Below are 56,695 nucleotides of genomic sequence, written 5' to 3'. Positions count from 1 at the left end.
CACTACGAGGACGGCAACGGGCATCCGAACGAAGCGGGGCACACCAGGTTCGCCGAGCGGCTGGCCCCGGTCGTCCGCGCTCGGCTCGGCGGCGCCGCCACGGTGAAGACGGCCGCCCCCGGGCAGCCCGGCGACCCGAACATCAAGTTCGTCGGCCGCTGGGACACGACCAGCTCCTCCACCGCCTACACCCCGTACTGGGCGGGCGCGTACTACCGCGCCGGCTTCACCGGCCGGACGGTCAAACTGAAGCAACGCGGCACGATCGACCTGTGGGCGCGGATCGACAACGGCCCCGTGAAGTTCTACGACGACGTCAAGGGAACGGTGAACCTGACCCCGTCGGCGCTCTCCCCCGGCAATCACACGCTCCAGGTCAACTACCAGGTGGTGGCCGGGTCGTACAAGGGCGACGCCGTCTTCCAGGGCCTGGTCCTGGACAGCGGCGCGACGACGTTCGCACCACCGGCCCCGGCCAGGACGGTCGAGTTCGTCGGCGACTCGATCACCGTGGGCACGACGAGCTCGCAGAACACCCGCACCGCGTACGGCTGGCTGATCGGGGAACGGCTCGGCGTCGAGCACACGCAGATCGCGCAGGGCGGGGCGTGCCTGGTGGCCGCGGCGGACGGATGCGTGGGGCTGGAGCGGCAGTTCACCAAGCTCAACCCGAACGCGGCGACGCCCGACTGGAACTTCTCCCGCTACCGGGCCGACGCGGTCGTCGTCAACCTCGGCACCAACGACGTCGGTCACGGCGTGAGTCCGGCGCAGTTCCAGTCGGCGTACAGCAGTCTGCTGCGCAAGGTGCGGGCCGCGTATCCGCAGGCCTGGATCTTCGCGTTGGAGACGTTCCGCGGGCGGTTCGTCCCGCAGACCGAGGCCGCGATGAAGGCCGCCGTCGCCGGGGGTGACACGCGGGTCTCCTTCGTGGACACGACCGGCTGGCTCGGGTCGGGCGATCTGACGGACTCGGTACACCCCAACGACCGGGGGCACCGGGTCATCGCCGACCGGCTGGCGCCGGTCATCGCGGCGCGGATCGGCGTGTAGCGGGCGCCAGGGGTTCGGGGGCGGGCCTCACATCGGGCCGGGGCCCGCTCCTCCCTTGAGGCGTTCCAGGTCGGAAGGGCGGACCTGGATGACGACCAGCGCGATCAGCGCGGCGACCGCGGTGAAGATCGCCGCCATGACGAAGGCGGCCGACACTCCGGCGGTGAGGATCTCGTCGGACCAGGGTTTGGGCAGTTGCCCGGTGCGTTCGAACCGGATGCGTTCGGCCGGGGTCGCCTGCTGGAGGAAGTCCGGGACCTGCTTGTCCGCCTCGTTGGTGCTGGCCGTGCCGTACATCGTGACCAGGATGGACAGGCCCAGGGAGCCGCCGACCTGCTGGGTGGCGTTCAGGAGTCCCGAGGCCGCCCCGGTCTCCGGGGTGGGCACGTTGGACAGCGCCATGAGGGTCAGGGACACGAACTCCATGCCCATGCCCAGGCTGAAGACGAGCATCGGGCCGAGGACGCTGCCCGCGTAGGTGGAGTGAACGTCGGTCAGGGTCAGCCAGGCCAGGCCCGCCGCCGCCAGGATCGCGCCGACCACCATGAACGGCTTGGGCCCGTAGACCGGCAGGAACCGTGAGGCCAGTCCGGCGCCGACGGCGATGACCGCGCTGACCGGCAGGAAGGCCAGTCCGGCCGCGAGCGGGCTGAATCCGAGCACGTTCTGCACGAAGAGCGTGAGGAAGAAGAACATGCCGAAGATGGCGGCGGCCAGGCACAGCATGATGCCGTAGGTGCCCGCGCGGTTGCGGTCGGCGAACATGTGCAGCGGCGTGATGGGCTGTTTCGAACGCCGCTCGATCAGGATGAAGGCCGCCAGGACGATGACCGCCCCGGCGAACGAGGCGAGGGTCAGGGGATCCCGCCAGCCGTCCTGCGCGGCTCTGATGAAGCCGTAGACGAGCAGGACCATGCCCGCGGTGGAGGTCAGCGCGCCGATGATGTCGAAGCGCCCGGGGTGGCGTTCGGACTCCCTGATGAAGCGCGGCGTGGCGAGCACGATGAGCAGGCCGATGGGCACGTTGACGAACAGCACCCACCGCCAGTTCAGCCACTCCACCAGCATGCCGCCGGCCAGCAGGCCGATCGCGCCGCCGCCGGCCGAGACCGCGGCGAAGACCCCGAAGGCACGGTTGCGTTCCGGCCCCTCGCGGAAGGTGGTGCTGATCAGGGCGAGGGAGGTCGGGGAGGCGATGGCGCCGCCGACGCCCTGCAGGGCGCGGGCGCCGAGGAGTTGACCGGCGTTCTGGGCGAATCCGCCGAGCAGGGAGGCGAGCACGAAGAGCAGCACGCCGAAGACGAAGACCCGCCGCCGCCCCAGGATGTCTCCGGCCCGGCCGCCGAGCAGCAGCAGGCCGCCGAAGGTGAGGGTGTAGGCGTTCACCACCCAGGACAGGCTCGTGGTGGAGAACTCCAGGGAGCTCTGGATGTGCGGCAGCGCGATGTTCACGATGGTGATGTCGAGGACCACCATCAACTGGCAGGAGGCGATGACCAGCAGCGCCATCGTGTTTCCGCCACCACCGGATTCCCTGGTGGTGGTCGCCTGTGGTGAAGCCGGCTGCGGGCTGCTGCCTGCGGTGTCCACCGTTCGACCGTACGCCGGGCCCCCACACCCCACCACTCGGACTGCCATATCCGCGAGGTGCGGCGATAATCCGATCAAGGCGGCCCTGTGGCCCGCGTACGGCGCATGGGAGGGACAGTGATCCGTGTTCTTCTCGTCGAGCAGACCCGTCTCGTGCGGGGAGCCTTCGCCGCCCTGCTGTCACGGGAGGACGACATCGAGGTCGTCGCCGAGGCCGACGGCAACGGCGACGTCCTCGCCCGGGCGCTCGTGTACCGGCCGGACGTGGCGGTGATCGGCGTGGACTCCAGGGAGGGCGAGGAGCTCGCCGTCCGGGGCGAGCTGCGGGCCCGGCTGCCGGAGTGCCGGATGCTGCTGATGATGGCCTCGACGACACCCGAGCGGCTGCGCCGCATGCTCGATCTGCACGCCGCCGGTGTCATCAGCACCAACGCCCCGCCGGACCGGCTGGTCCACGGTGTCCGCAAGCTGGTGAGGGGTCAGCGGTTCGTCGACCCCGAGTTCGCGCTGGCCGCGCTGGACGCGGGAGCGAATCCGCTGACCCCGCGCGAGGTGGAGGTGCTGCGGCTGACCGCCGACGGCACGCCTACCCGGGAGATCGCCGCGCGGCTGTGCCTGTCCGCGGCGACGGTCCGCAATCATCTGTCGGCGATCACCCGGAAGACGGGCGGCCGCAATCGGATCGACGCGATCAGGATCGCCACGGAGTCCGGCTGGGTGTGAGCCCCGCCCCCGCTGCCCGCAAGCTCTCCGCCTGCTCTCCGCCCCCGTTCCGCGCCACGTTTCCGCGCCCAGACAGAGGAACGGCCGGGCAGGTCATCGAGGTGTACCTGCCCGGCCCCCGCGGGCCCTCGCGCCCTGTCCCGGGATCTGATACGAGCATCCCAGAGAGGGCACGCCGCCCACCAGCACCGTTTGTCACGCGTCCGGCGTGAAGGCGTCACCCCGCAACCGTGACGAACGCCGGTGCGCGATGGGCGTTCGGCTCGGTCCCCCGGGGTCAGCGGCCGCCGCGGATGAGGCCCGTCAGGTAGCGCCACAGCGAGGAGCGCTGCCGGGCGGACGGGTCCGGCAGGACATCCTCGGCGGCCCCCGGCGCGGGTTCCTCCGCCCAGGGCCGTGGCGGCGGCGCGGAGGCCAGGTCGTAGCGCACCGGCAGGGAACGCAGTCCGCGCATGAACGGCGAGGAGCGCCACGGCAGTTGGTCGGCGGGCAGGGCCAGGTCGAGGTGGTCGAACCGCTCGAAGAGGCGCCCGACTCCGGCCGATGCGACCGCAGAGGCGAGCTCCCGCGCCGGGCACTGGCGCGGCCCGGCTCCCCAGGACAGGTGGGCCCGGGTGCTGATGGCGGTGCCCGAGGCGACGTGGTCGGCGAAGAGCGGGTCGGCGTGGGCGGCGCCCGGGGAGACCCACACCGGGTCGCCGGCCCGGATGACGTAGTTGCCGAGCGGGGTGTTCCGGGCGGCGAACCGCGGCACGAAGTTGACCAGGGGCGGCTTGCGCATGACCACCCGGTTCATGGTCTCCCTGACCATCCCGGCGGACAGGCTGGCGCGCACACTGCCCTCACCCGAGATGACCTCCACGACGGTGTTGGAGATGAGGATGCCGACGTGGTCGGAGGTCATGCCGAGCAGCATGAACAGCTCGCGGGCGAGATGGTCGAGCGACAGGTCGGGGTGGGCGGCCAGCAGGTAGGAGGGGAAGTCGTCACCCGGCTTCTCCAGCTTCAGCGCGGCCAGTTCGGCCAGCGTCGCCAGCAGGCGCTCCAGGGCCGCCTCGGCGTCCGGGCCCGCGTCGAGCACGCGCCACATGTCCATCAGCGCGTCGTCGCCCTGCGAGCCGGGGAAGCCCAGCAGATGGCTGGCCACCATCAGCGGCAGCGGCCGGGAGAACTGCGCGGACAGGTCGGCGACGCCGGTCTTGCCGCCCTGGCCGACCAGGGTGATCAGTTCGTCGGCGTAGGCGGTGACGGCGGCCTTCAGACGCTTGGCCTGGGGGTGGCGGGGGTCCTGGAAGGGCTTGAGGGCGACGTCCCACGCGGTGCGCAGCGGCCGGTAGCCGGCGCCGCCCTGGATCAGGATGTGGTTGACCTCCAGGGAGGGGCCGAGCGGCCAGTCGGCCGGCACCCTGCCCTCGGAGCGGGCCCGCCAGTTCTCCAGGCCCTTGGGCCAGCCGTCGTCGTCCTGGAGCACCTGGAGCGACTCGCGGTAGCCGAGGACCAGCCAGGCCGGCACCCCCAGCAGGTCGACCGGCGCGACCGGGCCGTGCTGCTGCCGCAGCCGCTCGTACACGAGCGCGGGACGCGTCTCGTAGTCCCTGGTCAGCAGCGGTTCGGGAGCGAGAGCCTCCAGACCCGTGTCGTCCAGGTCCACCGGTCCGCCGCCACCCCGCTGGGATTCCATCGTGTTGCCACCCTCCGACACGCCCTGTACCGGCACACCATCAGTCGGTAGCCGGAAACGGTGGGGACCCTACCCCAGGCTGAACTCGCGGGTAACGAGGGGGTGGGTGGTGAGGACGGTCCGGCGGCGGATCAGGCCGCCGTGTAGCCGAGTTGACGCCGCATGTAGGGCGTCATGAGGCTCTTTGCCTTGGCCATCGTGGTGGTGCGGCTGCCGAGGACGGCGGACTCGCCACCCGGCACGGGCAGCACGGTCAGCCCGTCGGCGGGCCCGAACGGCACGATCAGCGGGGTGCGCTGGGTCGGGCGATACAAGCGCGGCTCCTTGCGGTGCTTGCCGGAACTCTGCAGGTAGGAACGGATGTTGTGGGCGGCGATGTCCGCCTGGGCGAGGGCGGCGGGGGTGATCTTGAGTTCGCTGACGTCGTTCACGTCGCCGACGGCGAACACGTCCAGCCTGCCCTCGACCCGGAGCGTCCGGTCGACCTTCACGTGCCCGGCTCCGTTCAGCCAGTCGCCGTGTCCGGCCAGGCGCAGCCAGAGGGTGTTGGGGGTCGTGCCCGTCGCCCAGAAGGACAGGTCGGCCTCGACGATCGTGCCGCGGGCGTCGCGGTAGGTGCCGAAGTCGTTGCCGGGCGACATGAAGGAGTCGAGCCGTACGTCGACGTCGTGGGACTCCAGCCAGGCCAGGGCCTTGCGCCCGGGTCGGGCGCTGCCCGTGGAGTGGAGCAGCGCGGGCCCGGAGTGGGCGAGGGTGACGCGGGCGTCCGGGCGGGCGAGGCGGATCTCGGCGCTGAGTTCGACGCCGCCGGGGCCGCCGCCGACGACCAGGACGTGCTCGGCGGTGGCGATGCTGCGCTGGTGCTCGGCGAACGACTTGGCCGCTTCCTCGGTGGTGGTGCCGGTGAAACGGGCCGGCTCGGGGTAGTCGGCTCCGGTGGCGATCACGACCACGTCGTACGGCAGCCGCTCTCCGGTGGCGAGGACGACCTGCCGCTCGGCGGTGTCGATGCGGACGGCCTTGCCGGTGGCCACACGGCCGTGGCGCAGCAGGCGGTCGTAGGGGATGAAGGGCGTGTGCGTCCACTCGGGGTGCACTCCGGCGCGCAGGGAGGCGATGCGGTGGAAGAAGACCTCCTTGCGGTCCACCAGCGTCACCCGGGCCGTGTCGTCGAGCCGTCTGGCCAGCCGGACACCGGCGTAACCGCCGCCGATCACCACTACGTCGCCGTCGTACACACCCAGTCTCCTGTGCCTGGTGGGGGGAGCGAGGGCCGCCGCGGACGGGCCCCGCTCGGATCGACCCCCGGCGGCCTCTCGACTGACGTGACAGTAGCGCTTGAAACCTAAAGGGATTCCCAGGTTCCGTGCATGTTCCGTGAAGGGATCGAAACCTGACCGGCCGTCACTTTCCCCAGATCTTCCGGTAGGCCTCCCGGTAGCCCGACGGGTCCCAGGCCGAGGCGCCTTCGCTGTTGCCCGCCGTGGCGATGTGCACGGGGGCCACATATCCGCTGTCGGGCCGGCCGGAGAAGGCGCGGTTGAACTCGTCGACGATCTGCCAGCCCTGGAGGGACAGCGGCTCGGGCACGGTCGCGGCCTGGTACTGCTCGTTGTTGATGCGCTGGAAGGCGGACGGGTCACCGTCGCCGGCCCCGATGTTGTAGGGCGGCCCGGAGCCCTTCTCGCCGGCGGCGCGGAAGGCCGGGGCGGCGTCGGCGAAGTACAGGTCGTTGATGGCCACGGAGTGGGTCCAGCGGCCCTGGAAGCGGGAGAGCAGGGAGGAGATCTCCCGGGGGGTGCGGCTGCTGGCGTCGGGGATCGGGATGTTCTCCACGGAGAGCAGCCGCACGCCCTGACAACTCGCCAGCTCCTCGCGGATCAGGTCGGACTTGTTGCGCGCGAAGGGGATCGACGCGTCGGTGATGAGCACGACCCCGGCGCGGCCGTCGGAGTCGGAGATGATCCACTGCGCGCTGATGCGGGCCACGTCCTGGACGCGGGTGGTGACGTTGGTGAAGAGGTCGGGTTGCCTGCTGGGGCCGGGCTCGGGGACCGCGTGCCAGCCGATGAGCGCGATGCCCTGCGCGTTGGCCCGGGCGGCCTGCTGGGCCGTCGAGTCGGGGTCGAACCCGCCGATGACGATCCCCGAGGGCCGCAGGGCGACGGCTTCGCTCATGGCCGCCTGAATACCGGCCGGGGTGCCGCCGCCGTCGATCACCCGCACGTTCCAGCCGATGGTCCGCGCGGCGTCCCGCACTCCGTTCGCGGCGCCCGCGACACCGGGATTGGTCATGGTCTGGGCGACGTAGACGATGCTCTTGCCGGACGCCGCCTCGGGGCCGCTGGTGGGTCCTCCCCAGGGGATGTCGGTCCGCTCGGCCCGGGTGACGGCTTCCCGGGCCCGGGCCTGGACGGTGGGGCAGCCGCTCGGGCCCGTCGCGGTCTCGTCCGCGCCGTCGGAGGAACCGCGTTCGCAGCCGGTCAGGGCGGCGGCCGTGGCCAGCAGGGCGCACGAGGCGAGCCGCGCGGTGCGGACTGCGGGTGCGGCCTTGCGGGTGCGGTGCACGGGAGCTCCAGTGGGGGATCGACGTGGCGGGGCGGTGCCGGGAGGGGTCAGGGCGGGGCCGTGCCGCCGTCCGGCACCGGGGAGGACGGGGGCGGCGCGGCGGGTGTGTCGCGGGCCGCGCCGCCCCGCAGCCGGCGGCGGGCGGCGTATCCGGCCAGGCCCACGGCGATGAGCAGGGTGCCGCCGTTGAACAGCGGGACCGTCCAGAACTCGGCGCCCAGCTGGGCGATGCCGGTGAGACCGACGGCGAGGACGGCGACGGCGACGACGGTGCCCAGGGCGTTGGGCCGCCCGGGTTTGATCGCCGTGGAGCCGAGGAGGGCGCCGACGAAGGCGGGCAGCAGGTAGTCGAGGCCCACGCTCGGGTTGCCGATCTGCTGCTGGGCGGCGAGCAGCACCCCGGCGAAGCCGACGATCAGGCCCGAGGCGGCGAACGCGTAGACGGTGTACCTGCGGGTGGGGATGCCCACGAGGTCGGCCGCGCGCGGGTTCGACCCGACGACGTACAGGTACCGGCCGAGCGGCAGCCGCTCCAGCACCAGCCAGAGCACGGCCGCGAGGGCGAGCACGTAGAAGGCGGGGACCGGCAGGCCGAGGAACGAGGAGTCGTAGAGGTCGGTGAACGCGGGCGGCAGGCCCTGCGGGCCGGGGACGATCCGGCCGCCGTCGGTGATCCAGCCGGTCACGGCGTACATCATGCTGCCGGTGCCGAGGGTGGCGATGAAGGAGTCGATCCGGCCGAACTCGACGACGACGCCGTTGAGGACGCCGACGACCAGTCCCCCGGCGAGCACGGTGAGGCAGGCGAGCGGCCAGGGCCAGCCCTCGTTGACGACGAGCTGGAGCACCATCACATGGGCCAGGCCGAGGCCGTAGCCGATGGAGAGGTCGAAGGCGCCGGTGACGATGGGCACCATGGCGGCGAGCGCGAGGACGGCGGGGATCGACTGGTTGGACAGGATCGAGTCGACGGTGTCCAGCGTGGGGAAGGTGTCCGGCAGGGCGAGGGAGAAGACCAGGTAGAGCAGGGCGGTGAGGACCAGCAGGCCGTAGGCGCCGATGTGGTGGCCGCCGGGGCGGTGCCGCGGCCCGGGCGGCGTCACGGGTGCCCGGCCGTGGACGGGGGCATGGCCGAGGCCGCCCGGGTGAGTCCGGCGACGGTGAGGGCGGGGCCGCTCAGTTCGGCCGTCACGGTGCCGCGCACGAAGACCAGCGTGCGCCGGCACACGCTCGCCACCTCCTCGAAGTCGGTGGACAGCAGCAGCACGGCGAGGCCCGCCTCCAGGGCTTCGTGGAGCAGGCGGTGGATCGCGGCCTTGGCGCCTACGTCGACGCTCGCGGTCGGCTCCTCCAGGATGAGCAGCCGCAGGTCCGTCCGCAGCCAGCGGCCGATCATGACCTTCTGCTGGTTGCCGCCGGAGAGCGTGGCGATGGGCGTCTCGCTGTCGCGGGGGCGCACCGAGAACCGTTCCATCAGCGCGGCGGCCCGGGCCCGTTCGCCACGGGGGCCGATCCAGCGCGGTGCCGGCGGGCCTCCCGCACGCGGGTTGGCCAGGAGGTTCTCGCGCACGGTCAGTTCGGCGAGGCAGCCCTCCCGCAGCCGGTCGCCCGGCACGAGCCCGACCCCGAGGGCGACGGCCTCCGCGACCGTGCGGGGGCGGTACGGCCGCCCGTGCAGCAGGGCCCGCCCGCCGAGGAGGGGCCCGGCCCCGGCGAGGGCGCGGCCCAGGTCCGTGTGCCCGGCGTCGGAGAGGCCGACCAGGCCGAGGACCTCCCCGGGCGCGAGCTCCAGGCCGACGGGTCCGGCCCGGGCGGTGCGCACGCCGTCGAGGGTCAGGACGGGGGGTGCGCCGGCCGGGGCCCCGGCGGGGCGGTGCGCGGCCGGCTCGTCCGCCTCGCCGACGATGTCGCGGACCAGGCGCTCGGGGCTGTGGCCGGCGAGCCGGCCGTGGCTGACGACGCGGCCGTCCCGCAGGACGACGAAGGTGTCGGCGACCCGGTACACCTCGTCCAGGCGGTGGCTGACGTAGAGGATGGCATGTCCCCGGTCGCGCAGGTCGTGCAGAACGCGGAAGAGGCGGGCACAGTCCGCGGCGGGCAGACGGGCGGTCGGCTCGTCGAGGACGATGAGCCGCGCGCGTGCCGCCAGGGCCCGGGCGATCGCGACCAGCGAGCGGTCGGCCGGCGGGAGGCCGGAGACCGGCGTGTCGGGATCGAGGTGGGCGGCGACGACCCCCAGCGCCTCGACACAGCGCGCGCGGGTGCGCCGCCAGGAGATCAGCCCGGTCCGGCGTCCGTACCCGGTGGTCAGGGCGATGTTCTCCGCGACGGTCATCCACTCCACGAGACCGAGGTCCTGGTGGATGAACGACATGCTCCGGGTGGCGGTGGAGCTGCCGAGGGGTTCCCCGGCGACGGTGACCTGTCCCGCGTCGGCGCGGTGGACCCCGGCGAGGATCTTGATGAGCGTGGACTTCCCGGCGCCGTTGGGCCCGAGCAGGGCGAGAACGCTGCCGGGGTGGACGTCGAGATCGGCTCCGGCCAGCGCGACGGTGCCGCCGAACCGCTTGCCGAGTCCGCGGATCCGGACGAGGGGTTCCGCCCCGAAGGGTGAAGCGGCCTCCGGGGGTGTGTCGGGAACGTCGCGCACTCGATCAAATTACATCAATTCGGGCACTCTACGGTTCGCTGCCGAGGCGGTGGCCGCGTCACACGCCGTGTCATGCCGTGTCGCGTCGTGTCACGCCGCCTCGAGCCCGCACTCGGCCCAGATGACCTTGCCCTCGGGCAGGTAGCGCGTGCCCCAGCTCTGCGAGAGCTGCGCCACGAGGAAGAGACCGCGTCCGCCCTCGTCCGTACTGGCGGCCCGGCGCAGATGCGGAGCGGTGTTGCTGGCGTCGGAGACCTCGCAGATCAGGGTCCGGCCGTAGAGCAGGCGCACCCGGATGGGATCGGCGCCGTGCCGGATGGCGTTGGTGATCAGCTCGCTGAGGATCAGCTCCGCGGCGAACGCGGTCTCGTCGAGCCCCCAGCCGGACAGCCACCGCAGGGCGGACGCCCGGACCTCTCCGACGAGCGCCGGGTCGGCGGCCAGCTCCCAGGTCGCGATCCGGCCGGGATCCAGGGCGTGCACACGGGCGACGAGCAGGGCGATGTCGTCGTGCGGGTGGGCGGGTGCCACGGTGTCCAGGACCGCCTGACAGGTCTCCTCCGGGGCCCGCTCGGGGTGGGCCAGGGCCTCGCGCAACTGTTCCAGGACCAGGTAGACGTCGCGGTGCCGGTCCTCGATGAGCCCGTCGGTGTACAGGACCAGCTGACTGCCCGCGGGCAGGTCCATCTCGACGGCGTCGAAGGGCAGGCCGCCGAGGCCGAGCGGGGGCCCGGCGGGGAGGTCGGGGTAGGTCACGGTGCCGTCGGGGTGGACGAGCGCGGGGGGCGGGTGTCCGGCGCGGGCCATCAGGCAGCGCTGCACTGTCGGGTCGTAGACGGCGTACAGGCAGGTCGCGCCGATGACGCCGGCGCCCTTGCCGTCGGGGTCGTCCCTGTCCAGCCGGCCCACGAGGTTGTCCAGGTGGGTGAGGACCTCCTCCGGCGGGAAGTCGAGCTCGGCGAAACTGCGGGCCGCGGTGCGCAGCCGGCCCATGGTGGCCGCGGAGAGCATGCCGTGGCCGACGACATCGCCGACGAGGAAGCCGACGCGGGCGCCGGACAGGGGGATGACGTCGTACCAGTCGCCGCCCACGTCGGACTCGGCGGGCAGGTAGCGATGGGCCACCTCGACGGCGTCCTGGTCGGGCAGGCCGTGCGGCAGGAGCCGGCGCTGGAGGGCCAGGACCATGGTGCGCTCATGGGTGTAGCGCCGGGCGTTGTCGATGGACAGGGCGGCACGTGAGGCGAGTTCCTGCGCCAGGGAGCGGTCGTCGTCCCCGAAGGAGCCCCCGGCGCGGTAGAAGCCGGCGACGCCCAGGACGACACCGCGGGCGACCAGGGGCACGGCGATGAGGGAGTGCACGTGGGCCAGGAGGCGCTCGGTGTGCTCGGGGTCCTGGGCGAGCCAGCCCGCGGCCACCTTCAGGTCCGGCTCCAGCACGGCCTCGCCGCTGCCGAGGCAGCGCAGCTGGGGCGTGGTCGGGCCGAAGCCGACGCGCTCACCGGGCGGGGTGAAGGGCAGGCCCTCGTGGATGCCGTGGACGACCGTGCGGCGCAGGTCGGTGAGGGGGTCGGCGGACTCCTCGCCGCGCAGCACGGCATCGGGCAGGTCGATGGTGACGAAGTCGGCCAGTCCGGGGACCGCGGTCTCGGCCAGTTCCTCTGCGGTGCGGCGCACGTCCAGGGTGGTGCCGATGCGGCTGCTGGCCTCGGACAGCAGCTCAAGACGCCGGCGGGCGGCCAGCGCGTAGGCCCCGACCTGCGGCTCCCCCAGCATCACCAGTCCCCTGGCCGGGAACGCCGCTTCGGCGTGCTCACCCACCGCACGGCGGCCTCCGCCGGCTGCGAGGACAGGGTCGGACTCGGCGCCTCCCGGGGCTCGGGCGGCCGTGGGGGCCGGGTCGGGCTCGGCGAAGGCACGGTCGGGTGCGGCAGGGGCCCGGGTGCCGTTGAGAGTGGCGGGCTCGACGGGACTCGCGCCGCTGTCGGCCGGGGCCGGGCCGCCGCCGGTTGCGGCGGGCTCGACCGGGGCCGGGCCGCCGTCGGCGGCGGCGGGCGCTGCGGTGTGCCGACGCTCCTCGGCCGTGACGGGCTCCGGACCGCTGAGGGCGGTGCCGTCCGTCGTGACGGGCTCCGGGGCGTTCGAGGCGGTGCCGTCCGCCGAAGCCGGCTCAGAGGCGTCGGCGGTACTCCCGTCGGCCCCGACACCGTCGGTCCTGACACCGTCGTCGGTCCCATCGCCCCCGTCGGCCGTGAAGACCGGGCCGGAGGGAACGCCGACGTGCCCGGACGGCAGGGTGAGTGCCGGACGCCCGGCGAAGAGCGGAACGGCGGGGGCGGTGAGACCGGACAGCTCGTCCGACTGGTGCGGTATGGCGAACGGCTCCCCCACCGGGGAACCGGCCAGGACGGCCTCGATCGCGATGCCCTGCACACCGGAACCGCTCGCCACCGGACGGCTCACGAGCGTCACCCGCCGGCCGTCGGGCAGCGTCACCTCGGCGGCACCCCGCTGCGCACCGGAGATGAGCTCGGCGGCCTTCTCCCTGAGGATGGCCTGGTCACGGGGGTGGAACTCGTTCGCCAGCGCGTCCAGCGCCACACCGCGGAGCGGACCGGTTCCGGCCCCGGTGGCCAGGTACGTCCGCAGCAGGGCCCGCTCGCGCGCGGAGCTCTGCCCCAGCAGCCGCCGCTCGATGCCCTCGGCCGCCCGGCGGATCGCGACTCCCAGGGCGGGCCGCTCGAAGCCGCGCGGGTAACCGAGACACAGGACGCCCTCGATGCGCCCGCTGAGCGGGTCGCGGACGGGCAGCGCGACGCAGGCGCTCTGCTGGGAGCGCTCGGCGAAGTGCTCGGCGCCGTAGACACGGATGAGCTGCCGCTCCGCCAGGGCCAGCCCGATGCCGTTGGTACCGGCGACCTGCTCGGCGAACACGAATCCCGGGACCACCTGGATGGCCGGGAGGCTCCTGGCCATCGCCGGATCCCCGAAGCGGCGCAGCAGTACCGTGCCGTTCGCGTCGGCGACCGAGATGTTGACCTGGCTGCCGGCGAACGTGGCCTGCAGCCGGTCGAGCACCGGCACGGCCGCCCGGACGATACGGCCGCCCGGGTCGAAGTCCTCCCGGTAGGGCAGGTCGGACGTGTCGGGTGACAGCCCCAGGGACCGGGAGCGGCGCCAGGAGTTCAGGATGGACGTCCGCACGCCCGACTCGACCGGCTCGCCCTGGAGAAACAGCTCGCGAAGACTCGCGGGCCCCGTGCCGTCCGTCGCACGCCCCGCCGGCCTGGGCTCCTCGCCGGATCGAACCACGCTTCGCCTCACTTGCGCCCGCGATATCCGCTGCTCGGAAGAGAATCTGGCATTGATGAGAATACGGGCATTAAGGGCGGGCGTCACGGCGCGCCGGGACCACGCGGGGCCGACGGCCGGCGGACCGGAGCGGCGGGACCGCCCAGGCCGGAGCGGCAAGGTCACCCGGTATGGGGTGGCGGGGGCCACCCGGGCCGGGGCGGCAGGACACGCTCACCCCAGGAAACTCAGGCGCACCTTCCGTTGCGGGTTGTCCCTGTTGGTGTCCACCAGGCACACCGATTGCCAGGTGCCGAGCTCCAGCCGGCCACCCAGCACCGGCAGGGTCGCGTGGGGCGGGACGAGAGCGGGCAGCACATGGTCGCGGCCGTGGCCGGGGCTGCCGTGCCGGTGCTGCCAGCGGTCGTCGGCGGGCAGCAGGGTGTGCAGCGCGGCCAGGAGGTCGTCGTCGCTGCCGGCGCCGGTCTCCAGAACGGCGATACCGGCCGTGGCGTGCGGAACGAAGACGTTGAGGAGGCCGTCACGGCCGCCCGCCGCCTCGCGCAGGAAGGACTCGCATTCGCCCGTGATGTCGAGGACCTTCTCCGCGGCACCGGTGCTGACGTCGAGAACTCGGGTGGTGAAGACATCTGACATGCCTCCATCCTGACGCACACTCCGGACTTCTCCGGGACACCACGGGCCACGCCGGGCCGGGCGGCGGCAGGGACGTGGGGTCCCCCGCCGCCGGAACGGGGGACCGCGCGCGTCACGGCCTGGTGACGACCGAGCCGTCGTAGACGTTGTCGGGGGTCGCGACAGCGGTGACCGCCCGGGCGAGCAGCGTCGACGGTTCCTGGCCGTCGACCACGACATCCGTGTTGATCATGATGACCAGGGTGGCCTTCTGCGAGGGCAGGTAGACGGTCACGGTCTCGTAGCCCGGGATCGAGCCGTTGTGGCCGATCCAGCCGTTGGTCTCGAAGATGCCGAGGCCGTAATCGGTGCCGGGGTAGCCGGTGGGCAGCATCCTCAGACGCTGCGCCTGGGTCTGCGGGCTGAGCAGTTCGCCGGTGGCGACGACCTTCGCCCAGCGGCGCAGGTCGTGCAGGTCCGAGATCATCGCCCCGGCCGCCCAGGCCCAGCTGGGGTTCCAGTCGGTGACGTCCTCGACCTCGCCGCTGAGCGTCTGGTCGGTGTAGCCGCGCGGGTGCGGCTCGGGGAACTCGTCGTCCTGCGGGAACAGGGTGTGGCGCAGGCCGGCCGGGCGCAGCACCCGCTCATGGAGGACGTCGGCGAGCTTGCGTCCGGTGACCTTCTCGATCACCAGGCCGAGCAGGACGAGATTGGTGTTGGAGTACTGGAAGTCCTCGCCCGGCCCGAAGGTGTTCGCGTGCCGGAAACCGTAGGTGAGGACCTCGCGGGGGTTGAAGTACCGCTCCGGGTCGCTGAGCAGGTCGTGGAGGAAGCCGGCGTCGGCGGTGTACGGGAACAGGCCGCTGCGCATCCCGGCGAGCTGGCGCAGGGTGATCCGGTGGCCGTTCGGCACGCCCCTGACGTACTTCGCGATCGGGTCGTCCAGCCCGATCCGGCCGTCGTCCACGAGTTCGAGCAGCGCGGTGACCGTGAAGGTCTTGGTCTCGCTGCCGATCCGCACGGAGGAGTCGGCGGTCATCGGCAGGCGGGTGACGGTGTCGGCCACGCCGGTGGCGCGGACGTAGCTCCCCTTGCCCGGCATCCACAGCCCGACGACGACCCCGGGGATGCCGGCCTGCTCGCGGGCCTCCGCGACGGCGCGGTCGAGCCGTTCGGTGAGCTCGGCTCCGAGACCGTGCCGCGGGGAGTCGCCCCGGTCGTGGCGGGCGGCGCCGGGGCCTGGGGCCGCCGCGGCGGGCATCACCGCCATCGGGGCCAGCACGGACGCCACGAGCAGTACTGCGGCGAACAGACGGCGAGAGGGAGTACGTCGCATCGGGGCGCCTCTTCCGGAGGGGGCGGGACGAAGGAACATCACCACCCGCACCGATGCCGGGGACCGCCTTGTGGCTCGGGCGGGGAGGAGTCCACTCGTTCGGAGCCACGCCCTCCGCCGAGAAGATCCACCGTGGGAAGATCCACGGCCCCGCCCCGGTTAGTAGAAGTGTGAACAACACGCGCGAGGTCGAGGTAGTCGTCACAGGAGCCGGTCAGGCCGGTCTGGCAGCCGGCTATCACCTGCGGCGGTCCGGTTTCGAGCCGGGCAGCGACTTCGTCGTGCTGGACCACTCCCCCGGCCCCGGCGGCGCCTGGCAGTTCCGCTGGCCGTCGCTGACGTACGGCAAGGTGCACGGGATGCACGCCCTGCCGGGCATGGAGCTCACGGACGCCGACCCGGAACGCCCGTCCGCCGAGGTGATCCGTGAGTACTTCGACCGCTACGAGCGGACCTTCGACCTGCGGGTCAGGCGCCCGGTGGACGTACGGGCGGTGCGCGAGGGGTCCGGCGGGCGGCTGCTCGTGGAGACCTCGGACGGGGTGTGGTCGACCCGGGCGCTGATCAACGCGACCGGCACCTGGGACCGGCCGTTCTGGCCGCGCTATCCGGGCCAGGAGACGTTCCGGGGGCGGCAGTTGCACACCGCGCAGTACCCCGGCCCCGAGGAGTTCGCCGGGCAGCGGGTCGTGGTCGTGGGCGGCGGCGCCTCGGGCACCCAGCATCTGCTGGAGATCGCCTCGTACGCGGCGGCCACCACCTGGGTGACGCGGCGCCCGCCGGTCTTCCGCGAGGGCCCCTTCGACGAAGACGCCGGACGCGCGGCGGTGGCGCTCGTCGAGGAACGGGTACGGCAGGGGCTGCCGCCCCGCAGCGTCGTCTCGGTCACCGGGCTGCCGCTCAACGACGCGATCCGGCAGGGCATCGAGGACGGGGTGCTCGACCGGCAGCCGATGTTCGACCGCATCACGCCCACGGGAGTGGACTGGCAGGACGGCCGCCACATCGACGCCGACGTCATCCTCTGGGCCACCGGCTTCCGCGCGGCCATCGACCACCTCGCACCGCTGCGGCTGCGGGCCCCGGGCGGCGGCATCCGCATGGACGGCACGCACGCGGCCGCGGACCCGCGCATCCATCTGGTCGGCTACGGACCGTCGGCCAGCACCATCGGAGCCAACCGGGCAGGCCGCGCGGCCGTGCGGGACATCAGGCGCCTGCTGGAGCGGGAGCCGGCCGCGGCGTGACACGGGGAGGGACGAGCCGGGACCTCACCCGGCCGCCTGCGCCCCGCTCTTCTTCTTCGTCTGCGCGTTGAACTCCGCGACGTTGCGCTGGTGTTCCTGGTAGTCCGCCGTGAAGCGGGTCTCGCCCGGGCGTACGGTGACGAAGTACAGCCAGTTGCCCGGGGGCGGGTTGATGGCCGCGCGCATCGCCTCCTCGCCGGGGTTGCCGATGGGCGTGGGCGGCAGACCCATGCGCTGGTACGAGTTGTAGGGGCTCTCGATCCGCGTGTCGCTCTCCGTCGTACGGAGGGTGGAGCGGTTGAGGGCGTAGTTGATGGTGGAGTCCATCTGCAGCGGCATGCCGCGCTCGAGTCGGTTGAAGATCACCCGGGCCACCCTGCCCATGTCGGCCCTGGTGGCCGCCTCCGCCTGGACGATGCTCGCGATGGTGACGGCCTGGTACACGTTCATGGCGTTGCGCTGCGCCCCGGCGGCGATGGGCGCGCCGTTGAACTTCTCGTTCGCGGTGTCGACCATCAGCGCGAGGAGCTTGTCCGGTGTGGCCTTCTCCTGGAGCGGATAGGTGGCCGGGAAGAGATAGCCCTCCGGATTGCCCGCGGCGTCGTTCGGCAGTTTCAGGGCCGCCTTGTCCAGGGACTTCTTGGTACTGCCGGCGGGCAGGGCGAGTGCCTTGTCGACGGCCGTGTACACCTGGCTCGCGCGCCATCCCTCGGGGATCGCCAGGGTCGCGGGCCGGCTCTCCTCCTCGGTCCCCAGGGTCAGCAGCGGCACCGCCACGGCGGTACCGACCACGACGGCTCCGGTCGCGACGAGGGCGATACGGCCCCTGCGCGTCAGTCGAATCGTGCTCCGTGGCGGAGTGTTCTTCTGCATGCGGGCACGGTAACCCGCATATCGTCACAAACCCGGCATATTTTCATCTTGTCGGTTCCAGTTGAGCGTCCCGGCGTACCAGCGCCGCGTACCGGCCGCCCTCCTCCAGGAGCTCCTCGTGCGTGCCGCGTTCGACCGCGCGGCCCGAGTCGAGGACCACGATCTGGTCGGCGCCGCGCACGGTGGACAGCCGGTGGGCGATGGTGAGGGTCGTGCGGTTGGCCGACAGGGCGTCGATGGCGTCCTGGACGGCGGCCTCGGTCCGGGTGTCCAGCGCGCTGGTGGCCTCGTCGAGGATGAGCACCGGCGGGTCGCGCAGGATGGTGCGGGCGATGGCCAGGCGCTGCTTCTCCCCGCCGGAGAAGCGGTGCCCGCGCTCACCGACGACGGTGTCGTAGCCGTCGGGCAGGGCCGCGATGTGGTCGTGGATCTGGGCGGCCTTCGCCGCCTGGTGCAGTTCCTCGTCGGTGGCGTCGGGCTTGGCGAAGCGCAGATTCTCGGCGACCGAGGCGTGGAAGAGGTACGTCTCCTGCGAGACGACGCCGACCGCACGCGCCAGGGTGTCGAAGTCGAGGTCGCGGACGTCCGTCCCGTCGAGGGTGACGCGGCCGCCGGTGACGTCGTAGAGACGGGGCACCAGATAGCCCAGCGTCGACTTACCGGCGCCGGTGGAGCCGACGATCGCGAGGCTGCTGCCCGCCGGGACGGTGAGGTCGATGCCGTCGAGGACGGGGGCGCCCTTGCCGTCGTAGCCGAAGGAGACGTTCTCGAAGCGGACCTCGCCCTTGATCCGGTCCAGGCGCACCGGATCGGGGCGCTCGGTGATGTCGATCGGCAGGTCGAGGTACTCGAAGATGCGCTGGAAGAGGGCGAGCGAGGTCTGGATCTGCACTCCGGTCGACAGCAGACTCACGGCCGGGCGGAACAGGCCTTGCTGAAGCGAGACGAAGGCGACGATCGTGCCGATGGAGACCTCTGGGCCGCCCAGTTGGAGGGCCATGCCGGCGGTCCAGTAGATGACGGCGGGCAGGGCGGCCATGACGATGGTGATGACGGCCATGCGCCACCGGCCGGCCATGTTCGACCGCACCTCCAGGTCGACGAGTTCCTCGGACTCGTCGGAGAAGGACTTCGTCAGCGAGTCGGAGCGGCCCATCGTGCGGCCGAGCAGGATGCCGCTGACGGAGAGCGACTCGGTGACGGTGGCGGCCATCGCGGCCATCTGCTTCTGCCGCTGGGTGGTGATCTTGCGGCGTTCGTTGCCGACGCGGCGGCTGATCCACACGAACACCGGCAGCAACAGCAGGGAGACGACCGTCAGGCGCCAGTCCAGGGCGATCATCGCGACGATCGTGGCGACCACGCTGGTGACGTTGGAGACCAGGGAGGTCGCGGTGGAGGTGACGGTGGCCTGCATGCCGCCGATGTCGTTGGCGATGCGCGACTGCACCTCGCCCGTGCGCGTACGCGTGAAGAAGGCGAGGGACATGCGCTGGAGCCGGCCGTAGACGGCGGTGCGCAGGTCGTGCATGACGCGCTGGCCGACGGTCGTGGAGATCAGGGTCTGGAGGACTCCGAAGACGCTGGTGAGGACAGCACTGAGGATCATGCCGAGGGCGAGCAGGCTGAGCAGGCCCGTGCGCCCCTCGGGGATCGCGACGTCGAGGATCTCCTTCAGCAGGAAGGGCGTGGCCACCGAGACCAGTGACGCGGCACCGACCAGCAGGCCGACGATCGCCAGGCGGCCCCGGTAGGGGCGGAAGAGGCCGAGGATGCGGCGGACCTGCCGGGGCTGCTCCTTCGAGTCGGCCGGCGGGGTCCAGGGGGCTTCACGGTCGGGATGCATGGGCTCCTACGAGGGATGCGGCGGATCGGATCACAGCTCATTGTTACCTATGCTCACAATGAACTGCATCCTGATATTGTTCCCACATGACCACGCCCGACGCCGACGGCCTGCTCGCCGAGCAGTTGCTACGGCTCACCCGCCGGGTGCACCGCATCCAGAAACGCCATCTGGAGCACCGCGACCTCGGCATCACCCCGGCCCAGTCCCGGCTGTTGCGCACGCTGGCGCACTGGGGCTCGCCGCCGCGCATGGCCGACCTGGCCGAGCGCCTCGAGGTGGTGCCGCGGGCCGTGACGACGCTGGTCGACGGTCTGGAGGCGAGCGGCAAGGTGCGGCGGGTCCCGGACCCGGCGAATCGGCGGGTGATCCGCATCGAGCTCACGGACGACGGCCGGGGCGCGCTGCGCGAGGTGCGGGCGGCGCGCCGATCGGCCGCGGAGGAGATCCTCGCGCCGCTGACGGGCGATCAGCGGGAGGTACTCGGTGGGCTCCTGAACACACTGATCGACGGGGCGCCGGCGGGACCCTGCTGACGGCTCGGAACACGACAGCGGGTCGCGGCCTCCGCTCGTCCTGAGCGGAGGCCGCGACCCGCTTGGTTCCGGTCAACCGGCTTCGGGAGCGGGCTCCTTGAGCTCTTGGCGCTCCTTGAGACCTTCGAACTCCTTGGGCTTCTGAGCCGGGATGCCCGGCACCGGCGCCTCGGTGCCGGTCTCGTCTCGGCGGTCCTTCTGGCCGCTGACGCCCTTCTCGCCGCTGACGTCCTTCTCGCCGTCGTCCGGCTGGGAGGTGTCCTCCCCGTCCAGAACCCGCTTCGCCCGGTCGATGTCCAGGGCCCCCTCCCAGCGGGACACCGCGAAGACGGCGACGCAGTTGCCGAGCAGGTTCGTGACGACGCGCATCGAGTCCATGATGCGGTCCACGCCGAGCAGCAGCGCGACCGCTCCGGCGGGGATCGCCCCCAGGGACGAGGCGGTCGCGGACAGGGCGAGGAACGCCGAACCGGGGATGCCCGCCATGCCCTTGCTGGTCAGCATCAGCACCAGGACGACGGTGATCTGCTGGCCGAGACTCAGATCCACCCCCACCGCCTGGGCGATGAACAGCGTGCCGATGGACAGATAGAGCGAGGCGCCGTCGAGGTTGAAGGAGTAGCCGGTGGGGAGTACCAGCCCCACGGCGTCGTCGCGGGCACCGGCCCGGCGCAGCTTCTGCATCACACGCGGCATGACCGACTCGGTGGACGCGGTGCCGAGCGCGAGCAGCATCTCCTCGCGGATGTACCGCAGGAACTTCCAGAGACTGAGGCCGGTCACCAGCTTCAGCGCTACGGACAGCAGCGCGACGAACAGCGCCGCGGCCACGTAGCAGAGCACGATGAGCTTGGCGTACGTCCGCATCACGCCCAGGCCGTAGTTGCCGACCAAGTGGGCCATGGCGCCGAACACCGCGAGCGGGGCCAGCCGCATGATGAAGCCGACGACCGCGAAGATGATGTCCTGGGCCTGCTCGATCGCGGGCAGGACCTTCGGCACCTTGGTGTGCCCGAGGTGCAGCAGGGCGGCGCCCACCAGGCAGGCCAGGATGAGGACTTGGAGCAGCTCGTTCTCGGCGAAGGCTCCGAGGAAGCTCTGCGGCAGCGCGTTCAGGACGAACTCGGTCGTCGTGGGCAGATGACCCCCGCCCGTGGTCTCCTGCACCGCCGCGGCGTCGAGCGAGGAGGGGTCGACGTTCATGCCCTTGCCGGGGCCGACGACGTTGGCGGCGACGAGACCGATGACCAGGGCGGCCGTCGAGGCGATCTCGAACCAGATCAGGGCCTTGACCCCGATCCGGCCGAACGCCTTCAGGTCACCGGCCTTGGCGATGCCGACGACGACCACGCAGAACACCAGGGGCGAGATCACGGTCTTGATGAGCCGGGTGAAACCGTCGCCGAGCGGCTGGAGAGCCGTGGCCGTGTCCGGCCACAGCTTTCCGACGACGATTCCGAGGATGAGCGCGCAGGTGACCTGCGCGAAAAGCGAGGTGCGTAGAGTGCGTGCGACGCGTCGCGTGGGGGACGGTACGGACGGGGGCACGAAGCCTCCTAGGGGGACGGGACGCACAGAAGCCGGAGGGGACTTCTGTGATGCGGAAAGCGGTTTCCGTTTCCGACACTCTGGAGGCTGTCTTGATCGCGCACAAGGCCGCAACGTTTCAGCCAAGTAAAAGTGTCATAAGTGACACACGCCACACGCGCCCCACCGCTCACCTCAGCATCGGCGGCGGTCCTCCGTGAGCACCCCCTGCACGGTGGTCAGGGTCCGGTCGTGGCAACCGCGTGAGCCGTACAGCCGGTAGCGCTCACTGGTGGTGCCGACCGCGTGGCGCTGGTCGCGTGGCACGTTCGCCGTGTACGTCGCGTCGCCCGTATAGGAGTTGTCGAGCCGTGACCACGCCGTGCGTCGCCCGCCGTTCGTGTCGACGACCGAGGCGCGGTCGCCGAGGGTCAGCACGGTGCGCAGGCGGTCGCCCGCACCGAGGGTGGTCGCACCGTCCATCGTGTAGGCGCGATGGGTCCGAGTGGCGCGCCCGCCGGCGGTCACCGACTCGTCGTCCGTCCAGCCGGCGTCGAGAGCGTCACGCGTCTCGGCGTCGGTCCAGCGGTGCGTGGACGTGTGGGCGAGCGAGCGGCTGACGGTGGTCCTCACGCGGCCGTGCGACGTGTCGACGTAGCCGCCGACGGTCAGCCGGTGGGCGCCCTCGGTGTCGACCCGGTGCTCCGGACCGGGCGTATACACGGACGAGTTGGAGAGGCCACCCTCCTTGTGCACGGTGAGCTTCCCGGTGACCCGTGCGCGCTGCTCGTCCTGCCAGACGAGGACGTTCACGGGCGTGCTCCAGCCGGTCTGCCCCTCGGGCACGCCGACGACCGAGACCTCGACGCGGTGCGGGCGCCCGTCGTTGAGGATCCCGGCGAAGGGAGAGAGGTCGTAGGTGATCGGCTTGATGTCGAGGGCGCGCGGGCCCGGGATCACATACCAGAGGAACGGGTTGGACCAGCCTCCGGTCCACACGGTCGGGAACGGGGCGGCGATGCCGGCGAGCCGGCCGTCCACGCTGATCCGCACCTCCCGGTAGGGGCCTTGACCGGCCTTGCAGGAGTACGGCGCCGGATCGGGCACCGTCAGGTACCAGTACTCCTCGCAGCCGCCGCCGGAGCCCGTCGCGTACACCTCGGCGACGATGCGCTCGCTGTTGCGCGGGGTGCTGAGGGCCGAGTCGCCGTCGAGGGTGAGGACCCGGTCGGGGCTCCCGCCGTCCGGGCGGCCCCGGTAGAACGTCAGCGTGGCCTTGACGTCGAGGACGCCCGTGTAGGTGTCGTCGACGACGTTCCCGATGAGCATCTCGACGTCCCGGCCCGTGCGGAAGGTGTCGCTGTAGCGCGTGACGTCCTTCTCCACGGACCACTCGATGCCGTCGGGTGAGGGCTGCGGCGTCGACGTCCGGAGGATCTCGACCCCGCCGACCCGGAGGTGGCCGAGCCGGTCGTACTGGCGCCCCTTGACCTTCCCGTCGAGCCGCAGCACCACCTTGCTCCAGCGGTCGCCGCAGCCCTCCGGGGGCGTGTACGTGCCGCGGTACGGGGTGAAGTCACGGAACTGCGCCCGGGCCAGGGTGACTTCGCAGGACTTTCCGGAGGGCCTTTCCACCGGTGGTGCGGCCGTGACCGGGTCGTGCCAGTCGGTGCCGAACTCGGCGGGGGCCCCGGCCGCCGGGGCCGGGACGTCGGCGGCCCCGGCGGGGCCGGTGCCGAGAAGGGTGCTCACCAGGAGGGTCGCCCCGGCGAGCATGGACATGACGATCCGTCTCTTCATGGGCGGTGTTCTACGGGGAGTCGGCCATCCGCGCAATGAGGACTAGGCCGCCAGGTCCGCCCTGTCCCCCATCACCACCACGGGACGCTGTCGCGGGTCGAGCGTGCGCAGGAGGTACCCCATCGCCTGCTCGGGCACGCTGACGCAGGCCGACGTGCCGCTGCCGTGGTCCATGTGCAGCCAGATCCCACCGCCCTTCTTCGCACCCTGGGGGCGGGTCGGGTCGTTCGGCGGGGTGCCCTTGACGCGGTTGTAGTCGATGGCGATGACGTAATCGAAGTCGTGCCAGTGCGACTTGGCCCACCAGCGCGGGGCGGCGAAGGCCGCGGAGCGCGTGTACGGCAGCCCGGAGCCCGGGTCCGGCAGCACACCGCCCGCGTCGCTGAGGGTGAACACGCCCACGGGGCTGCGGTCGTCGTCCTCGTGATGGTCGGTGGTCCAGCCCTTCTTGCCGTTGTGCCCGGCCCAGCCGCGCTCCCGCTGCCAGGTCGAGCCGTGCTTCGTGTACAGGACGACCGTGGAGTCGGCCGAGTCCTTCCCGTCGCCGTAGACCGCGACGACCTGACGGGAGCCGGACGGGATCCGCCGCTGGAGGCGGTCGCCGACGCCGGGGATGCGCGTCGCGGCGGCCGTGGCCGCGGGGGTGCGGGCCGCCCGGCCCGCGGCCTGTGTCGCCCCACTGTCCTCCGCGCCTCCGCAGGCGGACAGAGCCGTCAGGAGAGAGGCGAGGGCCGTCGTCGCGGCCACGGCTCGTCGTCCACCACTGTGCATCGCTCCATGGTCGCACCGCCTTCCGGGCGACGGCGGGCGGATGCCCGGAGAGCCGGTGGCTCAGGGCGGACGGCCGGTTCCGATCGGTGGGCGGAAAACCTGTTGCCCGCCACCTCGCGACAGGGCGAACCTGTCACGGTTTGCTGCCTTCGGCCGGACTCCACACCCTGACACGAGCCACTGGGACGTCATGCAGATTCAAGACCTTCCGTACCCCGACCCGGGCGTGCCGGACGCGCGTTCGGGGCCCCGATTCCTGTGGTGGCTCTTCCGCAATCAGCTGGGCGGTCAGCTCAAGTCGCTGGCCTGGGGGCTGTTGCACTTCGCCTCCGTCGCCGCCCTGCCGTTCTGCGTCGGGGTCGCCGTACAGGCCGTCGTCGACCGCTCCGGCACCGGGCTCGCCCTGGCGGGCGGCCTGCTGGCGCTGGCCTGCGTGGGCAACGCGGTCGGCGACACCTTCCTGCACCGCACCGCGATCACCAACTGGATCACGGCGGCCGCCCGCGTCCAGCAACTGCTCGCCCGCAAGGCCGCTCATCTGGGCTCGGCGCTGACCCGGCGCGTCGCGGCCGGTGAGGTGGTGGCGGTCTCGACCGGTGACGTGGAGAAGATCGGCTGGTTCGTCGAGGCCCTGTCCCGCTTCACCGCGGCTCTGGTCACGATCGTGCTGGTCTGCGCGGGCCTGCTCGTCTACCAGCCGGCGCTCGGCGTGGTCGTCGCCGTGGGGCTGCCCGCGCTGGCGCTCGCCGTGCTGCCGCTGCTGCCCCGCGCCACCCGGCGTGCCGACACCCAGCGCGAGAAGGCCGGACGCGCCACCGAACTCGCCTCGGACACCGTCGCCGGCCTGCGCGTGCTGCGCGGCATCGGCGGCGAGGAACTGTTCCTCGACCGCTACCGCAGCGCCTCCCAGGAGGTCCGCCACGCGGCCGTGCGCAGCGCCCGCATGTGGTCCCTGATCTCCGCGATCCAGGTCCTGCTGCCCGGGCTGCTGCTCATCGCCGTCGTCTGGTACGGCGTCCGGCTGGCGCACGAGGGCCGGATCACCGTCGGTGAACTGGTCACCGTCTACAGCTCGGTGATGGTCCTCACCTACCCGCTGCGGCACTTCGAGGAGATCGCCATGGCGTACTCCTTCTCCCGGCCCTCCGCCAAACGGGCCGCGGGAGTGCTGTCGCTGCAACGGCCCACCGACACCGCCGGATCGCGCGCGGCCGACGTGCCCTCCGGCGACCTGTACGACCCGCAGACCGGGCTGCTCGTGCCCGCCGGCCGGCTCACGGCGGTGGTGTGCGGCGACCCGGACGCGGCGGGCCTGCTGGCGGAACGGCTGGGCGGACACCCGTCCCAGGGGGGCGCCTCGGTGCTGCTGGGCGGGGTGCCGCTGGACGAACTGCCGCTGGACAGCGCCCGTACGGCCGTCCTCGTCCAGGACAAGGATCCGGTACTGCTGTCCGGCACACTGCGCGACCTGCTCGACGTACCCGCGTCGGGCGCCGTCCAGCCGGATCAGGCGCTGGCGGCCGCGCAGTGCGACGACGTGCTGGCGGCGCTGGTGCAGGGCTCAGTGGACGCCACCGACCCCATGGACGCCCGGATCACCGAGCGCGGCCGGTCTCTGTCCGGCGGTCAGCGCCAGCGGCTCGCGCTCGCCCGGTCACTGATCACGGACCCGGAGGCCCTCGTCCTGGACGAGCCGACCTCGGCCGTCGACTCGCACACCGAGGCCCGGATCGCGCGGGGTGTACGGGAGTTGCGCGAGGGGCGCACGACCGTGGTGTTCACCTCCTCGCCGCTGCTGCTGGACCGCGCCGACCGGGTGGTGTTCCTGCACGACGGCGAGGCCGTGGCGGTCGGCGCCCACCGCGAACTGCTGCGCACCGAGCCCCGCTACCGGGCGGTGGTCACCCGCGAGACGGACGACGAGGCCACGCTGAACGGCTCCGTCGCCCTGAACGACGTCCTGCACGAACTGGAAGAGATCGAGGAGAAGGCATGATCGGCGTCGCGCCACCGGCGTACGACCCGGCGGCCCCGACGACGGCGAACACCCTGCCCGTCGGCGCCCCCGAGACCGTCCGCGCCTACGTGGCCGAGCTGCTGCGCCGGCACCGGCGGGCGTTCCTGCTGCTGGTCGCCGTCAACACCGCCGCCGTGATCGCCTCGATGGCCGGTCCCTGGCTGCTGGGCGGACTGGTGGAGCGGGTGTCCGACGGGGCGCGGGACCTGCGGCTGGAACTGACCGCCGGGCTCTTCGTGGCCGCGCTGGCCGTCCAGGCCGTGTTCGTCCGGCAGGTACGACTGCGCGGCGCGATGCTGGGCGAGCGGATGCTGGCCGACCTGCGCGAGGACTTCCTCGTCCGGTCGGTCGGGCTGCCGCCCGGTGTGCTGGAGCGGGCCGGGACCGGCGATCTGCTGTCGCGCATCACGACGGACATCGACCGCCTCGGCAACGCCATGCGGGAGGCCGTGCCGCAGCTGTCGATCGGCGTGGTGTGGGTGGTCCTGCTCATGGGCGGGCTCGTGATCACGGCGCCGCCGCTGGCGCTCGCCGTGCTGCTCGCCCTGCCGCTGCTGATCGTCGGCTGCCGCTGGTACTTCCGGCGGGCGCCCTCGGCCTACCGTTCCGAGGCCGCCGGGTACGCCGCCGTGGCCGCCGCGCTCGCCGAGACAGTGGACGCCGGGCGCACCGTCGAGGCCCACCGCCTGGGCGAGCGCCGCGTCGGGCTGTCCGAGCAGCGGATCCGGGAGTGGACGGCCTGGGAGCGGTACACGCTCTGGCTGCGGTCGGTGCTCTTCCCGGTCATCAACACCACCCACGTGACCGTGCTCGCCTCGGTCCTGATGATCGGCGGGGTGTTCGCCCTGCACGGGTGGATCGACGTCGGCCAGCTGACCACCGGCGCGCTGATCGCCCAGATGCTGGTCGACCCGGTGGGCATGATCCTGCGCTGGTACGACGAGCTGCAGGTGGCTCAGGTGTCGCTGGCCCGGCTCGTCGGGGTCCGGGACATCGAGCCGGACGCCGGGGATCCGTCGGTGGCCCCCGAGGGACGCCATGTGCACGCCGACCGGGTGCACTTCGGCTACCTGGAGGGCGTGGACGTCCTGCGCAAGGTGTCCCTGGAGGTCTCCCCCGGCACCCGGCTGGCCCTGGTCGGCCCCTCGGGCGCGGGGAAGTCCACACTGGGCCGACTGCTCGCGGGGATCTACGCGCCCCGGGACGGCCGGATCACCCTGGGCAGCGCCGAGCTGTCCCGGATGCCCGCCGAACGCGTCCGCTCGCATGTGGCCCTCGTCAACCAGGAGCATCACGTCTTCGTGGGCTCCCTGCGTGACAACCTGCGGCTCGCGCGGACCGGTGCCGTGGACGCCGAGCTGTGGGCGGCGCTGGGCGCGGTCGACGCGGACGGCTGGGCCCGTGCACTGGAGGAGGGCCTGGACACCGAGGTCGGCTCGGGCGGGCTGGCGCTCACCCCGGCCCAGGCCCAGCAGATCGCGCTGGCCCGCCTGGTGCTGGCCGACCCGCACACGCTGGTCCTCGACGAGGCGACGTCCCTGCTGGACCCGCGCGCCGCCCGCAACCTGGAACGGTCCCTGGCCCGGGTCCTGGACGGCCGCACGGTCGTCGCCATCGCCCACCGGCTGCACACGGCCCACGACGCGGACGTCATCGCCGTCGTCGAGAGCGGCCGCATCAGCGAGCTGGGCAGCCACGACGAGCTGGTCGCGGCGGACGGCGCGTACGCGGCGCTGTGGAGGTCGTGGCACGGCTGAGCACTTCGCCGTACGAGACGGCCGCCCGCCTCTCGGGGAGGGGCGGCCGTGTCCTTGGCGTTGCGCGGTCCCGAGCCGGGGTGGAAGGCTGGAATCAGGCACCGGCTCGGGGGACGCCCGGGAAGCAGTGGTTCGGGCGGCGTCCGTGCTCCGTGCGGCGGCGGCCCGGAGCGGGTCCCGTGAGAACGGGCTCGTCCCACCCCCCTGGAGGTACCCGTGAACAGCTCCGACGGCTGGGGAGACGACGTCTACCAGCCGGACCAAGACGAGCAGAGGGAGGACACGGGGCTGCTCGACGCCGAGGACACCCTGGAGAACGACGGCGTCGACGATCCCCTGGACCGGGGCTGGTCCCCTCCCGAACGGCCCTGGGCCGTCGAGCACCTCGGTGTGACGGCCGCCGAGCGGCAGCGGGGCGAGACGCTGGACCAGCGGCTCTCCGAGGAGCTGCCGGACGCCGCCGTCCCGGACGGTGACGGCCTCGGGGACTGCGCGGGCTCCGACGGGGAACTCCTGGACAACGAGGTCGGCGCCGCGCGCTCCGGCCGGCTCGTGGCACCCGACGAGGGCGCCCACGAGGACGAGGAGGAGGCGCTGGTCGCCATGGACGTGGGCATCGACGGCGCTGCTGCGTCGGCCGAGGAGGCCGCCGTGCACATCGTCGACGAGGACACCCTGTCCGGCTGATCGCAAGCCCGTCCCGAGCCGCTCGAGGAGCACCCATGCAGCAGGAGAAGCACCCCGACTACCACCCCGTCGTCTTCCGCGACCGCGCCGCCGGGTACGCGTTCCTCACCCGGTCCACCGCGACCAGCGAGCAGACCATCGAATGGGACGACGGCGAGACCTACCCGGTCGTGGACGTGGAGATCTCCTCCGAGAGCCACCCCTTCTACACGGGCAAGGCCCGCACGGTGGACTCGGAAGGCAGGGTCGCCGCCTTCGAGCGGCGCTACGGCGGCGGCTGAGGCCTACGGGGCGGAGGTCCTGGAGGTTGAGGTCCTGGGGGCTGAGGTGCTAGGGGCTGAGGTGCTGGGGGCGGGGCTCCTAGAGAGTGCGGCGGGGCTCCTGGGGTCAGATGACGTTGAGCGCCGCCGCGCAGCCCACCCCGCCCAGCAGCATGAACACCGGCATCAGCACCTTGAGCTCGACCCAGCTGCCCGCCCGGAACCGCATGACCTTCGGCGGCCCGATCGGGTACCAGCGCTTGCGCCCGACCGGGATGGGCCACAGGATCGGGCAGCCGGACACGGTGAGCGCGTCCCCGACGTCGTGCACGAGCGCGCCCAGCACGACCGGCAGCCCCAGCCACAGGTACTCCTGGCCCGGCGCCGTGAACAGCCAGTCCGCGCCGTTGCCCGGCTTGTCCAGGACGCCCGCGAGGATCCACGCGGTGGTCGCGGCCAGCAGCCACACCAGGACCTCGCTGCTGGAGCCGCGCGTCGCCCGCCAGAGCAGGCCCTCGATGGCCAGGACCATGTGCACGAAGAGGACCGCCAGCACGCCCCAGCGGTCACTGGTGATCGCCACGACCGAGGTGCCCGCACCGATCAGGACCGCCCACAGCCAGGTGTGCGTCAGCGTGCGGTGCCCGCCGGAGCGACGCGGGTCGCCCTGCTTCTTCGTCGACTTGTAGACGGCGTAGGACAGCTTGTCGACGATCTCGCACAGCCAGCGCGACAGCGGTCCGAAGGACCGGGAGATGGTGGCCGCCTTGTGGTCGAGGTCCGGCGCGAGGGCGGCTCCGGCGCAGATCAGGGCACCGACGAGGAGGACCGGCCAGGGCATCGGGTGCCCGGCCGCCGCTGCGGCCGCGCCGACGCCCAGCCAGGCGGCGGCTCCCGACAGTGAGTGTGCTGGTCCCATCATGGCGCTGCCCGCCCCGTTCCTCGTGTGCCGCTGTCCAGTTGACCGGGCGCGCTGACGTCCCGTCGGCGGCCCAGCGTAGCGTTCGTGATCTTCGGGCCCACAGCCGATTCCCGCATCGGGCATCGGGCCAGGCAAGATGGGGGCGTGACCCTCATCGATCAGCTGCCGCGGACCCCCGACCCCGATGCCTTGTACGAAGCCTTCGAGTCGTGGGCCGGCGAGCGGGGTCTCACGCTCTACCCCCATCAGGAGGAGGCGCTGATCGAGGTGGTCTCCGGCGCGAACGTGATCGTGTCGACGCCCACCGGCTCCGGCAAGAGCATGATCGCGGCGGGCGCGCACTTCGCCGCGCTGGCCCGGGACGAGGTCACCTTCTACACCGCCCCGATCAAGGCGCTGGTGTCGGAGAAGTTCTTCGAACTGTGCAAGATCTTCGGCACCGAGAACGTCGGCATGCTCACCGGCGACGCGTCCGTCAACGCCGACGCCCCCGTCATCTGCTGCACCGCCGAGGTGCTCGCCTCGATCGCACTGCGCGACGGCAGGCACGCGGACGTCGGCCAGGTCGTGATGGACGAGTTCCACTTCTACGCCGAGGGCGACCGCGGCTGGGCCTGGCAGATCCCGATCCTGGAACTGCCGCAGGCGCAGTTCGTGCTGATGTCGGCGACGCTCGGCGACGTCTCCTTCTTCGAGAAGGACCTCACCCGCCGCACGGGCCGCCCGACCGCGGTGGTCCGCTCGGCGACCCGCCCGGTCCCGCTGTCCTACGAGTACCGCTACACCCCGCTCACCGAGACGCTCACCGATCTGCTCTCCGCCCGGCAGGCACCCGTCTACATCGTGCACTTCACGCAGGCGCAGGCCGTGGAGCGGGCGCAGGCGCTGATGAGCATCAACATGTGCTCGAAGGAGGAGAAGGAGCAGATCGCCGAGCTGATCGGCAACTTCCGGTTCACCACCAAGTTCGGCCGCAACCTCTCCCGTTACGTCCGGCACGGCATCGGTGTGCACCACGCCGGCATGCTGCCCAAGTACCGCCGCCTGGTGGAGAAGCTCGCGCAGGCCGGTCTGCTGAAGGTCATCTGCGGCACGGACACCCTCGGCGTCGGCGTCAACGTCCCCATCCGCACGGTGCTGTTCACCGCCCTCACCAAGTACGACGGCACCCGCGTACGCACCCTGCGGGCCCGGGAGTTCCACCAGATCGCGGGCCGGGCCGGGCGGGCCGGTTACGACACGGAGGGCTTCGTCGTCGCGCAGGCGCCGGAGCACGTCGTCGAGAACGAGAAGGCCCTCGCCAAGGCGGGCGACGACCCGAAGAAGCGCCGCAAGGTCGTCCGCAAGAAGGCCCCGGAGGGCTTCGTCGCGTGGTCGGAGCAGACCTTCGAGAAGCTCATCGGCTCCGAGCCGGAGCCGCTGACCTCCCGGTTCCGGGTCACGCACACCATGCTGCTGTCGGTGATCGCCCGCCCCGGCAACGCCTTCGAGGCGATGCGCCGCATGCTGGAGGACAACCACGAGCCGCGCAAGCAGCAGTTGCGGCACATCCGCCGGGCCATCGCGATCTACCGTTCGCTGCTGGACGGCGGCATCGTCGAGAAGCTCGACCAGCCGGACGCCGAGGGGCGCATCGTCCGCCTCACGGTCGACCTCCAGCAGGACTTCGCGCTCAACCAGCCGCTGTCCACCTTCGCGCTCGCCGCGTTCGAACTGCTCGACCCCGAGTCGCCGTCGTACGCCCTCGACATGGTGTCCGTGGTCGAGTCGACGCTGGACGACCCGCGGCAGATCCTCGCCGCCCAGCAGAACAAGGCGCGCGGCGAGGCCGTCGCCCAGATGAAGGCGGACGGGGTCGAGTACGAGGAGCGTATGGAGCGACTCCAGGACATCACCTACCCCAAGCCCCTGGAGGAGCTGCTCTTCCACGCGTACAACACGTACCGCAAGAGCCACCCCTGGGTCGGAGACCATCCGCTGTCGCCGAAGTCGGTCATCCGCGACATGTACGAACGGGCGATGTCCTTCACCGAGTTGGTGTCGCACTACGAGCTGGCCCGCACCGAGGGCATCGTGCTGCGCTACCTGGCCAGCGCCTTCAAGGCCCTCGACCACACCGTCCCCGACGACCTCAAGTCCGAGGACCTTCAGGACCTGATCGCCTGGCTGGGCGAGATGGTGCGCCAGGTCGACTCCAGCCTGCTGGACGAGTGGGAGCAGTTGGCCAACCCGGCGGAGATGACCGCCGAGGAGGCCCAGGAGAAGGCCGACGAGGTCAAGCCGGTCACCGCCAACGCGCGTGCCTTCCGTGTCCTGGTCCGCAACGCCATGTTCCGCCGCGTGGAGCTGGCCGCTCTCGACCAGGTCGGTGAGCTGGGCGAGATGGACGGGGAGTCCGGCTGGGACGCGGACGCGTGGGGCGAGGCGATGGACAAGTACTGGGACGAGTACGAGGATCTCGGCACCGGACCCGACGCCCGCGGCCCCAAGCTGCTGCTCATCGAGGAGGAGCCGGAGAACGCCCTGTGGCGGGTCCGGCAGATCTTCCACGACCCGAACGGCGACCACGACTGGGGCATCAGCGCGGAGGTCGACCTCACGGCCTCGGACGCGGAGGGCCGCGCGATCGTCCGTGTGACCGACGTCGGCCAGCTGTGACGGGCCGGGCAGCAGCGAGCACAGGAGAATCCCACCCATGACGACGAACCCGGCCGAGAGGCTCGTCGATCTGCTCGACCTGGAGCAGATCGAGGTCAACATCTTCCGCGGGCGCAGCCCGCAGGAGTCCCTGCAGCGGGTCTTCGGCGGGCAGGTGGCGGGGCAGGCGCTGGTCGCCGCGGGCCGCACCACGGAGGGCGACCGCCCGGTGCACTCGCTGCACGCGTACTTCCTGCGTCCGGGCCGGCCGGGCGTGCCGATCGTCTACCAGGTCGAGCATGTGCGCGACGGGCGGTCGTTCACCACCCGCCGGGTCACCGCCGTGCAGCAGGGCCGCACGATCTTCAACCTCACCGCCTCCTTCCACAAGCCGGAGGAGGGCAGCTTCGAGCACCAGCTGCCGCCGGCCCGCGAGGTCCCCGACCCGGAGTCCCTGCCCACCGTCACGGACGAGATCCGGGAGCACTTGGGCGCACTGCCCGAGCAGCTGGAACGCATGGCCCGGCGCCAGCCCTTCGACATCCGCTACGTGGACCGGCTGCGCTGGACCGCCGCGGAGGTCGAGGACGCCGAGCCGCGCAGCGCGGTGTGGATGCGCGCGGTCGGGCCGCTCGGCGACGACCCGCTCGTGCACACCTGCGCCCTCACCTACGCCAGCGACATGACCCTCCTGGACGCCGTACGCATCCCGGTCGAACCGCTGTGGGGCCCGCGCGGCTTCGACCTGGCGTCGCTGGACCACGCGATGTGGTTCCACCGCCCGTTCCGCGCGGACGACTGGCTCCTCTACGACCAGGAGTCGCCGATCGCGGTCGGGGGCCGCGGCCTGGCCCGGGGGCGGATCTACGACCGTGAGGGCCGGCTGGTCGTGTCCGTGGTGCAGGAAGGGCTCTTCCGCAAGCTGGGCTGACCCGGCCCTCCACCGTTCGGAACCCCGCGCACGCCGGGGTTCCGATCGCGCCGCCGACCGGATCCGGCGACCATGGCAGGAGCAGGCACCGCCGACGTCACACGCCCGCCGATCCGGGAGGTGGCAACGCTGCACACCGTGTTCCCCGTCGTGTTCGCGATCTGCGCCGCCTTCAGCAACGCCGTCGCGACCGTGCTGCAACGCAAGGCGGCGCTCACCGTGCCCGCCTCCCAGGGTTTGCGGGCCGGGCTGATCGCCGATCTGCTGCGCCGGCCCGTGTGGCTGGCCGGGATCCTCGCGGTGATCGGCGCCGCCGTCTGCCAGGCGCTGGCGCTGGCCACCGGCCCGCTGACGATCGTGCAGCCGCTGTTCGTCCTTGAGCTGCCGCTCACGCTCGTCGTCGCGTCGCTGCTGATGCACCGGCATCTGCCGGGCAAGGGCTGGCTGGCCGTGACGGTGGTGGTGGCCGGTCTCGCGGTCGCGCTCGCCGCCGCCTCCCCCGCCGGCAACCGTACCCATGTGGCGCTGGACCGCTGGATTCCCGCGCTCGCCGTGTGCGCGGGGGCGGTCATCGCTCTCGCTGTCGCCGCCCTCCGGCGCCCGGAGGGCCGGGCCCGGGCGGCCTGCCTGGGCGCCGCGACAGCGATCAGCTACGCGGTGACCGCGGCACTGATGAAGGCCGCCATGCACATCCTCGACGAACAGGGCCTCGTGGGCTTCCTCACCGCCTGGCAGACCTACGCCTTCGCCGCCACGGGCGTGGGCGCGCTGTTCCTGCTGGAGAACGCCATGCAGGCCGGTCCGCTGGTCGCCTCGCAGCCCGCGCTCACCCTCGGCGACGCTCTGGTGAGCCTCGCGCTGGGCATCACCCTGTACGAGGAGACCATCCGCACCGGGTGGTGGCTGCTGCCGCAGCTGTTCGGCGTCGCGCTGATCGCCGCGGGGGTGTTCGCGCTGGCCCGGATTCCGTTCACGCAGTCGCTGGTGGCTCCGGACGAGGAACGCGAGACCGCGGCGGCACCCTGAGCGAAGGAGGCCCATGATGGGACGCCTCAGCGAACGGTTGGCGATCGTCACCGGTGGGGCCGGAAGCATCGGCAGCGCGGTGGCTACTGCTTTCGCGGCCGATGGTGCCCGCGTCGCGATCGCCGACATCCAGGATGCCGACGGAACCGACCTCGCCGCCGGCCTCGGCGGCCGAAGCCGTTTCCAGCACGCGCCGATACCGGCGTAGGCGGTCAGCCCCGACAGAGAGGACATGTTGACGATGACGCCATCCCCGGCCCGGCGCAGCGACGGTGCCACCGCGCGCATGCCCAGCCAGGCACCTGTGAGGTTGACGTCGACGACCCGGCGGAACGACGCGGGGCTCTGCTCCTTCGTCGTGCCCCAGTCCATGAAGCCCGCGATGTTGGCCAGAACCGAGACCGGCCCCAAGTCCCGCTCCGTGCCGGCCGGCGCCCGCTGCCAGTCGTCCTCGCGGGTGACGTCCAGGTCCTCTGACCTGCACTGCCTCGCACCGCCCTGCCCCGGTCACCCGTCGGGCTGGCACTGCGGGCACCACACCGTGCCCCGCCCGCCCATCCGCGACCTGCGCAGCCCGGTGTCGCACCGCGGACACCTCGGGTCCTGGTCGTCCCGGTGACCGGTGAGCCAGGAGTCACGCGGCGGTACGCAGCCGGCGGCGACGGACGAGCGCAAGCTGCGTCGCATTTCGTCGTACAGCCGGCGACGGTCATCCCGGGTCAGGTCGCTTGCCCCGCGGTCGGGGCGCAGCCGGGCCCGCCACAGGATCTCGTCGGCGAGCAGATTGCCGAGACCGGCGAGAGCGGACTGGTCGGTGAGGGCTGTCTTGAGATGCCCCCGGCGCGACGACAGCACCTCCTCGAACTCCGCACGGCCCACCGCCAGGGCATCGGGCCCCTGCCGCCGCAGCAGCCCCTCGACGTCGGACTCGTCGTGTGCCAGCCAGAGTCCCTGCAGTTTGCGCTGGTCACGGAAGCGCCACTGGCGGCCGCGGCCCAGGGTGAACAGGACGCGGTCATGGGCTTCGACCGGGTCCTCGGCATGCCCGCAGACGAGGCGCCCGGTCATGCCGAAGTGCAGGACGAGGGTGGGGCCGCCGGTGCGGGCGAGCAGCCACTTGCCGTGCCGCGCCGGTGTGCCGAACCGCCGCCCCTCCAGCGCGTCCCGCAGCCGCCGGGCATCGACGCCGTGCAGGACGCCCGCATCCCGCACGTCGACGCGCCGGATGACGCGTCCCTTCGCGCAGGACTCGAGCACCCGCCTGAAACCCTCGACGTCGGGGAGTTCGGGCACGACCGACGAGTCAGCTTTCCTGGAGGACGGACAGCACGTTCCCCGCAGGGTCGGTGAACCAGGCGATCAGCGGGCCGCCGCCACGGAAGATGCCCTTGTCGTCCGTCTTGAGGTGGTCGTAGCGCTCGAAAGGCACCCCTCTTTTCGCCAGCTCGTCGACCGCGGCCTCGATGTCGTCGACCGGGAAGTTGAGGACGGTGAACGTCGCCGGGGTGTGGTCCGGCTTGGGGTAGACGAGGGTGTCCCGGTCACCCGCGATGTGCAGGATCAGCATCCCGTTCTCCTCCGACACCCGGAGCCCCAGTGTGTCGGCGTAGAACGCCTTCGCCGCGTCGATGTCGTTCACGGAGAAGCCGCTGAACGCCTTCGTCGTACCGAACATATCGCCTCCTTGTGCCAGTCTCCTCAGGGGCGGACCCGGGCGCATCCGGAAGCTCATCGGTCAGCGGGCCGGCCGGCCGTGATGCGATACGACCGAGGTCATCCGGCCGGCCGCCGATGCTTCGGGCGGAGCCGGCTCAGCAGGCCGTGGCGAGGGGTGGGGCACGTGGGCGCGGACCGGTCTGCCGCCGGAGCCGGGGGTGGCGCCAGCGGATCCGGCCCAGCCGAGGGTGCCGGGGGTGGCGCGAGCGGATCCGGCCCAGCCGAGGGTTCCGGGGAGAGTGCGTCCGCCACGGGGTGGTGCCGTCGGGCCGTTTCCATCGTGTGGGCCAGGTCCGCGCGGAACCAGGCCACTTCGTCCGGCTCGCTCGCCGTCATCAGCGTCTCGGCCAGCTCGGCGCCGGGTGAACCGGGGGCGCCGTGCGCCGGGAGCCGGGGGCGGCAGCGGGCCAGGCGGGTGCGCTCGCAGGGGTCGCGTACGACGTCCGCCACGTCTGCCGGGTCGAGGAGGCAGGCGACCGCCGCCGCACGCGCCCAAGGGTCGTCCCCCGCCTGACGCGTCAGAAATCCGATGTGCCGCCCACGCCAGTTGCGGGGCCGCCGGTCCATTCCGGCTTTCAGCGCGTCGCGGATCTCCGGGGGAGTGCGGCGGGCGGTCAACAGCCGGGCGTGGCACCTCTCGGCAGCGAACTGCCTCAGCTCCTCGGCCAGATACAGCCAGACGACCGCACGGTAGCGGTTGAGGTAGAACTTCACCGGGATCAGCAGGCCATAGCGCGCGAGGCTCGTGAACCTGGTGGGCGCCACCTCCATGAGCTTGGCGCCTTCAGTGGTGCCGACGGTCGCGACGCGGTCTCGCAGCACGTCCGGGAAGCCGTCTCCGGAACGCAGGCGGTCGATCTCCGCCAGGGCCACACGAGGCCCTCCGCCGCCTTCGTCGGGCACAGTTCGGATGAGCCCCAGGTGCACTGCGAGATCGAACTCACCCCGTTTGAGGCCCAGTTCGCGGACGGCCCGGCTCGGGGCGCAGGTAAGGCGGTCGGACGTCGTGCCGGTGTGCGACATGGTCGGTCTCCCCCGTGGAGTCGGCGGCTCACGCCGTGTGCGGTCGCCGTGGAAAAACCGTAGCCGCTGCGGCGGATCTCGTGGCGAGCCTGTGGATAACTCCGCGGGGGTGACGAACGTGCAGGTCAGAGGTCCGTGATCGGTTTTGGCTCGGGCTGGCGCGCATCCACGTCGAGGTGCTCGCCGACCCGGTTGACCAGCAATGTCATCTCGTAGGCGATCTGGCCTATGTCCGCCTCCGCGCCGCTGAGGACGCACAGACAACTTCCCGTTCCGGCGGCGGTGACGAAGAGCACCGCGTCGTCGAACTCGATCATCGTCTGGCGTACGCTGCCCGCGCCGAAGTGCCGTCCCGAGCCCTTGGCCAGGCTGTGCAGCCCGGATGACACAGCCGCGAGGTGCTCCGCGTCCTCGCGGCGCAGTCCGGTGCTCGCGCCGGTCACCAGGCCGTCGTTGGACAGGACCAGTGCGTGCCGCACTTCGTGGACGCGCTCGGTCAGGTCGTCCAGCAGCCAGTCGAGTCCCTGGTTCTGCACCATCTTCCGTTCTCCCCGTTTTCTCCCCGTGCGATTACCCTCCTGGCCGGAGGATCTCCACTCAGCCTTCCCCACGACCGCGGCCGGGGCAAGGAGGATGGGAGCCATGGCAGAGAAGATGACCGACGCGCAATGGCGGGAGTTCGTCTCCCATGGCACCCGTACCGCAAAGCTCTCCACGGTCCGGGCTGACGGCAGCCCGCATGTGGCTCCGATCTGGTTCCTGCTGGACGGGGACGAGGTGGTGTTCAACACCGGCAAGGAAACCGTGAAGGGGCGCAACATCGTCCGGGACGGCCGGATCGCCCTGTGCGTGGACGACGACCGGCCGCCGTACTCCTTCGTGGTGCTGCAGGGCCGCGCCCGTGTCTCGGAGGACCTGGACGAGGTGCGGCACTGGGCCACCCGGATCGGCGCCCGGTACATGGGCGAGGAGCGAGCCGAGGAGTTCGGCGCGCGCAACGGCGTCCCCGGCGAACTCCTCGTCCGTGTACCGGTCGACAAGGTGCTGGCGCAGCGGGACGTCGCGAACTGACCACCGCACAGCCGTGTCTCCGGTCAGCCGACCGAGTCGAGCAGCCGGGCGGTGTGCATCCGCCCGGCGTACTCGACGAGCCGGATCAGCACCTCCTTGCCGGAGTCGCGGTCGCGGGCGTCGCACAGCACGACGGGCGTGCCCCTGTCGAGGTCGAGGGCGCGCGAGACGTCCGACGCGCCGTGCCGCCGGGCTCCCGCGAAGCAGTTGACGGCAACGACGAACGGGATGCGCCGGTGCTCGAAGTAGTCGACCGCGGGGAAGCAGTCCTCCAGGCGGCGGGTGTCCGCGAGGACGACCGCGCCGAGAGCCCCCTGGGACAACTCGTCCCACAGGAACCAGAACCGGTCCTGGCCCGGCGTCCCGAACAGGTACAGGGAGAGACCGGAGCGGATGGTGATGCGTCCGAAGTCCATGGCGACCGTCGTGGTGGTCTTGTGGTCCACACCGTCGGTGTCGTCCACCGACTGGCCTGCTTCACTGAGGAGCTCCTCGGTGCGCAGCGGCCGGATCTCGCTGACGGCGCCCACCAGGGTGGTCTTGCCCACGCCGAATCCGCCGGCGACCAGGATCTTCAGCGCCAGTGCGGCGGTGTCGCCGTCCGGGGCGTCGGAGTGCTCGGAGACCATTGATCACTTCTCTCAGGAGTGCCGGGTGTCGGACGTGGGTGGGTGGTGCGGTACGGAGTCGGTGCCTGCCGTCGGGTGTTCAGCCGGTGGGCCGCGGGCTACAGCGCTCTCAGGCCCTCGATCACCTCGCGCAGGATGCGTTCGTCAGGCAGTTGCGCCGGTGGTACGGGTCGGCTGACGGTGACGCAGCCGAGTTCCAGCAGGTCGCCGAGGAGGACCCTGACCACACCGACGGGCAGGTCCGCACCGGCGGCGAGTTCGGCGACCGACTGGGTCTCCGGGCGGCACAGGTCGAGGAGGTTGCGGTGCTCCGGACCGAGCGGGGCGTCGTCCACGTCGGGGGCGCCGGGGTCCAGCGTGACCAGGGCGATCAGGTCGAACCGTACGCCGGTGGGGCCGGGCCGGGTGCGTCCGCCCGTCATGGCATAGGGGCGGACGAGCGGGCCGGCCTCGCTGTCGTACCATTGGCTGCCCTGCTCGTACGGGATGTCCGTCATGTCCTCGGTCATCTGCGCGGACCGTTCTCCCGGTTCATCCGGCGGCGGGTGGCTGCGCGGCCACCCGGGGTGCCGTGCCGAGATGCTCGCCGACACGTTTGACCAGGCGCGCCATCTCGTAGGCCACGAGGCCGATGTCGGCGGTGACGGCGGTGAGGAGGGCGAGGCAGGAACCGTCGCCCGCGGCGGCCACGAAAAGGAAGCCCTCGTCCATCTCCACCATGGTCTGGCGGACCCCGCCGGCGCCGAAGTGCCGGCCCGCACCCTTGGCGAGGCTGTTGAAGCCCGAGGCGACCGCGGCGAGGTGCTCGGCGTCCTCGCGGCGCAGTCCGGTCGATGCCCCCACGGCGAGGCCGTCGTTGGACAGCACCACGGCGTGCCGGATGTCGTTCACGCGGAGCACCAGATCGTCCAGCAGCCAGTCGAGTTCGCCGGAGCGCCGGCCGGACTGGGTGCTTGGGTCCTGGATCATGCGGGGTCTCCTTCGCTGCTGTCGCTGCCGGTCGCGGGGCCGGGGGTGGTGTCGCGGCCTGGTCCCCTGCCGCCGCCGCGCGCCCAGCCGTCGCGGTAGGCGGCCATGCGGTCCCGGACGAGTTCGGGGGTGCGCTCGTCGTCCCCGGGGGCGGGTGCCGTCGGCTGCTCCTCGGGGCGTTTCTCGCGCAGCTGGGGAGCGAGGCTGGCCTGCCGCACGCGTCGCGGGAGGTCGTCGGAGTCTTCGGGCTGCTGCGGTGGGCGGTGCAGTCGCAAGGTGGCGACTCCTGGGGGTGGGGTCTGGCTCGGGGCCTCCAGGTGACGCGGACTGTCCGCGAGGCGCGAGGTCTCCGAGTGGCGCGAGGGCTCGGTCTCCGCGGCGGCCGACGGCACGGGCACCACAAGGGCGCGCCGGTCGGCCTGGGCCGGGACCGCGTCCTGGAAGTGGCTGTCGTCGGGCACGCGCGCGTAGGCGCGTTCCTCCGGAGACCGCACGGGTTCCGCCGCCTCCGGGGATCGTGCGGCCGCCCCGGTGTGGAGCAGGGCGGTGGGCAGCAGCACGACCGCGGTGGTGCCGCCGTACGGGGACGTCCGCAGGTGGACCTTGACGTCGTGCCGGGCGGCGAGCCTGCTGACCACGAAGAGGCCGAGCCGGTCGCTGTCGAACAGGTCGAGCGCCTCGGACTGGGCGATGCGGCGGTTGGCCTCGGCGAGGGTCTCCTTGCCCATGCCGAGACCGCGGTCTTCGACCTCGACGGCGTAGCCGTTGCCGACGGGTTCGCCGGTGACGCGCACGCGCGTGTGGGGCGGGGAGAACTGGGCGGCGTTCTCGATGATCTCGGCCAGCAGATGCGTGAGGTCGGCGACGGCCGCGCCGACGACGGCTGCCTCGGGGAGTTGCCGTACCTCCACGCGCGCGTAGTCCTCCACTTCGGAGACGGCCGCGCGGACCACGTTCGTCAGGGAGACCGGCATGCGCCAGGCCCGGCCGGGGGCCGCCCCGGAGAGGATGATCAGGCTCTCGGCGTGGCGCCGCATACGGGTGGTGAGGTGGTCGAGGCGGAAGAGGTCGCTCAGCTCGTTCGGGTCGTCGGAGCGGCGTTCCATGCTGTCCAGGAGGGCCAGCTGGCGGTGGACGAGGATCTGGCTGCGGCGGGCGAGGTTGACGAAGACGCCGGAGATGCCGCTGGCGAGTTCGGCGCGTTCGACGGCGGCCCGCAGCGCGGCGCGGTGCACGGTGGTGAGCGCCTCGGCGACCTGCCCGGTCTCGTCCTCTGCGGGCACTCCCGGTGGGGCCTCGGCGCGGATGTCGATCTCTTCGCCCGCGCGCAGTTTCCGCATGGCGTCGGGGAGTTTGCGGCGGGCGATCTCCAGGGCGCTGTTGCGCAGGCTGATCAACTCCACCACGAGGCCGCGTCCGATGCGGACGGAGATGACGAGCGAGGCGGCGACGGCGGCGAGGCCGAGCAGGACGGCGGCGCCGGCCGGGGTGAGCAGTCCCCGGGTGAACGGGTCGGCCCGCTCCGCGACTGCGCGTGCCGCGTCGTCCTCGATGGTGCGCATGCCGTTCTGCACGCGCGCGTACGGCGTGTTCCAGGTGCTGTCGGGTGCCGCTTCGACCGCCTTCGCGCCCGGCCCGCGGGCCAGTACGCCGTCCTCGACGTCGCCGAGGCCGGTGTAGGCGCTGCCCGCGGCGAGAGTGTTCCATGCGGAGCGTTCGGTGCCGCTCAGGTCCGCGACGGCCGAATCGGTGAGCGTGCGGCGCAGATCGACGGCGCCGGTGAAGAGCCGGAGCCGCTCCCCCGTCAGGGCGCCGTCCAGGCGGGCACTCGCCAGCACCGCGTCCTCCTGGGCCAGCGCCTCGCCCGCGCGGGCGAATTCGAGCAGCACGCGCGCGTCGGAGCCGAGGTCGGCGTCCCGGATGCCGGTGAGTGCCCCTTCGACCTCGAACGCGGCCGAAATGGTCCCGGTGTAGCGGTCGTACGTCTCGGCCCAGCCCGTGCGCCCGCCCTGCACCGCGGTGCGCAGCGGCCGCAGTTGCCCCGCGCCGGAGACGAACGCCTTCAGCCGCTGGGCGACTCCGGAGGGCAGTTCTCCGCTGTCGGCGACGGTGGTGCCGTTGCCGAGGCGTAGTTTCGCGACGGCCCGGTCGGTGCGCCGGGCGAGTTCGTCCAGTTCGCCGGTGCGGACGGCGGACGGGTCGGTGGCGTGGCGTACCGCGGCCGCGCGTTCGGCCTGGAGGGCGGCGACGGCGGCGGAGACGGGGGCGCGGACCATGACGTCGACGCGCTGGACCTGGCGCAGCCGGGAGATGTCCTGGGCGGTGGTGACCGTGGCGTAGCCCCACAGGGCCAGGAGGGAGACGACCGGCACCATCAGCAGGCAGACGATCTTGGCGCGCACGGTGCGGGGGCGTATGTGCCACCGCTCCGGGCGCGGAGGTGCCTCTTCCGGCGCGGCGTCCGAGGGCGCGCCGGGGCCCTCGTCGGCCGGTGGACCGGCGTGCGCGCGGCGACCGCGTACGGGTGAGGGCGGCGCGTCGGCGCCGGCTGTGGGGGTCCTACGGGGTGTTCGCATGGACTCCTCGCTCGGGAGTGGTTCGGGGCGTACGGGCCGGGGCCCTGGCCGGAGCGGCCCTCGTGACGCATCGGCCCGCGGAGGCCCGGCGAGCGTCTGCCCGGCTATGGGGCGATGCTCTGAACCTGCCGCTGGGCCGAGGCGGATGCCGCGCGCTCCCCCGCCGTCGGTGACAGGGCGACGAAGGCAGAGGTCAGGAAGAGATAGGAACCGAGGCCGACGGCGAGGGGGAAGATGAACTGCATCGCCGTCGCCCCGGTCAGGGCCTCCCCGGAGGGCGCCACGCGCACGGCCACCGCGAACATCCCGGTGTAGTGCATGCTGCTGACGGCCGCGCCCATGATCAGGGAAGCGATGGTGACCGCCACGGGGGACTTGATGTGGAGGGCCGCCCACAGGGCCGCCGTCGCGGCGACGACGGCGATCAGGACGGAGAGTCCGACGAGCAGCGGGTCGTAGGTCACGTCGCCGTGCAGCCGGACGGCCGCCATGCCCAGGTAGTGCATGCTCGCGACGCCGAGGCCGGTGGTGAGCCCGCCGACGAGGAGGGCCCGGCCGCGGTCCTCGCCGTAACCGACGGCGAAGACACCGGCGCAGACGACGACCATGGCGACGAGCAGGCTCAGGAGGGTGAGCGGCACGTCGTAGCGGATGTCGGTGCCGGTGACGCCGAAACCGAGCATGGCAACGAAGTGCATGGTCCAGATGCCGGTGCCGATGGCCGAGGCGGCGGTGACGAGCCAGTTGCGGCGCGAGCGCCCGGTGGTGGCGAGTGCTCGGACGGTGCAGCGCAGACCGAGCGCGGCGCCTATGCAGGCCATCACGTACGACAGTGCGGGGGTCAGCCACCCCAAGGCTGCGTGGTCCAGGTGTCCCATGGCCCCGGGACGCTAGACCCGGCAGGAGCGCGCGAAGGGGGCGCAGTTCGAAAGGTGTTGGAATATGACCCAAGGAGGTACCGGAACGATCGGGTCACGCTCGAACGTGTGCGCTGAGATGTCATCCGCGCCTGCGGAGCGCCACGTCCGAGCCTGCGGAGCGCCATCCACTCCCGTGGAGCGTCATCCGTGGGGGGCGGCGTCATCCGTACCGGTGAGGAATCATGCGGTACATGAGCGACGAGCAGACGCGTGTTCAGGAGTTCTTCACAGCCCGCGCCGCCGACTGGGACAGCCGGTTCCCGGACGACGGTCCTGCCTACGCGGCCGCGGTCGCCGAGCTCGGGCTACGGACGGGCGACCGGGTGCTCGACGCGGGGTGCGGCACAGGGCGCGCCCTGCCGCCGCTGCGAGCCGCCGTGGGAGCCTCGGGGGTGGTCCTCGGGGTGGACCTGACGCCGGCCATGCTGCGGGAGGCCGTACGGGCCGGCCGGGACCACGACGGGCAGTTGCTGCTCACGGACGTCGCCGCGCTGCCCCTGCGCTCGCGGTCACTGGACGCCGTGTTCGGGGCGGGCCTCATCTCGCACCTCGGGAACCCGGCCGAGAACCTGCGGGAGCTGGCCCGCGTGGTGCGCCCGGGCGGGGTGCTGGCGCTGTTCCACCCGATCGGCAGGGCGGCTCTCGCGGCTCGCCACGGTCGCCCGCTCACCCCGGAGGACCTGCGTGCCGAACCCAACCTGCGTCCGCTCCTGGCCGGTTCCGGGTGGCGCCTGACGTCGTACGTCGACGAGGACTCCCGCTTCCTGGCGCTCGCCGTGCGCGAGGGGTGATCCGCCGCGTCACCCGGCCTCCGCGTCCGGCGCCGCGTGCCGCACGGGGCAGCCCCCAAGGCCCGGCACCGGGCGGGTGCCCAGGTCGGCGATCCGGTAGCCGTACGGGTAGCTCTTGATCTCCCGGTTCTGGCGGGCGAAGTGCGGGGCGCTCCGGGGCGGCAGCAGGCGGACGGCGCGCCCCCGGAGCCGGACGGCGCGGCGCACCCAAGCGCGCGTGGTGGCACTCGGCGGGCTGTACCGGAAGGCGCGCAGCAGGGAGTCGTCGAGCAGCGCGAGGGTCGTGGCGCGCAGCAGGGGTGCGAGCGGGCCGGGGTACCAGGAGGCCATCAGGTCGAGTGTGGCGTCCGAGACGCGCCGGGCGTCCTCGTCCCAGGCGAAGTGGGCGGCCTCGTAGGAGTCGAGGCTGGTCTCGAACTCCTCGTAGGTCTCGGGGATGTCCTTGATGCCCATGTGCCGGCCCAGGGTGCGGTAGTGGACGACGCCGGCGACGGTCTCGTGGCGTGACAGCCTGCGCCAGCCGTAGGCGTCGATCCATCGTTTCGGCATCACGACGAACGTGCAGAGCACGTAGCGCATGTCGTCGTCGCCGATGTCGTAGCTGCGGTGCATCTGGTTGATGCGGCGGATCGCGGTCCGGCCCAGGTCGCTGCCGAAGCCGTGCTCGACGACGGTGTCCAGGAGCAGCGAGGTGTCGTCGTAGCGCTTCTGCGACCGGTCCGTGAGCTCCGCCGTGCGCGCGAGCAGCCGGCCGATAGCGGGGACGGCGAAGGTGCGGTACAGGGCCAGCTCCAGGGCGCGTGTGAAGTCCCAGGGGAATTCGTACGCCACGCTGAGCCGGTAGATCTCTGTAGCCTGTTCGTACGGGTCCATCCGGCGGATCTGTTCGAGCCGCGAAAAGCGCTTCACCGTGCCGTCCCCCTTCTGTCACAGGTTCTCCAACTCTACGTTGGTGACCAGGAGATGAAGGACCGGGCGCGGCAGGAGCACAGGGGGAAGGTGGTCAGCATGTGGGGCAGGTTCCGCAAAGCCGGGGGAAGGGTCGCCGATGTCCTGCGCATGGAGCCGAAGGCCGACGGGGAGAAGCGTCCGCACAACCTCTTCGAGGCCGCGGCGACCTATGTGACGGCCGGCGCGGAGGACGACCGGGAGCGGGCCGACGAGGCGGCCGGCTGGGTGTCGCCGGAGGCGCTGTCGTTCGGCGTGAACGAGCTGGCCTGCCGGGCCGTGATCGCGCTGGCCCGTGAGCGCGGCGAGTCGCCGGAGACCGTGGCCCGCGCGTTGCTGGGGCTGCCGGCGGCGTGATGTGCGCGGGCCGGACGGCCGATTCGCCCCGTCCGCCGGAAAACTGCAGCTCCGCGTGCGCATCCGAGGCCGTGACAAGGGGCTTCCGGGCGCACTAGGGTGCGCGCCGGTGGACGAACCGATGGGGAGGCTGGGATGGCCGGGACGGACGAGGAAGCCGTCGCCGCCGCGGACGATGCGCTCTATGTGCTCACGGCGGTGCTGCTGACGCCGGCGAAGTTCCCGAGCGTGCTGGGCGACGACTACCCCGCGGCATGCGCGGCGCTCGGCCTCGCGCCGCTGGCCGACGGGTACGGGCTGGTGCTCGGCCAGGACGGCGAGGGCGCCCGGTGGACGGTGGCCATCGACGACGTCTCCCTGGTGGCCGTCGCCATCGCGTCCTGGGACTGCGGCATGGAGTACGACCTGTCGCCCGACGAGCGCACGGTCGTCGCGGCCCTGCCCGGCTGGCCCCTCGCGGTCGCCGTCGCGGCCCCCGGGGTGCCCGCGCCGCACGATCCGGGTCCGGAGGCGGACGACCGGCCGCCGCTTACTCCGCCGGACACCAGTGTCTGGGGACCGGCGCAGCGGCGCCTGGGCGCGGACGAGATCGCACTGCAGTGGGCGGTGTGGCGGCAGCAGGTCGACGACGCGCAGTTCCCGACTCCCGCGCCCTCCGGGGCACCGGTCGCCGGGGGCGGGCCGGACGGCGAACAGGACCGCGAGCCGGACGGGAGCGAGGAGACAGGGCAGAAGGGGGGCCGCGGCGGCATCCGGCGTGTCCTCGCCGAGGTCCGCACGTACATCGACTCGCCGCCGCCGCTGGGCCGGGTCCGGTCGTCCTTCGCGCCGGGTGACGCCCGGACCTTGCGGGCCGACGGTCCGGGCTGGTCGCTCGTCGCCAGGACCGACGACATCGCCTTCGTGTTGCTCGACGAGGAACCCGGCGAGGTCCTGCCGGTGGGCCGGGGGCCGGAACTGCCGGGCCTTCTCGATGCGCTGGACAAGATCGCCGTACGGCCGAACTGAGCCGGTCGCGCCGGGCCGGGCCGATTCAGCCGGGCCTGGCCGACACGGCCGGGCTGGGCCAATGCAGCCGGGCCTGGCCGACGCGGCCGGGTTCAGTCGATCGGGCCGCCTTGAGCCGGTGCAGCCATGTCGAGCCGGTTCGGCCCGGCCGCCGCCGTACGTCTGAGGCCGCGCCGGGTCAATGCCTCAGCGGCCGAGCTCCTTGCGCGTGGCGCGGCGCAGCCTGCGCCGCTGGGATGGATCCAGCGTGAGATACGCGGCGGCCGGGACCCCCAGGATGATCAGGAGCGATGCCCACCAGGGCAGCCAGATCAGCAGGATGAGCCCGACCGCCACACCACCCACGGCGATCTTGGCGTTCTTCGACATGACTGTCGCCTCCTTCGCGGCCACTGCCGCTCTCTGTCTCGAAAACGGACCCGCGTCCGCGGCGGTTCCGGACCGCGCCCCTGAGACATCCCTGAGGTGCGACCCCGACGCACCCCCGAGACTTCCATGGTGACCCAGCTCACAGCCCAGCCATACCCATGCGCACCGGAAGTGCTGTACTCTCGGCGACTCCGTGCCCACTAGTCAAATTTGAGGAATCTGCCATAGCCGAGCACCCGACTCTCCCGGCACCCTCCTCCGACGTCTCCGAACTGGCCATGTGCCGCTCCGTGTTCCTGCCCGGCGACCCCGCGCGCACGGGCAGTGTCGCCTTCTGGCGGCCCGACGGCTCCGCCCCTCCGGATGTGGACTCTGCATCCGTCACCGATCTGACCGTCGCACTGCCCCATGACGGTGGGGTCCAGGCAGTCGGCGTGCCCGCCGTCCTGGTGCCGGTGTGCTCGGCCCTGCCGGTCCTCACGCGTGCGCGTGCCGGCGGGCAGGGGCACCGGTCCACCGTCTTCTGGGGCGCGGCCGCCCTGTACGCCCTGCACCTCGTGGCGCGCGGGCTGCTGCTGCCGGGGCTGTCCCCCGGCGACCACGACGCCTGGCGCACGGGCCCGCTGCGCGCCCAGGACATCGAGGCCGTGCGCCGCCTGGCCGCCGCGATGCCGCCCGAGGCGCACGCCACGCCCCTGGAAGGCGCCGGGCCGCTGCTGCTGCCCGACCCGGAGCAGCTCCTGCGCGCCTTCCTCGACGCCGTCGCCGACACCCTGCCGCGCTCCCCCGCGGCGCCGCTGGTGACGGGCGGCCCCGCCTACGCCGGGCCGGAACCGGTGCTGCTGCCCGAGCAGCGCGCCTGGGCCGCCGATGTCGCCGCGGGCCACGACGCGGGCGTGCGGCTGTCGCTGCGGATCGAGGCGGACGGTCTGACCGACGCGGCCGACGCGGACGCGGATGTGAGGTTCCGGGCCGTGCTCCAGGTGCACAGCGTCAGCGATCCGGCGCTCGTCGCGGACGCCGCGGACGTCTGGGCCGGCGCGGCGGGCGAGGCCTTCGGTCCTCGCGCACGGATGGACGCGCTGCTGGCGCTGCGCCGGGCAGCCCGGGCCTGGGCCCCGCTGACGCCCCTGCTGTCGGCTGCCGTGCCGGACGCCGCGGAGCTCGCCGACGAGGAGGTCACCGACCTTCTCGGCGCGGGTGCCCACGCGCTGGGGGCGGCCGGGGTCGAGGTGCACTGGCCCAAGGGGCTGTCCCGTGAGCTCAGCACGCATGCGGAGGTGGGGCCTTCCGGCGGCGAGCCGGACTCCGGCAGGGAATTCGCCGCCCTGCCGTCGTTCCTGTCCGCCGACGCGCTGCTCGCCTTCACGTGGTCGTTCGCCGTCGGTGACAGGCGGCTGGACCGTGAGGAGCTGGACCGTCTCGCCGAGGCGAAGCGCCCGCTGGTGCGGCTGCGCGACCAGTGGGTCCTGATCGACCCTCGGGAAGCGCGCCTGGCGCGCTCCGGGCAGGACCGCAAGGTGACACCGGTGGACGCCCTCGGCGCGGCCCTGACCGGCTGGGCCGAGGTGGACGGCCGTCGGGTGGAGGTACGGCCGACAGGATGGCTGAAATCTCTGCGGGAGCGGCTCGCGGACCCCGAGGCGCAGCGGCCCGTGGAGCAGCCTGCCGCACTTGCCGCCACCCTGCGGGACTATCAGCGGCGGGGCCTGAACTGGCTCGCCGGTATGACATCCCTCGGACTGGGCTGCTGTCTCGCCGACGACATGGGGCTGGGCAAGACGATCACGCTGATCGCCCTCCACCTGCACCGGCAGTCGGACGCCGGATCCGCCGGACCGACCCTGGTCGTCTGCCCCACGTCCCTGATGGGCAATTGGCAGCGGGAGATCGAACGGTTCGCGCCCGGTACACCGGTGCGACGGTTCCACGGAGCGCGGCGCGGCCTGGACGGCCTGGCCGACGGGGAGTTCGTGCTCACCACGTACGGCACGATGCGCCTGGACGCGCCCCGGCTCGCCGGTGTGCCGTGGGGCATGCTCGTGGCGGACGAGGCCCAGCACGTGAAGAACCCCTACTCCTCGACCGCGCGGGAGTTGCGCTCCATCGGCGCACGCGCGCGTGTGGCCCTCACCGGCACGCCGGTGGAGAACAACCTGTCGGAGCTCTGGGCGATCCTCGACTGGACGACTCCGGGGCTGCTGGGCCGGCTCGGCACCTTCCGCCGACGGTACGCGGAAGCCGTCGAGGGCGGTCAGGACCCGGCCGCGGCCGACCGGCTGGCCCGGCTCGTACGGCCCTTCCTGTTGCGCCGCCGCAAGTCGGACCCCGGGATCGCGCCCGAGCTGCCGCCGAAGACGGAGACCGATCACGCCGTGTCGCTCACCGGGGAGCAGGCGGCGCTGTACGAAGCCGTGGTGCGCGAGGCGCTCGCGGAGATCTCCGGCGCCGGCAGCATGGCCCGACGGGGACTGATCGTGAAGCTGCTGACCGGGCTCAAGCAGATCTGCAACCACCCGGCGCAGTACCTCAAGGAGGAGCGGCCGGTGATCTCCGGGCGGTCCGGGAAGCTGGAGCTGCTGGACGAGTTGCTCGACACGATCCTCGCCGAGGAGGCGGGCGTGCTGGTGTTCACCCAGTACGTGCAGATGGCCCGCCTCCTCGAACGGCACCTGGCATCGCGTGGCACGCCCTCGCAGTTCCTGCACGGAGGGACGCCCGTCGCCCGGCGCGAGGCCATGGTGCGGCGTTTCCAGGACGGCGAGGTGCCGGTGTTCCTGCTGTCGTTGAAGGCGGCGGGCACCGGGCTGAACCTCACTCGGGCCGAGCACGTCGTGCACTACGACCGCTGGTGGAACCCGGCCGTCGAGGCGCAGGCCACGGACCGCGCGTACCGCATCGGCCAGCTGCGGCCCGTGCAGGTGCACCGGATCATCGCGGAGGGGACGATCGAGGACCGCATCGCCGAACTGCTGCTGCGCAAGCGGAAGCTGGCGGACGCGGTCCTGGGCGCCGGTGAGGCGGCCCTCACGGAACTGACGGACGCGGAGCTGGCGGATCTGGTCGCGCTGCGAGGGGGCCTGCGATGACTCGGCACGATGACGGTGATGTGGAACGCACCTTCGCGGCACTGCCGCCCGCGCACGGGAGAGGCTTCGCGCAGACGTGGTGGGGCCAGGCCTGGCTGACGGCCCTGGAGGGCACCGCGCTGGACTCGGCCCAGCTCAAGACGGGCCGCCGGCTCGCCCGCGCGGGTGCGGTCGGCGCGATGTCGGTGCGCCCCGGGCGGCTCACGGCCGTCGTCCAGGGACGCGACGGCACGGCGCACCGGGCCGACGTCCTGCTGGAGGCGCTTTCGCCCGATCAGTGGGACCGCTTCCTGGACATGACGGTGGAGCGGGCCGGTCATGTGGCGGCGCTGCTGGACCGGGACATGCCGCCGCACCTGGTCGAGGACGCGGCCGGCGCGGGCGTGGAACTGCTGCCGGGCCTGGGCGACCTGGAGCCGACGTGCGACTGCGGGGCGTGGGACCACTGCGGACACACGGCGGCGCTCTGTTACCAGGTGGCCCGGCTGCTCGACCAGGACCCTTTCGTACTGCTGCTGATGCGGGGGCGCGCCGAGAGCTCGTTGCTGGACGATCTCCAGACCCGTGGCGGTACGTCCAATGCGGAGGCCTCCACTCCGGAGGGTATGGACGCCGCCGAGGCCTACGCGGCCGGTGACATCCTGCCCCCGCTGCCGCCCCTGCCCGAACTCCCCGTCGAGCCGGGCGTACCGCCGTCCCTCGACACCGAGACGCCACCCGCCTCCGGTATCGACCCGGCCGCGCTGGAGTTCCTGGCCGCGCGGACCGCCGTACAGGCACACGGCCTGCTCCGGGGAGCACTCCAGGCCGGCTCCGACGTGGAGTTGACGTCGGCGCAGGACGCGGTGCGGCTGGCCGCGGGTGCTCCCGGTCCGGAGATGACCGACCGGCTGGCCGCGGGGTCGGGACGCGGCCGGGAGGGGCTGGCCACGGCCGTACGCGCCTGGCGTCACGGCGGCAGGGAGGGGCTGTCCGTCCTGGACGAGGAGTGGCAGCCGCAGGACGAAACGCTCGCACGCGCGCGTGCCGCCCTGGACTCGGCCTGGGACACCGGCGAACGGCCGGAGCTGCGTGCGCGGGCCAACCGCTGGACGGTCGTCGGCGCGCCGGTCCAGCTGCGCCTCGGCCGGGACGGCCGCTGGTGGCCCTACCGCAAGGAACGCGGCCGCTGGCAGCCCGCCGGAGGCGCCGCCCAGGACCCGGCGACGGCCCTGGCCTCGGTGACGGCTCCGTCGTCGGCGGAACACTCCCCCGGAGAAGGGACCCTCTGAAGATCTTCGGGACGCAGGCGTCAGGGCAGTGGTTCGCCGGAGTCCAGGGACGGAAGGAGCGATACGAGATCGCTCGGAAGGTCGCTGGGCAGATCGCTCGGCAGCTTGGTCGGGAAGCCCGACGGCAGCCGGGTCGGCAGCTCGCTCGGCAGCCTGGAGGGCAGCTGGGTGGGGATGCCGAAGGACGGGTCGGGAGTGGCGCTCGTGCTCTCGCCCGAGGGCTCCTCGTCCGACGAGTCGCCCCTGTCCGAGGCCATCAGCACCACGAGGGACACGGCAACGACGGCCACGAGGACGGTGAGGAGGAGGATCAGCGGGTTGCGGCGCCGGGGAGGCCCGGGCGCGTGCGGCGGTACGGGCGGCATGGCCATACCGACCAGAGTCGCCGCGCTCCCTTCGCGCCGGGAGGGGCGTACGGAAGCTGAAACGGACTCATGGCGTGGACCGCATGATTCCGGAGCATGACGGGCCCGTCGGCCGGCCGGGGTGACCGGCCGACGGGCCGCACGCGCGCGTGGACTCAGCCACGTGCCCCCAGCAGATGGTCCATCGCCAGCTGGTCCAGGTGCTCGAAGGCCATGCCGCGCGCGGCGGCCTCCTCCACGTCGAACGCCTCGAACGCCGACCGGTCGGCGAGCAGCGCCTGAAGGCCGTCCGCGGCGGTGGGCTGGGCCAGCTCGTCGAGCCGGGCCGCGCGCAGGGCCTCCTGGACCTCCGGGTCGGCGCGGAAGGCGGCGGCGCGCTCCTTGAGGATGAGGTAGTTGCGCATGCAGCCGGCCGCCGAGGCCCACACGCCGTCGAGGTCCTCGGTCCGCGGGGGCTTGAAGTCGAAGTGCCGCGGACCGGTGTACCCGGCCGACTCCAGCAGGTCCACCAGCCAGAACGCGGCGCGCAGATCACCGGCGCCGAAGCGCAGGTCCTGGTCGTACTTGATGCCGGACTGGCCGTTGAGGTCGATGTGGAACAGCTTGCCCGCCCACAGCGCCTGCGCGATGCCGTGCGGGAAGTTCAGCCCGGCCATCTGCTCGTGCCCGACCTCGGGGTTGACGCCGTACAGCTCCGGCCGCTCCAGGCGCTCGATGAACGCCAGGGCGTGACCCACGGTCGGCAGCAGGATGTCGCCGCGCGGCTCGTTCGGCTTGGGCTCGATGGCGAACTTCAGGTCGTAGCCCTGGGAGGTGACGTACTCGCCGAGGAGGTCGAAGGCCTCCTTCATGCGGTCCAGGGCCGCGCGGACGTCCTTGGCGGCGCCCGACTCGGCACCCTCTCGGCCGCCCCAGGCCACGTACACCTGGGCGCCGAGCTCGGCGGCGAGGTCGATGTTGCGGATGGTCTTGCGCAGGGCGTAGCGGCGCACGTCGCGGTCGTTGGCGGTGAACGCGCCGTCCTTGAAGACCGGGTGTGTGAAGAGGTTGGTGGTGGCCATCGGGACCTTCATGCCCGTGGCGTCCAGCGCCTGGCGGAAGCGCTTGATGTGCGCCTCGCGCTCGGTGTCGCCCGAGCCGAACGGGATCAGGTCGTCGTCGTGGAAGGTCACGCCGTGGGCGCCCAGCTCGGCCAGGCGCTGCACCGTCTCGACGGGGTCCAGGGCACGCCGTGTGGCGTCGCCGAAGGGATCCCGTCCCTGCCAGCCGACGGTCCACAAGCCGAAGGTGAACCTGTCCTCGGGGGTGGGCTGGTAGCTCATGCCGCGGCTCCTTGCTCGCTGAGGCTATTTCGTCATGCCGATTTACAAATTAGTATGCAGGCACCTCTCTGGGAAGAGACAAGGTGGCTCCGGACGGAGACACGTGCCGCGCGCAGTAGGGAGAAGCCCGATGTCAGCAGCCGAGGGTCCGCTCGTCGTCGGTGTGGATTCGTCCACCCAGTCCACCAAGGCGCTGGTCGTCGACGCGTCCACCGGCCGGGTGGTCGCGAGCGGCCAGGCGCCGCACACGGTCTCCTCGGGGGCCGGGCGGGAGACCGACCCGCGCCAGTGGTGGGACGCGCTGTGCGAGGCCCTGCGCCAGTGCGGTGACGCCGCGCACGAGGCCGCCGCGGTGTCGGTCGGCGGGCAGCAGCACGGCCTCGTCACCCTGGACGGCCGGGGGGAGCCGGTGCGGCCCGCCCTGCTGTGGAACGACGTGCGCTCGGCGCCGCAGGCCGCCCGGCTGACGGAGGAGCTGGGCGGCGCGAAATTCTGGGCCGACCGCACCGGAAGCGTGCCCGCCGCCTCGTTCACGGTCACCAAGTGGGCCTGGCTGGCCGAGCACGAGCCGGAGGCGGTGCGCGCCACGAAGACCGTGCGTCTCCCCCACGACTACCTCACCGAGCGGCTCACCGGAGAAGGCACGACCGACCGCGGCGATGTCTCCGGGACGGGCTGGTGGGCGTCCGGGACGGAAGGTTACGACGAGGAGATCCTGGCGCACGTCGGGCTCGACCCGGCCCTGTTGCCCCGGGTGGTCCGGCCCGGCGAGGTGGCAGGCACGGTGCGCGGCGGCCATGACCTGCCGTTCTCCCGAGGCACCCTGGTCGCGCCCGGCACGGGTGACAACGCCGCCGCCGCGCTGGGCCTCGGGGTGCGGCCCGGTGTTCCGGTGATGAGCCTCGGCACCTCGGGCACCGTGTACGCCGTGTCCCGGCACCGACCCGCCGATCCGAGCGGCACCGTGGCGGGATTCGCCGACGCCCGCGGCGACTGGCTGCCCCTGGCCTGCACCCTGAACTGCACGCTCGCCGTCGACCGGGTCGCGGCGCTGCTGGGCCTGGACCGCGAGGCGGTGGAGCCCGGCACGGCCGTGACCCTGCTGCCCTACCTGGACGGCGAACGCACCCCGAACCTGCCGAACGCCTCGGGCCTGCTGCACGGCCTGCGTCACGACACCACCGGGGGTCAGCTCCTCCAGGCCGCCTATGACGGTGCCGTGCACTCGCTGCTCGGCGCGCTCGACCTGGTGCTCGACGAGGACGCGGACCCCTCGGAGCCCCTGCTGCTGATCGGCGGCGGTGCCCGGGGGGCCGCCTGGCAGCAGACCGTGCGGAGGCTCTCGGGGCGTCCCGTGCAGGTTCCCGAGGCCAGGGAACTGGTCGCGCTCGGCGCCGCGGCGCAGGCGGCCGGGCTGCTGACCGGGGAGGACCCGGCGGCCGTCGCGCGACGCTGGAACACGGCGGCCGGGCCGGTGCTCGAGGCCGTCGAGCGGGACGAGGAGACGCTGGCCAGGATCGCCGGGGTACTCTCCGACGCGGCTCCGCTGCTGGAGCGGCCCACGGACACCCACTGAGGACTGGCGTCAGGCATGACCGCACCGCTGCACGAGGCCCGTCCCGCCGGGCCGGGGCGCGCCCTGCCCGACACCCAGCAGGGCATGCGCCGCCGCAACCTCGCCCGCGTGCTGCACGCCGTCCGCGACGAGGGGCCGCTGTCCCGGGCCGCCGTCGCCTCGCGGATCGGTCTGACGCGGGCTGCGGTCTCGACGCTCGTGGACGAGCTCATCCGCTCGGGGCTCCTCGAGGAGCTGGGGCCCGAGCGGCCCGGCCGGGTGGGTCGACCCGGTTCCGCGCTCGCCGTCAGCGGTCGCGGCCCGGCCGGCATCGGCGCGGAGGTAGGCGTCGACCACCTCGCGGTCTGTGCCGTCGACCTGCGCGGCGCGACCCGGTCGCGGGCGATACGGCAGGGAGCCAACCGCGGCCGCTCCCCCGGGCCCGTGCTCGCGGAGCTCACCGAGCTGATCCGGCAGGTCGTCGCCGAGGCGGAGGGCGAGGGCCTGTGGCCGGCCGGACTTGCCGTGGCCGTGCCGGGCCTGGTGGCGCGCGACTCCCGGACCGTGGTGCGCGCCCCCAACCTCGGCTGGCACGACACGGACCTCGGCCCACTGCTGCCGGCGGACCTCCCTCTGACGGTGGACAACGAGGCCAACTTCGGGGCCCTCGCCGAACTCTGGCTGGGGGACGACACGCCCCGCGACTTCCTGCACGTCTCGGCGGAGATCGGTATCGGTGCCGCGGTCGTGGTGGGCGGCGGGCTGCTGCGCGGAACCCGCGGTTTCGCGGGCGAGTTGGGGCACGTGCCGGTCCGGCCGGACGGGCCGGAGTGCGCCTGCGGCGGGCGGGGCTGCCTGGAGCAGTACGCCGGTGAGGAGGCGGTGCTGCGTGCGGCCGGTCTGGAACCCGACGAGGACCGGGTCGGGCTGCTCGCGGGGCGCGCCGCGGAGGGCGACGAGGCCGTACGGCGTGCCCTGCGCGACGCCGGTACGGCGCTCGGCGTGGCCCTGACGGGGGCGGTCAACCTGCTCGACCCGCAAAGCGTGGTCCTCGGCGGGGAACTGTCCGGTCTCGCTCCCTGGCTGCTGCCCTCACTGCGGGACGAGCTGGCGCGACGCACGGCGGGCCAGGCCTGTCCCGTGTCCGTGTCCGGGCTGGGCCCCCAGGGGCCGCTGCTGGGGGCCGCGCACTCGGTGGTCAGGGCGGTGCTGGACGATCCGGCGGCCGTCGCCGGGCAGGCCTGAGAAGGGGCCTCGCCGGCAGGTCCGCACGGCTCCAATCACCCGGCCGGGTGAGGGAGTTGTCCACAGCAGAGGGCCCGTCCACCGATCCTCCCGACCGACCGGAAGGCGTCGTAACTTGATCACCGCGGGCCGCGACCGCAACGGCCGCAGTCCGCGCAGTCGAGCAAGTCACACCCTCCCGTCGAGCCCGGAAGGCACACACCCATGGAACGCACCAGCCCCTTCCCCAGCAGGCGAGGCATCCTCGCGGGCGCCGTCCTCACCGCCGTCCCGGCGGCCCTCCTCCACAGCACGCGGGCGGCCGCCCGGCCCCAGGCCGTCGATCACCCCGGAGCCGCATGGCAGCCGGCGAGCCGCGGCAACTACACGCCGTCGAACCGCCCACGCGCCCACCCACTCCACTACGTGATCATCCACGTGGCGCAGACGACCTACTCCGGCACCCTGAACGTCTTCCGGAACCAGGAGAGGAAGGTGTCCGCGCACTACGTGGTGCGCTCGTGCGACGGGCGCGTGGCGCAGTGCGTGCGCGAGTCCGACATCGCCTGGCACGCGGGGAACTGGGACTACAACACCCGCAGCATCGGCATCGAGCACGAAGGCTGGGTGGACCGGCCCGGGTACTTCACCGACGTCATGTACGAGCGGTCGGCCCGGCTCACCGCCGCGATCTGCGAGAGGTACGACATCCCGAGAAACCGTGCGCACATCATCGGCCATCACGAGGTTCCGGGCAGCGACCACACCGACCCGGGCCGGCACTGGGACTGGAAGCGCTACCTCAGACTCGTCAAGTCCGCCTGAAGCCCTGGTCGCTGCCCCGCGATCCACCTCACGTCCCGGTTACAAATCGCTCAACCCCTGGTTGCGGGCCGGCAAGCAGGCGACGATGGGGCCATGACTCTGGCCCAGCGCGCCCTGGAGCGCCTGCAGGCCTGGCCCGACCTGATGGTGGGCCCGGCGAGTTGCGGTACCGGAAGGGCGCTCCGTTCCGTCCGTGACGAGATCGTCCACTTCCACTCGGCACGGGACGTGGACCTCCACCTCACCCGCCGGGCCATCCAGCGCTTCCATTACGACCTCGCCGGTTCGAGTGCCATCCACCT

Annotated in this window: 50 protein-coding genes and 1 pseudogene (2 of these 51 running past the window's edge); 22 read left to right on the top strand and 29 right to left on the bottom strand. The window is 72.5% G+C overall.

The window, feature by feature from the left end; translation table 11 throughout:
- Window positions 1-1,053 carry the 3' portion of a GDSL-type esterase/lipase family protein gene (locus BJ965_RS33880; protein WP_184914179.1) on the top strand. Its footprint begins 936 nt before the window's first position, so the window shows 1,053 of its 1,989 coding nt (coding positions 937-1,989); its start codon lies off the left edge, out of view; its stop codon occupies window positions 1,051-1,053.
- 27 nt (window positions 1,054-1,080) lie between these two features.
- Here BJ965_RS33880 and BJ965_RS33875 read toward each other — a convergent pair whose 3' ends face one another.
- Complete coding sequence (locus tag BJ965_RS33875; protein ID WP_184917802.1) at window positions 1,081-2,562, bottom strand: MFS transporter; 1,482 nt, start codon at window positions 2,560-2,562, stop codon at window positions 1,081-1,083.
- Window positions 2,563-2,760: 198 nt separating this feature from the next.
- On the opposite strand from BJ965_RS33875, the gene BJ965_RS33870 reads away from it, so the two are divergent.
- Window positions 2,761-3,366, top strand: coding sequence for a response regulator transcription factor (locus BJ965_RS33870; protein WP_313667460.1), 606 nt, complete (start codon window positions 2,761-2,763; stop codon window positions 3,364-3,366).
- A 277-nt stretch (window positions 3,367-3,643) separates the two neighbouring features.
- Here BJ965_RS33870 and BJ965_RS33865 read toward each other — a convergent pair whose 3' ends face one another.
- From BJ965_RS33865 to BJ965_RS33825, 8 genes are all read right to left on the bottom strand, one after another.
- The gene (locus BJ965_RS33865; RefSeq protein WP_184914178.1) at window positions 3,644-5,047 is read right to left on the bottom strand and encodes a cytochrome P450; all 1,404 of its coding nucleotides are present in this window, start codon (window positions 5,045-5,047) and stop codon (window positions 3,644-3,646) included.
- Between the two features lie 131 nt (window positions 5,048-5,178).
- Window positions 5,179-6,285, bottom strand: coding sequence for an NAD(P)/FAD-dependent oxidoreductase (locus tag BJ965_RS33860; protein WP_184914177.1), 1,107 nt, complete (start codon window positions 6,283-6,285; stop codon window positions 5,179-5,181).
- Window positions 6,286-6,451: 166 nt separating this feature from the next.
- Window positions 6,452-7,615 (bottom strand): substrate-binding domain-containing protein, encoded by a 1,164-nt coding sequence (locus BJ965_RS33855; RefSeq protein ID WP_184914176.1) that lies wholly within the window; start codon window positions 7,613-7,615, stop codon window positions 6,452-6,454.
- A 47-nt stretch (window positions 7,616-7,662) separates the two neighbouring features.
- A complete protein-coding gene (locus BJ965_RS33850) occupies window positions 7,663-8,718 on the bottom strand; it encodes an ABC transporter permease (protein WP_184914175.1) in 1,056 nt (351 codons plus the stop codon).
- Window positions 8,715-10,265 carry a sugar ABC transporter ATP-binding protein gene (locus BJ965_RS33845; RefSeq protein WP_184914174.1) on the bottom strand — a complete coding sequence of 517 codons (1,551 nt, stop codon included), beginning with the start codon at window positions 10,263-10,265 and terminating at the stop codon, window positions 8,715-8,717. The genes BJ965_RS33850 and BJ965_RS33845 overlap by 4 nt, the downstream gene beginning before the upstream one ends.
- A 90-nt stretch (window positions 10,266-10,355) precedes the next feature.
- A complete protein-coding gene (locus tag BJ965_RS39645) occupies window positions 10,356-13,577 on the bottom strand; it encodes a SpoIIE family protein phosphatase (RefSeq protein WP_313667456.1) in 3,222 nt (1,073 codons plus the stop codon).
- Window positions 13,578-13,790: 213 nt separating this feature from the next.
- Complete coding sequence (locus BJ965_RS33830) at window positions 13,791-14,213, bottom strand: secondary thiamine-phosphate synthase enzyme YjbQ (RefSeq protein ID WP_184914173.1); 423 nt, start codon at window positions 14,211-14,213, stop codon at window positions 13,791-13,793.
- Window positions 14,214-14,325: 112 nt separating this feature from the next.
- Window positions 14,326-15,528, bottom strand: coding sequence for a serine hydrolase domain-containing protein (locus BJ965_RS33825; RefSeq protein WP_184914172.1), 1,203 nt, complete (start codon window positions 15,526-15,528; stop codon window positions 14,326-14,328).
- Window positions 15,529-15,698: 170 nt separating this feature from the next.
- On the opposite strand from BJ965_RS33825, the gene BJ965_RS33820 reads away from it, so the two are divergent.
- Window positions 15,699-16,775, top strand: coding sequence for an NAD(P)-binding domain-containing protein (locus tag BJ965_RS33820; RefSeq protein ID WP_184914171.1), 1,077 nt, complete (start codon window positions 15,699-15,701; stop codon window positions 16,773-16,775).
- A gap of 24 nt (window positions 16,776-16,799) precedes the next feature.
- On the opposite strand, the gene mltG is transcribed toward BJ965_RS33820, so the two are convergent.
- Both mltG and BJ965_RS33810 read right to left on the bottom strand, forming a co-directional pair.
- Complete coding sequence (mltG, locus tag BJ965_RS33815) at window positions 16,800-17,648, bottom strand: endolytic transglycosylase MltG (RefSeq protein WP_184914170.1); 849 nt, start codon at window positions 17,646-17,648, stop codon at window positions 16,800-16,802.
- 43 nt (window positions 17,649-17,691) lie between these two features.
- Complete coding sequence (locus BJ965_RS33810; protein WP_184914167.1) at window positions 17,692-19,494, bottom strand: ABC transporter ATP-binding protein; 1,803 nt, start codon at window positions 19,492-19,494, stop codon at window positions 17,692-17,694.
- A gap of 86 nt (window positions 19,495-19,580) precedes the next feature.
- On the opposite strand from BJ965_RS33810, the gene BJ965_RS33805 reads away from it, so the two are divergent.
- Entirely contained in the window at window positions 19,581-20,030 is a 450-nt protein-coding gene (locus tag BJ965_RS33805; protein ID WP_184914165.1) for a MarR family winged helix-turn-helix transcriptional regulator, read from the top strand.
- 72 nt (window positions 20,031-20,102) lie between these two features.
- Here BJ965_RS33805 and BJ965_RS33800 read toward each other — a convergent pair whose 3' ends face one another.
- The 3 genes from BJ965_RS33800 to BJ965_RS33790 form a co-directional block, all read right to left on the bottom strand.
- On the bottom strand, window positions 20,103-21,578 hold the full coding sequence (locus tag BJ965_RS33800) for a cation:dicarboxylate symporter family transporter (RefSeq protein ID WP_313667454.1): 1,476 nt from the start codon (window positions 21,576-21,578) through the stop codon (window positions 20,103-20,105).
- Window positions 21,579-21,752: 174 nt separating this feature from the next.
- Complete coding sequence (locus BJ965_RS33795) at window positions 21,753-23,357, bottom strand: peptide-N4-asparagine amidase (RefSeq protein ID WP_184914162.1); 1,605 nt, start codon at window positions 23,355-23,357, stop codon at window positions 21,753-21,755.
- Between the two features lie 42 nt (window positions 23,358-23,399).
- Window positions 23,400-24,128, bottom strand: a complete 729-nt coding sequence (locus BJ965_RS33790; protein WP_184914160.1) for a L,D-transpeptidase family protein — start codon at window positions 24,126-24,128, stop codon at window positions 23,400-23,402.
- Window positions 24,129-24,318: 190 nt separating this feature from the next.
- On the opposite strand from BJ965_RS33790, the gene BJ965_RS33785 reads away from it, so the two are divergent.
- From BJ965_RS33785 to BJ965_RS33770, 4 genes are all read left to right on the top strand, one after another.
- Complete coding sequence (locus BJ965_RS33785; RefSeq protein WP_184914158.1) at window positions 24,319-26,124, top strand: ABC transporter ATP-binding protein; 1,806 nt, start codon at window positions 24,319-24,321, stop codon at window positions 26,122-26,124.
- Entirely contained in the window at window positions 26,121-27,902 is a 1,782-nt protein-coding gene (locus tag BJ965_RS33780; protein ID WP_184914156.1) for an ABC transporter ATP-binding protein, read from the top strand. Before BJ965_RS33785 ends, BJ965_RS33780 begins: the two co-directional genes overlap by 4 nt.
- Window positions 27,903-28,118: 216 nt before the next feature.
- Entirely contained in the window at window positions 28,119-28,589 is a 471-nt protein-coding gene (locus BJ965_RS33775; protein WP_030835227.1) for a DUF5709 domain-containing protein, read from the top strand.
- A gap of 35 nt (window positions 28,590-28,624) precedes the next feature.
- Window positions 28,625-28,870, top strand: a complete 246-nt coding sequence (locus BJ965_RS33770; protein ID WP_184914154.1) for a type B 50S ribosomal protein L31 — start codon at window positions 28,625-28,627, stop codon at window positions 28,868-28,870.
- A gap of 106 nt (window positions 28,871-28,976) precedes the next feature.
- Here BJ965_RS33770 and BJ965_RS33765 read toward each other — a convergent pair whose 3' ends face one another.
- Window positions 28,977-29,771 (bottom strand): metal-dependent hydrolase, encoded by a 795-nt coding sequence (locus BJ965_RS33765; RefSeq protein ID WP_184914152.1) that lies wholly within the window; start codon window positions 29,769-29,771, stop codon window positions 28,977-28,979.
- A 144-nt stretch (window positions 29,772-29,915) separates the two neighbouring features.
- Here BJ965_RS33765 and BJ965_RS33760 point away from each other — a divergent pair, with 144 nt between their 5' ends.
- From BJ965_RS33760 to BJ965_RS33745, 4 genes are all read left to right on the top strand, one after another.
- The gene (locus BJ965_RS33760) at window positions 29,916-32,429 is read left to right on the top strand and encodes a DEAD/DEAH box helicase (RefSeq protein ID WP_184914150.1); all 2,514 of its coding nucleotides are present in this window, start codon (window positions 29,916-29,918) and stop codon (window positions 32,427-32,429) included.
- 37 nt (window positions 32,430-32,466) lie between these two features.
- Complete coding sequence (locus BJ965_RS33755; protein WP_030835238.1) at window positions 32,467-33,339, top strand: acyl-CoA thioesterase; 873 nt, start codon at window positions 32,467-32,469, stop codon at window positions 33,337-33,339.
- Window positions 33,340-33,411: 72 nt separating this feature from the next.
- The gene (locus tag BJ965_RS33750) at window positions 33,412-34,365 is read left to right on the top strand and encodes a DMT family transporter (RefSeq protein WP_246546120.1); all 954 of its coding nucleotides are present in this window, start codon (window positions 33,412-33,414) and stop codon (window positions 34,363-34,365) included.
- A 13-nt stretch (window positions 34,366-34,378) separates the two neighbouring features.
- Window positions 34,379-34,573, top strand: a complete 195-nt coding sequence (locus BJ965_RS33745) for an SDR family NAD(P)-dependent oxidoreductase (RefSeq protein WP_246546118.1) — start codon at window positions 34,379-34,381, stop codon at window positions 34,571-34,573.
- A 47-nt stretch (window positions 34,574-34,620) separates the two neighbouring features.
- Here BJ965_RS33745 and BJ965_RS39640 read toward each other — a convergent pair.
- The 5 genes and pseudogenes from BJ965_RS39640 to BJ965_RS33720 form a co-directional block, all read right to left on the bottom strand.
- Window positions 34,621-34,776 (bottom strand): annotated as a pseudogene (locus BJ965_RS39640) (SDR family NAD(P)-dependent oxidoreductase); the annotation flags it as partial.
- A gap of 96 nt (window positions 34,777-34,872) precedes the next feature.
- Window positions 34,873-35,658, bottom strand: a complete 786-nt coding sequence (locus BJ965_RS33735; protein WP_184914149.1) for an Fpg/Nei family DNA glycosylase — start codon at window positions 35,656-35,658, stop codon at window positions 34,873-34,875.
- 10 nt (window positions 35,659-35,668) lie between these two features.
- Complete coding sequence (locus BJ965_RS33730) at window positions 35,669-36,040, bottom strand: VOC family protein (RefSeq protein WP_184914147.1); 372 nt, start codon at window positions 36,038-36,040, stop codon at window positions 35,669-35,671.
- Window positions 36,041-36,138: 98 nt separating this feature from the next.
- On the bottom strand, window positions 36,139-37,104 hold the full coding sequence (locus BJ965_RS33725) for a DUF6397 family protein (protein ID WP_184914145.1): 966 nt from the start codon (window positions 37,102-37,104) through the stop codon (window positions 36,139-36,141).
- A 125-nt stretch (window positions 37,105-37,229) separates the two neighbouring features.
- A complete protein-coding gene (locus BJ965_RS33720) occupies window positions 37,230-37,643 on the bottom strand; it encodes a roadblock/LC7 domain-containing protein (RefSeq protein ID WP_142165302.1) in 414 nt (137 codons plus the stop codon).
- 103 nt (window positions 37,644-37,746) lie between these two features.
- On the opposite strand from BJ965_RS33720, the gene BJ965_RS33715 reads away from it, so the two are divergent.
- The gene (locus BJ965_RS33715) at window positions 37,747-38,175 is read left to right on the top strand and encodes a PPOX class F420-dependent oxidoreductase (RefSeq protein WP_184914143.1); all 429 of its coding nucleotides are present in this window, start codon (window positions 37,747-37,749) and stop codon (window positions 38,173-38,175) included.
- 23 nt (window positions 38,176-38,198) lie between these two features.
- On the opposite strand, the gene BJ965_RS33710 is transcribed toward BJ965_RS33715, so the two are convergent.
- The 5 genes from BJ965_RS33710 to BJ965_RS33690 form a co-directional block, all read right to left on the bottom strand.
- Window positions 38,199-38,804, bottom strand: coding sequence for a GTP-binding protein (locus tag BJ965_RS33710; protein WP_184914141.1), 606 nt, complete (start codon window positions 38,802-38,804; stop codon window positions 38,199-38,201).
- 98 nt (window positions 38,805-38,902) lie between these two features.
- Window positions 38,903-39,313 (bottom strand): DUF742 domain-containing protein, encoded by a 411-nt coding sequence (locus tag BJ965_RS33705; RefSeq protein WP_030835258.1) that lies wholly within the window; start codon window positions 39,311-39,313, stop codon window positions 38,903-38,905.
- A 22-nt stretch (window positions 39,314-39,335) separates the two neighbouring features.
- Entirely contained in the window at window positions 39,336-39,773 is a 438-nt protein-coding gene (locus BJ965_RS33700; protein WP_184914138.1) for a roadblock/LC7 domain-containing protein, read from the bottom strand.
- Window positions 39,770-42,349: a sensor histidine kinase gene (locus tag BJ965_RS33695; protein ID WP_184914136.1), complete on the bottom strand. Its 2,580-nt coding sequence runs from the start codon at window positions 42,347-42,349 to the stop codon at window positions 39,770-39,772. Before BJ965_RS33695 ends, BJ965_RS33700 begins: the two co-directional genes overlap by 4 nt.
- 104 nt (window positions 42,350-42,453) lie before the next feature.
- On the bottom strand, window positions 42,454-43,227 hold the full coding sequence (locus BJ965_RS33690) for an MHYT domain-containing protein (RefSeq protein ID WP_184914134.1): 774 nt from the start codon (window positions 43,225-43,227) through the stop codon (window positions 42,454-42,456).
- Window positions 43,228-43,460: 233 nt separating this feature from the next.
- On the opposite strand from BJ965_RS33690, the gene BJ965_RS33685 reads away from it, so the two are divergent.
- Window positions 43,461-44,060 carry a class I SAM-dependent methyltransferase gene (locus BJ965_RS33685; RefSeq protein ID WP_184914132.1) on the top strand — a complete coding sequence of 200 codons (600 nt, stop codon included), beginning with the start codon at window positions 43,461-43,463 and terminating at the stop codon, window positions 44,058-44,060.
- A gap of 9 nt (window positions 44,061-44,069) precedes the next feature.
- On the opposite strand, the gene BJ965_RS33680 is transcribed toward BJ965_RS33685, so the two are convergent.
- On the bottom strand, window positions 44,070-44,969 hold the full coding sequence (locus BJ965_RS33680) for an oxygenase MpaB family protein (protein WP_184914130.1): 900 nt from the start codon (window positions 44,967-44,969) through the stop codon (window positions 44,070-44,072).
- 99 nt (window positions 44,970-45,068) lie between these two features.
- Between BJ965_RS33680 and BJ965_RS33675 the strand changes: the two genes are divergently transcribed.
- The gene (locus BJ965_RS33675; protein WP_184914128.1) at window positions 45,069-45,365 is read left to right on the top strand and encodes a hypothetical protein; all 297 of its coding nucleotides are present in this window, start codon (window positions 45,069-45,071) and stop codon (window positions 45,363-45,365) included.
- A 135-nt stretch (window positions 45,366-45,500) separates the two neighbouring features.
- On the top strand, window positions 45,501-46,373 hold the full coding sequence (locus BJ965_RS33670) for a hypothetical protein (RefSeq protein ID WP_184914126.1): 873 nt from the start codon (window positions 45,501-45,503) through the stop codon (window positions 46,371-46,373).
- A 186-nt stretch (window positions 46,374-46,559) separates the two neighbouring features.
- On the opposite strand, the gene BJ965_RS33665 is transcribed toward BJ965_RS33670, so the two are convergent.
- On the bottom strand, window positions 46,560-46,742 hold the full coding sequence (locus BJ965_RS33665) for a hypothetical protein (protein WP_102911672.1): 183 nt from the start codon (window positions 46,740-46,742) through the stop codon (window positions 46,560-46,562).
- Window positions 46,743-47,020: 278 nt separating this feature from the next.
- On the opposite strand from BJ965_RS33665, the gene BJ965_RS33660 reads away from it, so the two are divergent.
- Window positions 47,021-49,831, top strand: a complete 2,811-nt coding sequence (locus BJ965_RS33660) for a DEAD/DEAH box helicase (protein WP_184914124.1) — start codon at window positions 47,021-47,023, stop codon at window positions 49,829-49,831.
- Complete coding sequence (locus BJ965_RS33655; RefSeq protein WP_184914122.1) at window positions 49,828-51,102, top strand: SWIM zinc finger family protein; 1,275 nt, start codon at window positions 49,828-49,830, stop codon at window positions 51,100-51,102. Before BJ965_RS33660 ends, BJ965_RS33655 begins: the two co-directional genes overlap by 4 nt.
- A gap of 20 nt (window positions 51,103-51,122) precedes the next feature.
- Here BJ965_RS33655 and BJ965_RS33650 read toward each other — a convergent pair whose 3' ends face one another.
- Window positions 51,123-51,473, bottom strand: coding sequence for a hypothetical protein (locus BJ965_RS33650; RefSeq protein ID WP_184914120.1), 351 nt, complete (start codon window positions 51,471-51,473; stop codon window positions 51,123-51,125).
- Between the two features lie 149 nt (window positions 51,474-51,622).
- Complete coding sequence (gene xylA, locus BJ965_RS33645) at window positions 51,623-52,789, bottom strand: xylose isomerase (protein ID WP_184914118.1); 1,167 nt, start codon at window positions 52,787-52,789, stop codon at window positions 51,623-51,625.
- A gap of 130 nt (window positions 52,790-52,919) precedes the next feature.
- On the opposite strand from xylA, the gene xylB reads away from it, so the two are divergent.
- The 4 genes from xylB to BJ965_RS33625 form a co-directional block, all read left to right on the top strand.
- On the top strand, window positions 52,920-54,365 hold the full coding sequence (xylB, locus tag BJ965_RS33640; RefSeq protein ID WP_184914116.1) for a xylulokinase: 1,446 nt from the start codon (window positions 52,920-52,922) through the stop codon (window positions 54,363-54,365).
- 15 nt (window positions 54,366-54,380) lie between these two features.
- Window positions 54,381-55,589 carry an ROK family transcriptional regulator gene (locus BJ965_RS33635; RefSeq protein WP_184914114.1) on the top strand — a complete coding sequence of 403 codons (1,209 nt, stop codon included), beginning with the start codon at window positions 54,381-54,383 and terminating at the stop codon, window positions 55,587-55,589.
- 204 nt (window positions 55,590-55,793) lie between these two features.
- On the top strand, window positions 55,794-56,393 hold the full coding sequence (locus BJ965_RS33630) for an N-acetylmuramoyl-L-alanine amidase (RefSeq protein WP_184914112.1): 600 nt from the start codon (window positions 55,794-55,796) through the stop codon (window positions 56,391-56,393).
- 93 nt (window positions 56,394-56,486) lie between these two features.
- Window positions 56,487-56,695, top strand: the 5' portion of a protein-coding gene (locus BJ965_RS33625) for a luciferase domain-containing protein (RefSeq protein WP_184914110.1). Its footprint extends 190 nt past the window's final position; 209 of the gene's 399 nt are visible here — the first part of the coding sequence; its start codon is at window positions 56,487-56,489; the stop codon falls past the right edge of the window.

The sequence above is a fragment of the Streptomyces luteogriseus genome, assembly GCF_014205055.1.
Classification (GTDB): domain Bacteria; phylum Actinomycetota; class Actinomycetes; order Streptomycetales; family Streptomycetaceae; genus Streptomyces; species Streptomyces luteogriseus.
This window is presented reverse-complemented; position numbering and strand designations above follow the sequence as displayed.

Bases quoted from the DNA above. Each gene is read 5' to 3' on its own strand.
- BJ965_RS33830 (WP_184914173.1), bottom strand. From the start codon at position 14,213: ATGTCAGATGTCTTCACCACCCGAGTTCTCGACGTCAGCACCGGTGCC.
- BJ965_RS33685 (WP_184914132.1), top strand. From the start codon at position 43,461: ATGAGCGACGAGCAGACGCGTGTTCAGGAGTTCTTCACAGCCCGCGCC.
- BJ965_RS33635 (WP_184914114.1), top strand. From the start codon at position 54,381: ATGACCGCACCGCTGCACGAGGCCCGTCCCGCCGGGCCGGGGCGCGCC.
- BJ965_RS33755 (WP_030835238.1), top strand. From the start codon at position 32,467: ATGACGACGAACCCGGCCGAGAGGCTCGTCGATCTGCTCGACCTGGAG.
- BJ965_RS33650 (WP_184914120.1), bottom strand. From the start codon at position 51,473: ATGGCCATGCCGCCCGTACCGCCGCACGCGCCCGGGCCTCCCCGGCGC.
- BJ965_RS33630 (WP_184914112.1), top strand. From the start codon at position 55,794: ATGGAACGCACCAGCCCCTTCCCCAGCAGGCGAGGCATCCTCGCGGGC.
- BJ965_RS33810 (WP_184914167.1), bottom strand. From the start codon at position 19,494: ATGCATCCCGACCGTGAAGCCCCCTGGACCCCGCCGGCCGACTCGAAG.
- BJ965_RS33695 (WP_184914136.1), bottom strand. From the start codon at position 42,349: ATGCGAACACCCCGTAGGACCCCCACAGCCGGCGCCGACGCGCCGCCC.
- BJ965_RS33825 (WP_184914172.1), bottom strand. From the start codon at position 15,528: ATGCGACGTACTCCCTCTCGCCGTCTGTTCGCCGCAGTACTGCTCGTG.
- BJ965_RS33660 (WP_184914124.1), top strand. From the start codon at position 47,021: ATGTGCCGCTCCGTGTTCCTGCCCGGCGACCCCGCGCGCACGGGCAGT.
- BJ965_RS33750 (WP_246546120.1), top strand. From the start codon at position 33,412: ATGGCAGGAGCAGGCACCGCCGACGTCACACGCCCGCCGATCCGGGAG.
- BJ965_RS33795 (WP_184914162.1), bottom strand. From the start codon at position 23,357: ATGAAGAGACGGATCGTCATGTCCATGCTCGCCGGGGCGACCCTCCTG.
- BJ965_RS33875 (WP_184917802.1), bottom strand. From the start codon at position 2,562: ATGGCGCTGCTGGTCATCGCCTCCTGCCAGTTGATGGTGGTCCTCGAC.
- BJ965_RS33665 (WP_102911672.1), bottom strand. From the start codon at position 46,742: ATGTCGAAGAACGCCAAGATCGCCGTGGGTGGTGTGGCGGTCGGGCTC.
- BJ965_RS33805 (WP_184914165.1), top strand. From the start codon at position 19,581: ATGACCACGCCCGACGCCGACGGCCTGCTCGCCGAGCAGTTGCTACGG.
- BJ965_RS33720 (WP_142165302.1), bottom strand. From the start codon at position 37,643: ATGGTGCAGAACCAGGGACTCGACTGGCTGCTGGACGACCTGACCGAG.
- BJ965_RS33730 (WP_184914147.1), bottom strand. From the start codon at position 36,040: ATGTTCGGTACGACGAAGGCGTTCAGCGGCTTCTCCGTGAACGACATC.
- BJ965_RS33700 (WP_184914138.1), bottom strand. From the start codon at position 39,773: ATGATCCAGGACCCAAGCACCCAGTCCGGCCGGCGCTCCGGCGAACTC.
- BJ965_RS33745 (WP_246546118.1), top strand. From the start codon at position 34,379: ATGATGGGACGCCTCAGCGAACGGTTGGCGATCGTCACCGGTGGGGCC.
- BJ965_RS33675 (WP_184914128.1), top strand. From the start codon at position 45,069: ATGTGGGGCAGGTTCCGCAAAGCCGGGGGAAGGGTCGCCGATGTCCTG.
- BJ965_RS33765 (WP_184914152.1), bottom strand. From the start codon at position 29,771: ATGATGGGACCAGCACACTCACTGTCGGGAGCCGCCGCCTGGCTGGGC.
- BJ965_RS33690 (WP_184914134.1), bottom strand. From the start codon at position 43,227: ATGGGACACCTGGACCACGCAGCCTTGGGGTGGCTGACCCCCGCACTG.
- BJ965_RS33780 (WP_184914156.1), top strand. From the start codon at position 26,121: ATGATCGGCGTCGCGCCACCGGCGTACGACCCGGCGGCCCCGACGACG.
- xylA (WP_184914118.1), bottom strand. From the start codon at position 52,789: ATGAGCTACCAGCCCACCCCCGAGGACAGGTTCACCTTCGGCTTGTGG.
- BJ965_RS33725 (WP_184914145.1), bottom strand. From the start codon at position 37,104: ATGTCGCACACCGGCACGACGTCCGACCGCCTTACCTGCGCCCCGAGC.
- BJ965_RS33655 (WP_184914122.1), top strand. From the start codon at position 49,828: ATGACTCGGCACGATGACGGTGATGTGGAACGCACCTTCGCGGCACTG.
- BJ965_RS33865 (WP_184914178.1), bottom strand. From the start codon at position 5,047: ATGGAATCCCAGCGGGGTGGCGGCGGACCGGTGGACCTGGACGACACG.
- mltG (WP_184914170.1), bottom strand. From the start codon at position 17,648: ATGCAGAAGAACACTCCGCCACGGAGCACGATTCGACTGACGCGCAGG.
- BJ965_RS33670 (WP_184914126.1), top strand. From the start codon at position 45,501: ATGGCCGGGACGGACGAGGAAGCCGTCGCCGCCGCGGACGATGCGCTC.
- BJ965_RS33770 (WP_184914154.1), top strand. From the start codon at position 28,625: ATGCAGCAGGAGAAGCACCCCGACTACCACCCCGTCGTCTTCCGCGAC.
- BJ965_RS33710 (WP_184914141.1), bottom strand. From the start codon at position 38,804: ATGGTCTCCGAGCACTCCGACGCCCCGGACGGCGACACCGCCGCACTG.
- xylB (WP_184914116.1), top strand. From the start codon at position 52,920: ATGTCAGCAGCCGAGGGTCCGCTCGTCGTCGGTGTGGATTCGTCCACC.
- BJ965_RS33790 (WP_184914160.1), bottom strand. From the start codon at position 24,128: ATGCACAGTGGTGGACGACGAGCCGTGGCCGCGACGACGGCCCTCGCC.
- BJ965_RS33785 (WP_184914158.1), top strand. From the start codon at position 24,319: ATGCAGATTCAAGACCTTCCGTACCCCGACCCGGGCGTGCCGGACGCG.
- BJ965_RS33705 (WP_030835258.1), bottom strand. From the start codon at position 39,313: ATGACCGAGGACATGACGGACATCCCGTACGAGCAGGGCAGCCAATGG.
- BJ965_RS33715 (WP_184914143.1), top strand. From the start codon at position 37,747: ATGGCAGAGAAGATGACCGACGCGCAATGGCGGGAGTTCGTCTCCCAT.